General features: G+C 61.6%; 55 protein-coding genes, 1 tRNA gene and 1 pseudogene (2 of these 57 cut by a window edge). 26 read left to right on the top strand and 31 right to left on the bottom strand.

Annotation, left to right across the window (positions count from 1 at the left end; all coding sequences use genetic code 11):
• A protein-coding gene (locus ACMUVN_RS15000) for an EamA family transporter (protein ID WP_047616474.1) crosses the window boundary here: on the top strand, positions 1-478 show its 3' portion. Its footprint begins 359 nt before the window's first position; the window shows 478 of its 837 coding nt (coding positions 360-837); the start codon falls outside the window, past its left edge; its stop codon occupies positions 476-478.
• Between the two features lies 1 nt (position 479).
• On the opposite strand, the gene ACMUVN_RS14995 is transcribed toward ACMUVN_RS15000, so the two are convergent.
• Complete coding sequence (locus ACMUVN_RS14995; RefSeq protein WP_414815226.1) at positions 480-1,310, bottom strand: enoyl-CoA hydratase; 831 nt, start codon at positions 1,308-1,310, stop codon at positions 480-482.
• Positions 1,311-1,409: 99 nt separating this feature from the next.
• Positions 1,410-1,640, bottom strand: coding sequence for a DUF1127 domain-containing protein (locus ACMUVN_RS14990; RefSeq protein ID WP_414815225.1), 231 nt, complete (start codon positions 1,638-1,640; stop codon positions 1,410-1,412).
• A 73-nt stretch (positions 1,641-1,713) separates the two neighbouring features.
• Between ACMUVN_RS14990 and ACMUVN_RS14985 the strand changes: the two genes are divergently transcribed.
• From ACMUVN_RS14985 to ACMUVN_RS14955, 7 genes are all read left to right on the top strand, one after another.
• The gene (locus ACMUVN_RS14985) at positions 1,714-2,613 is read left to right on the top strand and encodes a LysR family transcriptional regulator (protein WP_414815270.1); all 900 of its coding nucleotides are present in this window, start codon (positions 1,714-1,716) and stop codon (positions 2,611-2,613) included.
• A 315-nt stretch (positions 2,614-2,928) separates the two neighbouring features.
• Positions 2,929-3,393 (top strand): 50S ribosomal protein L13, encoded by a 465-nt coding sequence (gene rplM, locus ACMUVN_RS14980; protein ID WP_012483399.1) that lies wholly within the window; start codon positions 2,929-2,931, stop codon positions 3,391-3,393.
• A 2-nt stretch (positions 3,394-3,395) separates the two neighbouring features.
• Entirely contained in the window at positions 3,396-3,863 is a 468-nt protein-coding gene (gene rpsI, locus ACMUVN_RS14975) for a 30S ribosomal protein S9 (protein ID WP_047616469.1), read from the top strand.
• A 319-nt stretch (positions 3,864-4,182) separates the two neighbouring features.
• Entirely contained in the window at positions 4,183-5,367 is a 1,185-nt protein-coding gene (gene cml / locus ACMUVN_RS14970) for a CmlA/FloR family chloramphenicol efflux MFS transporter (RefSeq protein ID WP_414815224.1), read from the top strand.
• Positions 5,368-5,590: 223 nt separating this feature from the next.
• Positions 5,591-6,553 (top strand): agmatinase, encoded by a 963-nt coding sequence (gene speB, locus ACMUVN_RS14965; RefSeq protein ID WP_414815223.1) that lies wholly within the window; start codon positions 5,591-5,593, stop codon positions 6,551-6,553.
• Positions 6,554-6,614: 61 nt separating this feature from the next.
• A complete protein-coding gene (gene argC / locus ACMUVN_RS14960; RefSeq protein WP_414815222.1) occupies positions 6,615-7,547 on the top strand; it encodes an N-acetyl-gamma-glutamyl-phosphate reductase in 933 nt (310 codons plus the stop codon).
• Between the two features lie 181 nt (positions 7,548-7,728).
• Positions 7,729-8,520, top strand: coding sequence for a sulfite exporter TauE/SafE family protein (locus ACMUVN_RS14955; protein ID WP_414815221.1), 792 nt, complete (start codon positions 7,729-7,731; stop codon positions 8,518-8,520).
• Between the two features lie 18 nt (positions 8,521-8,538).
• On the opposite strand, the gene ACMUVN_RS14950 is transcribed toward ACMUVN_RS14955, so the two are convergent.
• A complete protein-coding gene (locus ACMUVN_RS14950; RefSeq protein WP_414815220.1) occupies positions 8,539-9,642 on the bottom strand; it encodes a COX15/CtaA family protein in 1,104 nt (367 codons plus the stop codon).
• A 115-nt stretch (positions 9,643-9,757) separates the two neighbouring features.
• On the opposite strand from ACMUVN_RS14950, the gene ACMUVN_RS14945 reads away from it, so the two are divergent.
• Together ACMUVN_RS14945 and ACMUVN_RS14940 are read left to right on the top strand one after the other, a co-directional pair.
• A complete protein-coding gene (locus tag ACMUVN_RS14945; RefSeq protein WP_047616460.1) occupies positions 9,758-9,967 on the top strand; it encodes a DUF2842 domain-containing protein in 210 nt (69 codons plus the stop codon).
• A 118-nt stretch (positions 9,968-10,085) separates the two neighbouring features.
• Positions 10,086-11,327: a GNAT family N-acetyltransferase gene (locus ACMUVN_RS14940; protein ID WP_047616458.1), complete on the top strand. Its 1,242-nt coding sequence runs from the start codon at positions 10,086-10,088 to the stop codon at positions 11,325-11,327.
• A 107-nt stretch (positions 11,328-11,434) separates the two neighbouring features.
• Here ACMUVN_RS14940 and ACMUVN_RS14935 read toward each other — a convergent pair whose 3' ends face one another.
• A complete protein-coding gene (locus tag ACMUVN_RS14935) occupies positions 11,435-13,600 on the bottom strand; it encodes a GumC family protein (RefSeq protein ID WP_047616456.1) in 2,166 nt (721 codons plus the stop codon).
• A 192-nt stretch (positions 13,601-13,792) separates the two neighbouring features.
• Here ACMUVN_RS14935 and ACMUVN_RS14930 point away from each other — a divergent pair, with 192 nt between their 5' ends.
• From ACMUVN_RS14930 to ACMUVN_RS14915, 4 genes and pseudogenes are all read left to right on the top strand, one after another.
• The gene (locus ACMUVN_RS14930) at positions 13,793-14,368 is read left to right on the top strand and encodes a polysaccharide biosynthesis/export family protein (RefSeq protein WP_047616454.1); all 576 of its coding nucleotides are present in this window, start codon (positions 13,793-13,795) and stop codon (positions 14,366-14,368) included.
• A 3-nt stretch (positions 14,369-14,371) separates the two neighbouring features.
• A pseudogene (locus ACMUVN_RS14925) lies at positions 14,372-15,542 on the top strand (glycosyltransferase family 4 protein).
• A gap of 73 nt (positions 15,543-15,615) precedes the next feature.
• Positions 15,616-17,178, top strand: coding sequence for an undecaprenyl-phosphate glucose phosphotransferase (locus tag ACMUVN_RS14920; RefSeq protein WP_414815219.1), 1,563 nt, complete (start codon positions 15,616-15,618; stop codon positions 17,176-17,178).
• The gene (locus ACMUVN_RS14915) at positions 17,175-18,419 is read left to right on the top strand and encodes an O-antigen ligase family protein (protein WP_097595101.1); all 1,245 of its coding nucleotides are present in this window, start codon (positions 17,175-17,177) and stop codon (positions 18,417-18,419) included. The genes ACMUVN_RS14920 and ACMUVN_RS14915 overlap by 4 nt, the downstream gene beginning before the upstream one ends.
• A gap of 52 nt (positions 18,420-18,471) precedes the next feature.
• Here the strand turns inward: ACMUVN_RS14915 and ACMUVN_RS14910 are convergent, their stop codons facing one another.
• The 3 genes from ACMUVN_RS14910 to ACMUVN_RS14900 all read right to left on the bottom strand — a co-directional run bounded on the left by ACMUVN_RS14910 (position 18,472) and on the right by ACMUVN_RS14900 (position 21,669).
• Positions 18,472-19,305, bottom strand: coding sequence for a carbohydrate ABC transporter permease (locus ACMUVN_RS14910; protein WP_097543010.1), 834 nt, complete (start codon positions 19,303-19,305; stop codon positions 18,472-18,474).
• Positions 19,305-20,198 (bottom strand): carbohydrate ABC transporter permease, encoded by an 894-nt coding sequence (locus tag ACMUVN_RS14905; protein ID WP_047616639.1) that lies wholly within the window; start codon positions 20,196-20,198, stop codon positions 19,305-19,307. Before ACMUVN_RS14905 ends, ACMUVN_RS14910 begins: the two co-directional genes overlap by 1 nt.
• A gap of 133 nt (positions 20,199-20,331) precedes the next feature.
• Positions 20,332-21,669 carry an extracellular solute-binding protein gene (locus tag ACMUVN_RS14900; RefSeq protein WP_097595100.1) on the bottom strand — a complete coding sequence of 446 codons (1,338 nt, stop codon included), beginning with the start codon at positions 21,667-21,669 and terminating at the stop codon, positions 20,332-20,334.
• A 177-nt stretch (positions 21,670-21,846) separates the two neighbouring features.
• Between ACMUVN_RS14900 and ACMUVN_RS14895 the strand changes: the two genes are divergently transcribed.
• Positions 21,847-22,461, top strand: a complete 615-nt coding sequence (locus tag ACMUVN_RS14895) for a GNAT family N-acetyltransferase (protein ID WP_414815269.1) — start codon at positions 21,847-21,849, stop codon at positions 22,459-22,461.
• A 20-nt stretch (positions 22,462-22,481) separates the two neighbouring features.
• Here ACMUVN_RS14895 and ACMUVN_RS14890 read toward each other — a convergent pair whose 3' ends face one another.
• Positions 22,482-24,239, bottom strand: a complete 1,758-nt coding sequence (locus ACMUVN_RS14890) for a glycogen debranching protein (RefSeq protein ID WP_414815218.1) — start codon at positions 24,237-24,239, stop codon at positions 22,482-22,484.
• Between the two features lie 362 nt (positions 24,240-24,601).
• Here ACMUVN_RS14890 and ACMUVN_RS14885 point away from each other — a divergent pair, with 362 nt between their 5' ends.
• The 3 genes from ACMUVN_RS14885 (at position 24,602) to ACMUVN_RS14875 (ending at position 26,369) form a co-directional block, all read left to right on the top strand.
• The gene (locus tag ACMUVN_RS14885) at positions 24,602-25,783 is read left to right on the top strand and encodes an ROK family transcriptional regulator (RefSeq protein WP_414815217.1); all 1,182 of its coding nucleotides are present in this window, start codon (positions 24,602-24,604) and stop codon (positions 25,781-25,783) included.
• Between the two features lie 82 nt (positions 25,784-25,865).
• The gene (locus ACMUVN_RS14880) at positions 25,866-26,159 is read left to right on the top strand and encodes a helix-turn-helix domain-containing protein (protein ID WP_047616439.1); all 294 of its coding nucleotides are present in this window, start codon (positions 25,866-25,868) and stop codon (positions 26,157-26,159) included.
• A 60-nt stretch (positions 26,160-26,219) separates the two neighbouring features.
• Positions 26,220-26,369 (top strand): hypothetical protein, encoded by a 150-nt coding sequence (locus ACMUVN_RS14875; protein WP_047616637.1) that lies wholly within the window; start codon positions 26,220-26,222, stop codon positions 26,367-26,369.
• Positions 26,370-26,372: 3 nt separating this feature from the next.
• Here the strand turns inward: ACMUVN_RS14875 and ACMUVN_RS14870 are convergent, their stop codons facing one another.
• On the bottom strand, positions 26,373-26,585 hold the full coding sequence (locus tag ACMUVN_RS14870; protein WP_012756917.1) for a hypothetical protein: 213 nt from the start codon (positions 26,583-26,585) through the stop codon (positions 26,373-26,375).
• Between the two features lie 194 nt (positions 26,586-26,779).
• Here ACMUVN_RS14870 and ACMUVN_RS14865 point away from each other — a divergent pair, with 194 nt between their 5' ends.
• Positions 26,780-27,013 (top strand): DUF982 domain-containing protein, encoded by a 234-nt coding sequence (locus tag ACMUVN_RS14865; protein ID WP_047616438.1) that lies wholly within the window; start codon positions 26,780-26,782, stop codon positions 27,011-27,013.
• A 6-nt stretch (positions 27,014-27,019) separates the two neighbouring features.
• Here the strand turns inward: ACMUVN_RS14865 and ACMUVN_RS14860 are convergent, their stop codons facing one another.
• A complete protein-coding gene (locus ACMUVN_RS14860) occupies positions 27,020-27,235 on the bottom strand; it encodes a hypothetical protein (RefSeq protein ID WP_047616437.1) in 216 nt (71 codons plus the stop codon).
• A 499-nt stretch (positions 27,236-27,734) separates the two neighbouring features.
• Between ACMUVN_RS14860 and ACMUVN_RS14855 the strand changes: the two genes are divergently transcribed.
• Positions 27,735-28,367 carry a class I SAM-dependent methyltransferase gene (locus tag ACMUVN_RS14855; protein ID WP_063474285.1) on the top strand — a complete coding sequence of 211 codons (633 nt, stop codon included), beginning with the start codon at positions 27,735-27,737 and terminating at the stop codon, positions 28,365-28,367.
• A gap of 196 nt (positions 28,368-28,563) precedes the next feature.
• Here ACMUVN_RS14855 and ACMUVN_RS14850 read toward each other — a convergent pair.
• The 7 genes from ACMUVN_RS14850 to bcsN form a co-directional block, all read right to left on the bottom strand.
• A tRNA-Pro gene (locus tag ACMUVN_RS14850) sits at positions 28,564-28,640 on the bottom strand.
• A 98-nt stretch (positions 28,641-28,738) separates the two neighbouring features.
• The gene (locus ACMUVN_RS14845; protein ID WP_414815216.1) at positions 28,739-29,407 is read right to left on the bottom strand and encodes an HAD family hydrolase; all 669 of its coding nucleotides are present in this window, start codon (positions 29,405-29,407) and stop codon (positions 28,739-28,741) included.
• A gap of 90 nt (positions 29,408-29,497) precedes the next feature.
• Positions 29,498-31,873, bottom strand: a complete 2,376-nt coding sequence (locus tag ACMUVN_RS14840; RefSeq protein ID WP_414815215.1) for a cellulose synthase — start codon at positions 31,871-31,873, stop codon at positions 29,498-29,500.
• Entirely contained in the window at positions 31,870-32,916 is a 1,047-nt protein-coding gene (locus ACMUVN_RS14835) for a glycosyl hydrolase family 8 (RefSeq protein WP_063474282.1), read from the bottom strand. The genes ACMUVN_RS14840 and ACMUVN_RS14835 overlap by 4 nt, the downstream gene beginning before the upstream one ends.
• A complete protein-coding gene (locus tag ACMUVN_RS14830) occupies positions 32,913-35,375 on the bottom strand; it encodes a cellulose biosynthesis cyclic di-GMP-binding regulatory protein BcsB (RefSeq protein ID WP_063474281.1) in 2,463 nt (820 codons plus the stop codon). Before ACMUVN_RS14830 ends, ACMUVN_RS14835 begins: the two co-directional genes overlap by 4 nt.
• Positions 35,372-37,564, bottom strand: coding sequence for a UDP-forming cellulose synthase catalytic subunit (bcsA, locus tag ACMUVN_RS14825; protein WP_414815268.1), 2,193 nt, complete (start codon positions 37,562-37,564; stop codon positions 35,372-35,374). The genes ACMUVN_RS14830 and bcsA overlap by 4 nt, the downstream gene beginning before the upstream one ends.
• A gap of 57 nt (positions 37,565-37,621) precedes the next feature.
• Positions 37,622-38,602 carry a cellulose biosynthesis protein BcsN gene (gene bcsN / locus ACMUVN_RS14820; RefSeq protein ID WP_063474334.1) on the bottom strand — a complete coding sequence of 327 codons (981 nt, stop codon included), beginning with the start codon at positions 38,600-38,602 and terminating at the stop codon, positions 37,622-37,624.
• A gap of 326 nt (positions 38,603-38,928) precedes the next feature.
• On the opposite strand from bcsN, the gene ACMUVN_RS14815 reads away from it, so the two are divergent.
• Complete coding sequence (locus ACMUVN_RS14815; protein WP_063474280.1) at positions 38,929-39,243, top strand: DUF1236 domain-containing protein; 315 nt, start codon at positions 38,929-38,931, stop codon at positions 39,241-39,243.
• Between the two features lie 149 nt (positions 39,244-39,392).
• Here the strand turns inward: ACMUVN_RS14815 and ACMUVN_RS14810 are convergent, their stop codons facing one another.
• Positions 39,393-41,039 (bottom strand): ATP-binding protein, encoded by a 1,647-nt coding sequence (locus ACMUVN_RS14810; RefSeq protein ID WP_047616423.1) that lies wholly within the window; start codon positions 41,037-41,039, stop codon positions 39,393-39,395.
• Between the two features lie 383 nt (positions 41,040-41,422).
• On the opposite strand from ACMUVN_RS14810, the gene ACMUVN_RS14805 reads away from it, so the two are divergent.
• Positions 41,423-41,770, top strand: a complete 348-nt coding sequence (locus ACMUVN_RS14805; protein ID WP_018447482.1) for a response regulator — start codon at positions 41,423-41,425, stop codon at positions 41,768-41,770.
• A 6-nt stretch (positions 41,771-41,776) separates the two neighbouring features.
• Here ACMUVN_RS14805 and ACMUVN_RS14800 read toward each other — a convergent pair whose 3' ends face one another.
• From ACMUVN_RS14800 to ACMUVN_RS14775, 6 genes are all read right to left on the bottom strand, one after another.
• Positions 41,777-42,316 carry a MerR family transcriptional regulator gene (locus ACMUVN_RS14800; RefSeq protein ID WP_047616421.1) on the bottom strand — a complete coding sequence of 180 codons (540 nt, stop codon included), beginning with the start codon at positions 42,314-42,316 and terminating at the stop codon, positions 41,777-41,779.
• A 149-nt stretch (positions 42,317-42,465) separates the two neighbouring features.
• Complete coding sequence (locus ACMUVN_RS14795) at positions 42,466-42,804, bottom strand: integration host factor subunit alpha (protein ID WP_047616420.1); 339 nt, start codon at positions 42,802-42,804, stop codon at positions 42,466-42,468.
• A 106-nt stretch (positions 42,805-42,910) separates the two neighbouring features.
• Complete coding sequence (locus tag ACMUVN_RS14790; protein WP_047616630.1) at positions 42,911-43,882, bottom strand: beta-ketoacyl-ACP synthase III; 972 nt, start codon at positions 43,880-43,882, stop codon at positions 42,911-42,913.
• 20 nt (positions 43,883-43,902) lie between these two features.
• Positions 43,903-44,949, bottom strand: coding sequence for a phosphate acyltransferase PlsX (plsX, locus tag ACMUVN_RS14785; RefSeq protein WP_047616628.1), 1,047 nt, complete (start codon positions 44,947-44,949; stop codon positions 43,903-43,905).
• A gap of 99 nt (positions 44,950-45,048) precedes the next feature.
• On the bottom strand, positions 45,049-45,603 hold the full coding sequence (locus tag ACMUVN_RS14780; RefSeq protein WP_047616418.1) for a YceD family protein: 555 nt from the start codon (positions 45,601-45,603) through the stop codon (positions 45,049-45,051).
• 11 nt (positions 45,604-45,614) lie between these two features.
• Entirely contained in the window at positions 45,615-46,220 is a 606-nt protein-coding gene (locus tag ACMUVN_RS14775) for a ubiquinol-cytochrome C chaperone family protein (RefSeq protein WP_052213390.1), read from the bottom strand.
• Positions 46,221-46,407: 187 nt separating this feature from the next.
• Here ACMUVN_RS14775 and ACMUVN_RS14770 point away from each other — a divergent pair, with 187 nt between their 5' ends.
• Entirely contained in the window at positions 46,408-46,941 is a 534-nt protein-coding gene (locus ACMUVN_RS14770; protein WP_047616416.1) for an outer membrane protein assembly factor BamE, read from the top strand.
• A gap of 68 nt (positions 46,942-47,009) precedes the next feature.
• Here ACMUVN_RS14770 and ACMUVN_RS14765 read toward each other — a convergent pair whose 3' ends face one another.
• The 3 genes from ACMUVN_RS14765 to ribH all read right to left on the bottom strand — a co-directional run bounded on the left by ACMUVN_RS14765 (position 47,010) and on the right by ribH (position 50,288).
• Positions 47,010-49,148 carry a sodium-translocating pyrophosphatase gene (locus ACMUVN_RS14765; RefSeq protein ID WP_047616414.1) on the bottom strand — a complete coding sequence of 713 codons (2,139 nt, stop codon included), beginning with the start codon at positions 49,146-49,148 and terminating at the stop codon, positions 47,010-47,012.
• Positions 49,149-49,346: 198 nt separating this feature from the next.
• Positions 49,347-49,829 (bottom strand): transcription antitermination factor NusB, encoded by a 483-nt coding sequence (nusB, locus tag ACMUVN_RS14760; protein ID WP_018241520.1) that lies wholly within the window; start codon positions 49,827-49,829, stop codon positions 49,347-49,349.
• Positions 49,830-49,832: 3 nt separating this feature from the next.
• Positions 49,833-50,288 (bottom strand): 6,7-dimethyl-8-ribityllumazine synthase, encoded by a 456-nt coding sequence (gene ribH / locus ACMUVN_RS14755; RefSeq protein WP_004674116.1) that lies wholly within the window; start codon positions 50,286-50,288, stop codon positions 49,833-49,835.
• 345 nt (positions 50,289-50,633) lie between these two features.
• Here ribH and ACMUVN_RS14750 point away from each other — a divergent pair, with 345 nt between their 5' ends.
• The 3 genes from ACMUVN_RS14750 (at position 50,634) to ACMUVN_RS14740 (ending at position 52,248) form a co-directional block, all read left to right on the top strand.
• The gene (locus ACMUVN_RS14750) at positions 50,634-50,993 is read left to right on the top strand and encodes a hypothetical protein (protein WP_047616410.1); all 360 of its coding nucleotides are present in this window, start codon (positions 50,634-50,636) and stop codon (positions 50,991-50,993) included.
• Between the two features lie 209 nt (positions 50,994-51,202).
• Positions 51,203-51,706 carry a cupin domain-containing protein gene (locus ACMUVN_RS14745; RefSeq protein WP_183908274.1) on the top strand — a complete coding sequence of 168 codons (504 nt, stop codon included), beginning with the start codon at positions 51,203-51,205 and terminating at the stop codon, positions 51,704-51,706.
• A 26-nt stretch (positions 51,707-51,732) separates the two neighbouring features.
• Positions 51,733-52,248 carry a GNAT family N-acetyltransferase gene (locus ACMUVN_RS14740; RefSeq protein ID WP_097543001.1) on the top strand — a complete coding sequence of 172 codons (516 nt, stop codon included), beginning with the start codon at positions 51,733-51,735 and terminating at the stop codon, positions 52,246-52,248.
• Between the two features lie 183 nt (positions 52,249-52,431).
• Here the strand turns inward: ACMUVN_RS14740 and ACMUVN_RS14735 are convergent, their stop codons facing one another.
• The 4 genes in view from ACMUVN_RS14735 to glyA are tightly spaced (at most 9 nt apart) and all read right to left on the bottom strand, a layout consistent with a single transcriptional unit that may run on beyond the window.
• On the bottom strand, positions 52,432-53,049 hold the full coding sequence (locus ACMUVN_RS14735) for a riboflavin synthase (RefSeq protein WP_097631046.1): 618 nt from the start codon (positions 53,047-53,049) through the stop codon (positions 52,432-52,434).
• Complete coding sequence (gene ribD / locus ACMUVN_RS14730) at positions 53,049-54,287, bottom strand: bifunctional diaminohydroxyphosphoribosylaminopyrimidine deaminase/5-amino-6-(5-phosphoribosylamino)uracil reductase RibD (RefSeq protein WP_097631047.1); 1,239 nt, start codon at positions 54,285-54,287, stop codon at positions 53,049-53,051. Before ribD ends, ACMUVN_RS14735 begins: the two co-directional genes overlap by 1 nt.
• Before the next feature lie 3 nt (positions 54,288-54,290).
• Complete coding sequence (gene nrdR, locus ACMUVN_RS14725; RefSeq protein ID WP_003547190.1) at positions 54,291-54,767, bottom strand: transcriptional regulator NrdR; 477 nt, start codon at positions 54,765-54,767, stop codon at positions 54,291-54,293.
• Between the two features lie 9 nt (positions 54,768-54,776).
• A protein-coding gene (gene glyA, locus ACMUVN_RS14720) for a serine hydroxymethyltransferase (RefSeq protein ID WP_414815214.1) crosses the window boundary here: on the bottom strand, positions 54,777-55,616 show its 3' portion. Its footprint extends 459 nt past the window's final position; 840 of the gene's 1,299 nt are visible here — the last part of the coding sequence; its start codon lies beyond the right edge, outside the window — the gene reads right to left on this strand; it ends in the stop codon at positions 54,777-54,779.

The following is a 55,616-nucleotide window of genomic DNA, read 5'->3' as shown; positions in this document are numbered from 1 at the left end:
GATGACGATTTCGGCCGGGGTGCTGACGCTGGCTTTGGAGGCGCGGCGCGGCAGCAGCCGCGCCGTCATGTTCGCGCTTGCCAATGCCTGCGTCATCGCCAGCTACACCTATGTCGACGGTATCGGCGCACGCATCTCCGGCAATGCGGTTTCCTACACTTTGTGGATGTCGCTGTTGCCGCCGGTGCTGCTGTTTGCCTGGGCAGCGTCGCAGCGCGGCGCTGCCGCCGTCGCGCGCCACGTCCGTCGCAACTGGTGGCGCGGCCTCATCGGCGGCGCCGGCTCGATCGCTTCCTACGGGCTGGCGCTCTGGGCGATGACGAAAGCCCCGGTCGCGACCGTCGCCGCTCTGCGCGAAACCGCGATCCTCTTTGCGCTGGTGATCTCGATCACCGTCTTCAAGGAAAAGGCCAGCATCTGGCGCTACGTCGCCGGCGTGGTTATCGCAATCGGCGGACTGGTTCTGAAACTGGCGTGAGTCATTCGCCCTTCCATTCCGGCATACGCTTGCCGAGGAAGGCGCCGATCCCTTCCTGCGCGTCCTGCGTCAGCATGTTTTCGACCATCACCTTGAAGGTATAATCATAGGCCGCCTCCACCGGCAGTTCGAGCTGGCGGTTGAAGGCTTCCTTGCCGATCCTCAGCGCCATCGGCGATTTGCTGGCGATCACCGCCGCATATTTGGACACGACCTGCACCAGATACTGTTTTGGCACGATGCGGTTGACGAGGCCGAAATCCTTGGCGGTCGAGGCGTCGATCGTCTCGCCGGTCAGCAGCATTTCCATTGCCTGCTTGCGGTGCGCGGCACGGGAAACGGCAACCATCGGCGTCGAACAGAACAGGCCGATGTTGACGCCCGGCGTGCAGAATGTCGAACTGTCAGTGCAGATCGCCAGATCGCAGGAGGCAACCAGCTGACAGCCGGCAGCCGTTGCAAGCCCGTCGATCTCGGCGATGACAGGCTTCGGCAGATGGGCGATCTTCAGCATTAGATCGGCAGCGAGCCGGAAGGACTTTTCGAAGAAGCCGGCCCCCTGATCTTCATCGGCGCGATGGGTCGTGAGTTCCTTGAGATCATGCCCGGCGGAAAAGACATTGCCGGTCGAAGCGATGACGACGACGCGCACATCCGAATCCGCCTCGGCCGTCTCCAGCTCGTGCATCAGCGCTTCGAGAAGCGCGATCGAAAGCACATTGGCCGGCGGATTGTTGAGCACCAACCGCAGCACGCCGTCGCGCAGCGAGCGGGTCAGCAATCCGCACTCTTCTGCCCTGGCTGCGTCCGGGAAGGATACGATTTCGGCCATGATGCTGCTCCCTGCGCCCGCTCGATTCCAGCAGACGTTTTGCCACAAGGCGCTGGCAATTTCGAGCAGGATCCGCACTCCGCGCGTAAGCCGCTGCCGTCAGGACCAGAACCACGACTTCGATGCCTCGGCACTTGCCTGCGCACGCGTCAGACCGACATCGCGAAGCTCGTCGTCGGTGAGTTCGGACAGCGTGCGGCGGCTACGACGCTTTCCGAGATGATGTTCGATGACGGCCACCCGCCGCAGGCCCCAACGCGCCAGGCGGCGCAGTTTCGATCGAACGATATCGCGAGGCGCCACAAAGATCCCGCTTGTTTCCAAAGCCATCTGTTCTTCCTTCCTTCAACGGATGAAAGATGCGCTGGAAGACGCCATGAAAGAAGCTTATAGATATTATGATATGCATAAGGATTTCTTTGGCATGGCGCTCAACCTCGATCAACTCGCGACCTTCGTCAATGTTGCCGATCTCGGAAGCTTTACGGCTGCAGCCGACAAGGAGGGCCTGACGCAACCAGCCGTCAGCCTGCAGGTAAAGGGCCTCGAACAGCGGCTCGGTGTCCGGCTGATCGAGCGCGTCGGGCGACGGGCGCAGCCCACCGCGGCAGGTCTCGATCTTCTCGCGCATGCACGACGCCTGCTGCAGGATTCGGCGGCGGCGGAAGAAGCGATGCTGCCGTACAGAGATGGCGCAAGCGGCCGCGTGCGCATCGGCAGCGGCGGCACGGCGTCGATCCATCTGCTGCCGCGCGCCATCGCCGCCGCCAGAAAACGCATGCCCGGCCTCGAAATCACCGTGCGCATCGGTGATGCCGACGACGTTCTGCGCGATCTGGAGGACAATAGCCTCGACATCGCCGTCATCGCCCTGCCGGCATCGGGACGGAACTTCGACATCGAACCCTTCTACGAGGAGGAACTGCTGGCCGTCGCTCCCGCAGGCAGTCTCATTCCCGAAGGCGGGCCGGACGCCGCCTTCATGCGCGACAGGACGCTGCTGCTTTACGAGGGAGGCAATACGCGGCGGGCAATCGATGCGTGGCTGGCTGCTCCCAATACCAGAATCCGCCCCGCGATGGAGTTCGGCAGCATCGAGGCAATCAAGGAACTGGTGGCGGTGGGGCTCGGCTGGTCGATCCTGCCGGGACTGGCGCTGAAGCGCGAACGCGCCGGCCTGGTGACGACATCATCGCTGAATCCGCAGCTCACGCGCCGCCTCGGCATGGTGCTGCGCCGGGACAAACATCTGACACGCGGCCTTCGCGAAATGATGAAATGCCTGCGCGAGTTCAAAGGTTAGGCCGCTTTCGACCGCGGGATGCGGTTTCAAAAGCCGGCAGCGACGAGATAAAAAACGTCAGCCTCCCCAGTTCACGACCTAACAAATGTGAGGTATAATAATACCACATATATAACATATTGTTTTCGCTTGGAATTTTTTACAGGCGTCGGAAGAGTCGATATTGACCCGATGTCACATTCCCTTTATACACCGCGCCAGAACGCAGCCTGTCCGGGCTGCTTTCTTTTTGGCATGCCTCGCGCCTGCCAATCCAAGCAACAAGAAACGCCCTTTAAGCCCTAGGGCCAAGGGTCCCAAAAGAGAGTATTCACTATGGCAACCTTCTCCCAGAAGCCTGCAGAGGTGGAGAAGAAGTGGGTGATCATCGACGCCGAAGGGCTGGTCGTTGGCCGTCTCGCTTCCATCATCGCTATGCGCCTGCGCGGCAAGCACAAGGCAACCTTCACGCCCCACGTTGACGACGGCGACAACGTCATCGTCATCAATGCCGACAAGGTCGTTTTCACCGGCAAGAAGTATTCCGACAAGGTCTACTACTGGCACACCGGTTATGCCGGCGGCATCAAGGAACGCACCGCACGCCAGATCATCGAAGGCCGCTTCCCGGAGCGCGTCCTCGAAAAGGCCGTCGAACGCATGGTTCCGCGTGGCCCGCTCGGCCGTCGCCAGATGAAGAACCTGCGCGTTTACGCCGGCTCCAACCATCCCCATGAAGCCCAGCAGCCGGTCGCCCTCGACGTTGCCGCGCTCAACAAAAAGAACGTAAGGAGCGCCTGATCATGGCTGACCTCTCCTCCCTGAAGGATCTCGGCACGGCTTCCGAAGCTGCTGCTCCGGCCCACGTCCGCAAGGTCGATTCGCTCGGCCGCTCCTACGCGACCGGCAAGCGCAAGAACGCCGTCGCCCGCGTCTGGGTGAAGCCGGGCTCCGGCAAGATCATCATCAACGGCAAGGAATTCGCGGAATATTTCGCCCGTCCGGTGCTGCAGATGATCCTGCGCCAGCCGATCGTTGCGGCTGCCCGTGACGGCCAGTTCGACATCGTCGCAACCGTTGCCGGCGGTGGCCTGTCCGGCCAGGCCGGCGCTGTTCGCCACGGTCTCTCCAAGGCGCTGACCTACTTCGAACCGGGCCTGCGCTCGGTGCTGAAGAAGGGCGGCTTCCTGACCCGCGACAGCCGCGTCGTCGAACGCAAGAAGTACGGCAAGGCAAAGGCCCGCCGCTCCTTCCAGTTCTCCAAGCGTTAATCGCTTCGGACAAATGGAATTACGAAGGCCGGGGAAACCCGGCCTTTTTGTTTGCGCTATTAAACCCAGGCGGAAGCGTGCCGGCTGCCATTGTCGCATTTCGGTTCGGCTGGTAGAAACTCTGCTGGTAGAAACTGGGCAAGGCGCTTCGCGAATGAGCGAAGCCGCAGTCAGGGTCGCATGATGGGAACAACCAAGTCCGCAGACAAATAGGCCGCAACAACCCTGCCCTGTTGTTGCGGCGTCTGTCCGGCCAATTCCGATACTGATGAAAAGACAGATCGCCGCCGAATGAAATCATTTGAGCGGATGCTTCCCCATGTCTTATCCCAAAATCCAGCGCTGGACCTATTCCATGCCGGCAGCCTTGCTGCTGATGGCGCCTTTCGACATCCTGACCTCGCTTGCCATGGATATCTATCTGCCGATTGTGCCGATCATGCCCGAGGCACTCGGCACCTCGCCGGCCGTCATCCAACTGACCCTCAGTCTCTACATGCTCGTGCTCGGCGCCGGGCAGATCATCTTCGGCCCGATTTCCGATATTGTCGGACGGCGGCCTGTCCTGCTCGCAGGCACGGCACTCTTTGCCGCTTCCTCCTTGCTGCTTGCCGGCACCTCGTCGGCACCGCTTTTCGTGACCTGGAGATTGCTGCAGGCAGTCGGTGCATCGGCGGCCCTCGTCGCAACCTTCGCAACAGTGCGCGACGTCTACGCCGGACGTCCCGAAAGCAGCACGATCTATAGCTTGCTCGGCTCCATCCTCTCCTTCGTGCCGGCACTGGGCCCGATCGCCGGAGCCTTGATCGCGGATCGCTTCGGCTGGCGGGCCATCTTCCTCGTCATCGGCCTCCTTTCGGTTGCCGCCCTTTTCAATGCCGGTTTTCGGTGGCATGAAACCCGGCCTGCCATCACCGCGAAGATCGCCCTTCGCCCGATCCTCAGGAGCTTTCCCTTCTGGGTCTATACATCAGGCTTCAGCACGGCGATGGGTGCCTTCTTCGTCTTCTTCTCGACGGCACCCCGCGTCCTGATCGACAGAGCCGGTTTCTCCGGCATCGGCTTCAGCGTTGCCTTTGCCACGGTAGCGCTGGGGATGGTCGTGACCGCGCCTTTCGCCAAACGCTTGGTCATGCGCTGGGGGATTGCAGGCAGCCTTGCCGGAGGCATGGCGACGCTGCTTCTCGGCGCCACGCTGCTTGCCTTTGGAGAGTTATTTCTGCAGCCCTCATTTGTCAGCTTCGTCGTGCCGATGTGGATCATCGCGATCGGCATCGTCCTTGCGACGGCGGTGACCGCCAATGGCGCGCTTGAGGCCTTTGGCGATACGGCAGGAACGGCGGTAGCGTTCTATTTCTGCATCGAGAGCATCATTGTCGGCTTTGCCGGAACGGTCTTCGTGCTTCTGCTCGGCGGTGACAGCGCCTGGCCGCTCGTCGGCTATATCTCAGCGAGCGCGCTGGCGACACTCGCCGGATTGTGGTCGCTGCGGCAGCGGGCCTGACAGCAGATGGTCAAGAACGGCCGCTCGACCGGACCGGGCGGCCGTCATCCGATCGATGGCTTGAAATCTGCCCGCAGCTCGCCTACCCCTTTCTGCGCGCAAGGGATCAGCCAATTCCTTCGCGAGACCGCCACCCGACGCTTTGGCGTCGAACGGTGATCATGCAACGCAGCGTCCGCACCGAACGCGACTATGGTTTTGCGACCGAAAAAAGGAGCATGACTTGGCGAACAGATCGATTGACCACGCCTTCACGGCGACCAGCCTCACTTCCGCCGCCAGCGACCCGACCTTTGCCGGCGCGCTGTCCTTCATGCGCCGCCGCTTCACCAAGGAGCTCGCCGGCGTCGACGTCGCCGTCTGGGGCATTCCCTTCGATGCCGCGACATCGAACAGGCCGGGCACGCGCTTCGGGCCGCAGGCGATCCGGCGCGCCTCGGCGATCTTCGACAATGATGCGCAATATCCCTTCCACCGCGATCTCTTCGCCGACATGGCGGTGATCGACTACGGCGACTGCCTGCTCGACTACGGCAATCATCAGGATACGCCTGCCGCCATCGAGCGCCAGGCGAATGTCATCCTCGACAGCGGCGCCTTCCTGCTGACGCTCGGCGGCGATCATTACGTCACCTGGCCGCTGCTGAAAGCCCATGTGGCAAAGCACGGTCCGCTGGCGCTCGTGCAGTTCGACGCGCACCAGGACACCTGGTTCGACGAGGAACGGCGCATCGACCATGGCTCCTTCGTGGCGCGGGCCGCTCGCGAAGGCATCATCGATCCCGACCGCTCGATCCAGATCGGCATCCGCACCCACGCGCCGGAGGATTGCGGCGTCAATATTCTCTACGGTCATCAGGTCGAGGAGATGAGTGCCGGCGACATCGCCTCGGCGATCATCACCCATACGCGCGGGGCGCCGGCCTATCTCACCTTCGATATCGATTGCCTCGATCCGGCCTTTGCGCCTGGCACCGGCACGCCGGTGGCCGGCGGGCCGTCGAGCGCCAAGATCCTCTCCGTGCTGCAGCGCCTGCACCAGCTCGATATCCGCGGCGCCGATGTCGTCGAGGTATCGCCGCCCTATGATCATGCCGATATCACCGCCATTGCGGGGGCAACGGTGGCGATGTATATGCTGGGGCTTCATGCCGAGCGACGCGCCATCGCCGTGTCAGAAGGCTGACTTATCATCGCTCAAACTGAATCCGGAAACCTTCAGAACCCATTGAAAGCGCAGGTTTAACATGGCCCCGAAAATCTTCATCGACGGCGAACACGGCACGACGGGTCTGCAGATCCGCACGCGCATGGCGGGCCGCCACGATGTCGAGCTTCTGTCCATTCCCGAAGCCGAGCGGCGCAACGCCGCCCTGCGCGAGGACATGCTGAACAGCGCCGATGTCGCTATTCTCTGCCTGCCCGACGACGCGTCGAAGGAAGCGGTTCAGATGGTTTCGGCCAACAACAATGTGCGCGTCATCGACACCTCGACCGCCTTCCGCGTCAATCCCGGCTGGGCCTATGGCTTTGCCGAGATGGACGGCGCGCAGGCCGATAGGATCAAGGCCGCCCGTTTCGTCGCCAATCCCGGCTGCTACCCCACCGGCGCGATCGGCCTCATTCGGCCGCTGCGCGCCGCCGGCATTCTGCCGGACGGTTATCCCGTCACGGTCAACGCGGTCTCAGGTTATACCGGCGGCGGCAAGCAGATGATCGCGCAGATGGAGAACCCGGATCACCCGGATGCGATCACCGCACCGCATTTCCTCTACGGCCTGCCGCTGACCCATAAACATGTGCCGGAGATGACCGTGCACGGCCTGCTCGACCGCGCGCCGATCTTCTCGCCCTCGGTCGGCAAGTTCGCTCAAGGGATGATCGTGCAGGTGCCGCTGCATCTCGACGATCTCGCCGAGGGCACGACGATGGAGAGCATCCATACCGCCCTCGTCGCCCATTATGCCGGCCAGGATATCGTCAGTGTCGTGCCGCTGGCCGAAAGCAAGGCGCTCGCCCGTATCAACGCCGTCGAACTCGAAGGCAAGGACACGATGAAGCTCTTCGTCTTCGGCACACCAGGCGCTTCGCAGGTGAACCTCGTGGCGCTGCTCGACAATCTCGGCAAGGGCGCTTCCGGCGCCGCCGTCCAGAACATGGACCTGATGCTCGCCTCGTAAGGCGTGAGCAGCGGCATCGACGTGATGCCGCTCAAGCTTCTCGTCGATCTCATCATCATGATCTCGTGGCCGCCTGCCTCGGCGGCCCGCAGCATCGCTTTCGGCTCGATCATCGGCGACGATTGGGCTATGAGAGCGGACCTTCCTCGCCTGCCGTTCCCGAATCACGGAGCCTGATGTCATGACGCTCGATGCGCTGGTCGATGGCGTGCACGCATGGTTTACCGCCGCCCTGCCCGACCATGGCATCTTTGCGCTGATGGCCTTTGCCTTCATCGCCGGGCTTGCCCGCGGCTTTTCCGGCTTCGGCGCCGCACTGATCTTCGTTCCGCTCGGCGGCGCGATCGTCGGGCCGAAGCTGATCTCGCCGATCCTGCTCGTCATCGACGGCGTTGCCTCGCTCGGGATGATCCCGCCGGCCTGGCGCGGCGCCAACCGGCGAGAAGTTTTCGTCATGGCGGCAGGTGCTGCGCTCGGCATTCCGGCCGGCACGGCGATACTGGCGTTGCTCGACCCGCTGCTCTTGCGCTGGAGTATCACGATCATCGCCAGCTGCCTGCTTGCGCTGCTGGTATCGGGATGGCGCTACCACGGCGAGGCATCCGCACCGCTCACCAGCGGCGTCGGGCTGATCGCCGGGCTTTTCAGCGGCGCCGCGCAGCTCGGCGGGCCGCCGGTTGTCGCCTATTGGCTCGGCGGCAAGAGCGACTTCACCCGCGTCCGGGCAAATGTCGTGCTCTATTTCTCGATCTCGTCCGTTTTCAGCGCCATCAGCTATTATTTCGGCGGACTGTTCGTGCCTGCCGTCTTCGCGCTCACCGTCGTCATCCTGCCGAGTTATGCGGTCGGGCTCTATGGCGGGTCGAAACTGTTCGGGCTTGCCGAAGAACGGACCTTCCGTATCGCCTGCTACGTCCTGATCGCCGCCGCCGCGATCATCGGCATGCCACTGCTCGATGGGGTGCTGCGGTAGAACCCAACAGCGACGGCTTCAATCGCGTTCGGCGATCATCGTCCCATGCGGATATTCGCCGTAAAAGCCGCGCCAGTTGGCGACGGCGAAACCGAAAACCACCAGCGCACCGGCCTGATGCAACAGGCCCCAGTGGAGTGGCACCTGCATCAGCAGCGTGGCGATGCCGATCGCCGCCTGCAGCGTCACCAGTGCGAAAAGCAGCACGGCGCGGCGTGCATGGGTGGTCCAAGGTGCCGCGCGAAGGGCGATCACCATGTTGATCAGCGTCAACGCGAAGAGCGTGTAGGCGCCGATGCGGTGGATGAACTGCACCGTCTTCGGGTTCTCGAAAACATTGATCCAGAAGGGCTGCTGGATCAGCAGATCGGAGGGGATAACGGCGCCATCCATCAGCGGCCAGGTATTGTAGGAAAAACCGGCATCGAGCCCCGCCACCAGCGCGCCGAGATAGATCTGGAACAGCGAGAAGATGGCGATCGCGGCGGCAAAGGCGCGCGAGCTTCTGGCCGGCGGCGGATAGTCGGAGTGCGGTGAGAGACCGCGCATGATCCACATGCAGCCGGCAAAGATCAGGCAGGCCATGACGAGATGCGTGGCGAGCCGGTACTGGCTGACGTCGGTGCGGACGGAAAGGCCCGAAGACACCATCCACCAGCCGATAAAGCCCTGCAGGCCGCCGAGCGCCAGGATGCCCAGAAGCGGCCAGCGCAGGCGACTTTCGATACGCCCCGTCAGCCAGAAATAGATCAGCGGCAGCGCGAAGATCACGCCGATGCCGCGGGCGATCAGCCGGTGCGCCCATTCCCACCAGAAGATGCCCTTGAACTCGTCGACGGTCATGGAACTGTTCAGCTGCTGAAATTCGGGAATGCGCTGATAGAGGCGGAATTCCTCCTCCCATTCGGCGGCCGACAGCGGCGGGATGACGCCATGGATCGGCTTCCACTCGGTAATCGACAGGCCGGAATTGGTCAGTCGCGTGGCGCCGCCGACGAGCACGAGACAGAAGAGCGCCAAAAGCACGAAGCCGAGCCAGAGGCGCAAGGCGCGGCGGTCGCGATTCTGCTTGCGCATTTCGCTCAGGATCGCCTGTTCCGTGGTCGGGTTTGCGACGGCCATGATGTCTCCTTCTATCCGGCAGTTGATTTGCCCCACCGGCTCATGCAAAACAAGCCCCGAACCTTTGCGGCATGCCGTCGCGCCGGTTCGCCCCCTCCATGCCGAGAGATAACCGATGCCCGTCCGCCTCCGCAAATTCATCGGCACGATCCTCATCATCGTGCTCGTGCTCGTCTATGCGCTGGTGGCGAACACGATCGCGGTGGCAACGCTCGGCAACGCGCCCTGGTGGGGACATCTGCTCTATTTCTTTCTCACCGGCCTGCTCTGGGTATTGCCGGCGATGGTAATCATCAAATGGATGGCCGGGCCGCCGCAGCGGTAGGCCATTAACGGCCGAATAACCGTGATGCGCGGAAAACCTCGCCCACCGCGCGCGGTTAAACCAAATATACGTCTGCCATACCTACCCTCCCGTTCAGCATTCTTGACCGGAGAAAACCGTGCAGACGCAAAAGCTCGATGTCCATGAACAGCCGTCCGACACGGTGGCGCTGGCCGATACGGCCATGTCGCGCCTGCGTCAGCTGAGCATGAAACTCGCCATGGCTGAAATCGATATCGACGTCTTCGACGCGATGCAGCCGCTGGAAGATGACTGGCGGGCTCTGGAGCGCGACAATCTGCAATCACTCCATCAAAGCTATGACTGGTGCGCCGCCTGGGTGAGCGCCTTCCAGCGGCCGCTTGCAATCCTCAAAGGCACCCATGCCGGCCAGACGGCTTTCATTCTGCCGGTCGAAATCGTCAAGTCCCGAGGGCTCGCGACCGCGAAGTTCATCGGTGCCGATCACAGCAACATCAATACCGGCCTGTTCTCCGAAAATTTTGCAGAAAGCGGCGGGACTATCGATGCCGGCAAGTTCGCCTGCCAGCTTCAGCAGGCGCTCAAGGGTCGGGCCGATCTGCTGCTGCTGCAGAACATTCCGCTGGAATGGCGCGGGCGACAGACCCCGCTGACCGGGCTGCCGATGGTGCAGAACCAGAATCATGCCTACCAGCTGCCGTTCTTCTCGACTTTCGAGGAAACGCTGAAACAGCTCAACGCCAAGAACCGGCGCAAGAAATTCCGTGTTCAGTCGAAGCGCCTCGAGGCAGCCGGCGGCTTCGAATACGTCATTCCCGAGACATCGGAAGAACAGCACCGCGTGCTCGATATCTTCTTCCGCCTGAAGAGCGCCCGCTTCGCCAGCCTCGGCCTGCCCGACGTTTTCGCCGACAGGGAAACGCGGGCCTTTCTGCATGGCTTGCTCGACAGGCTGGATGACAGCAGGCAGTATTTCGGGCTGCAGATGCAGGTGCTCCGGCTCAAGGGCGCGCTTGAGGGCAGGATCGCCGCGATATCAGGCATCTCACGCAAGGGTGACCACATCATCTGCCAGTTCGGCGCGATCGACGAAGAACTCGTGCCGGATACGAGCCCCGGCGAATTCCTCTATTGGCAGACCCTTTCGGGATTGCATGGCAAGGGTGTCGCGTTGTTCGATTTCGGCCTCGGCGACCAGACCTACAAGCGCTCCTGGGCGCCTGTGGAGACCGCCCATTACGACGTCGTGCTGCCGGTCTCGTCGTTCGGCGTTCTCGCCGGCGCCGCCCACCGGGTCGTCACCCGCAGCAAGGCCCATATCAAGGCGCGCCCGAAGCTTTATAGATTCGCCCAGGGCGTCCGGGCACGAATTGGCTAGAGCGGTTCAGCTTTTAACTGAAACGCAGAACCGCTCTATCCTTTTGTTTTTACGCATGTCGTTGCCGCAAAACCGCGGCACACTTTTGCGCGACATGCTTCAACCGTTCAGGCCGCCCGGCCGAACTCCTGCTCGGCCCCTTCGCCGCCCGACATCAGCACGACGCGCTCATAGCCCGCAGCCTGGAATTCCGTCATCAGTGCAACGAAGATGGTCTCTTCGACTTCAGGCAGCGAGAGGATGATCTCGACGTCGCGGCTGCGCGTCAGCCGCGAGACGCCGGCCACATCGGCCGAACCGCATTCGACCACCACGAGGTCGTAGGCGGCGGCAAGCGCATCGAGCAGCAAGGACAGCCGGTCGACACCGCGCATGGCCCGGCGCACGTCGCTCTGGCCCTGGGGGATCAGATGGGCATCGGACAGGCGGTCGCTGTGGATCGTGTCGCCGAAGGCGGCTTCGCCGCAAAGCAAATCGGTGACGCCAAGGGCGGCCTGATCCTCGACCATCAGTTCCGTGGGGTAGCCGGAACCGGTCATATCGATGAGGATGACGCGGCGGCCGGCGTCGGCGAGCGTGCGGGTCAGCGAAACCGTCGCCGCCGAACCATTGTCACCGGTCGGGGATATGGCAATTGCCAGCGGCGCACGGCTGCCGGTCAGATAATCAGCAACTGAGGCGATGGAGAATTCATTGTCGTCCTCCGGCGCCTCGGCAGCCTCCACGGCCGCTACCGGCTCATCCTCGTCCGCGACCACGGCGAGCATGCTCGGCTGCACGGGCTTTCTGACTGCTACGGCGATCGGAGCGGCCTGCGGCACATGCTTCTCCTCGACGGCTGCTTCCGCCTCGATTGCCTCCGGGGACGCATCCACCGGGCGGAGCGCCCGGCCGCTGAAAAGTTCGGCCAGCATGGTGATGATGGCGCTCATAATCAGCGTCGCGACGGCAGCGACGACGACGATCGGCACCACCTTGGGGAAATAGGGATCGACCGGCTCGACGGCCCTGGACACGATGCGGGCATCCGCTGGGCTCGAATTGCTGTCGGCGCGGGAGGCGGCCTCGCGATAGCGCACCAGATAGGTTTCGAGCAGCTGGCGCTGGGCGTTGGCCTCACGCTCCAGCGCATTGAGACCGACCTCATCCTCACCGGCGCGGGCGCTGGTGGCCTGCACCGTGTCCGACTGGCGCTCGAGTTCGCTGGCGCGGAGATCTGCGACCTTGGACTCGTTCTCGATGCTCGTCAGGATCTTCTGCGTCTCCTGGCGGATCTGGGTACGGATATCGGCGAGTTGCGCACGCAGGCTTTTCAGCCGCGGATGGTTGTTGAGAAGACTGGTCTGCAGATCGGAGATCTGCGACTGCAGGCCGGATTCCGTCGCCTTCAGCCGCTGGATCGCCTGCGAGGACATGATGTCGGGCAGCGTATCGGAGGCTTCGCCCGAAGACAGCGCATTGCGCACCGCCTGCGCTCTCGCCTCGGCATTGGCCTTGTCGCCCCTGACGCGGGTCAGTTCGGCGGAGATATCGTTCAATTGTTGCGCCGGAAAAGTGGTCGTGCCGTTCGTCTGCAACAGCCCGTGCGAGGTGCGGTATTCGGCGACCTTCTTCTCGGCTTCGCTGACCTTCCGGCGCAGGCCTTCGATCTCCGGCTCCAGCCAGCGGGTCGCCTCGGAGTTGGAATCGAGCTTGGCGCCGCTCTGGGTCGAAAGGTAGACATTCGCCATGGCGTTCGGAATTGCGGCGGCGAGTTTCGGGTCCTTGGAGGTGAAATTGATGCCGATGACGCGTGAACCCGGTACCTGATAGACCTGCAGGCGCTCGACGAAGGCATCGATGACACGCTCTTCCGGCGGATTCTCCAGCGGGTTCTTTTTCAGGTGCAGCTTCACCAGGATGCTGCTCATCGCCGAGCCGTTGGCGGCATCGTCGAATTCCGGCAGGTTGTAGAGCTTCAGGTCGTTGATCACCTTCTTGAGGAGATCTGCCGATTGCAGGAGCTGCACCTGGCTGGCGATGTTGAGTTCATCCATCAGCGGACCGGCGCTGGCGTCGTTGACCTGCTGGGTGTTGGCAAAGGCCGGCGCACGGGGTTCGATGAGGATGCGCGTTTCGCTGCGATATTGCGGCGACATGATCTTGGCGCCGGCAAAGGCGACGCCCGCCCCCACGAGGGTGATCGTCAAAATCCGCAGACGGCGCGCCCAGACCGCGCGGGCCAACTGGCCGAGGTCGATGTCCACATCCTGATCACGAGCTACGCTGGACATGCTCTTACTCCACAACAAAGGTGCCGCAAGCGTAAACGACCATGGTAACTCAACGGTTAATGGCGACCTTGCCAAGTAGAGGAGGGACGATCGATCAAGGATACCGGGAAATTGCAAGCGTCCTTTACCGGGCATTAACCCTAACGGATCGATAACGACTGCACCGAGTTCATTTTCTGTGAGCACAAACGGATGTCTTTCGTCCAGCCCAAGATCTTTTTGGCCCTGAGCCTTGCAGCCATGACGGCAGCACTGGGCGGCTGCACGACGTATAAGCCGGCTCCGAAGGCCTTCAACGAGGCGACCATCCAGCCCTATACGCTCGACAGCGGCGATCGGTTGCGTGTTACCGTTTTCGACCAGCAGAGCCTGACCAACACCTATACGGTGGATCAGGCCGGCTATATCGCCTTCCCGCTCATCGGCCAGGTCCCTGCCCGCGGCCGGACCCTGCAGCAACTCTCGGGGCAGATCGCCCAGAAACTGCAGCAAGGCTATCTTCGCGATCCCGACGTCACCATCGATGTCGATCGCTACCGTTCGATCTTCATCATGGGTGAAGTCGGCCAGCCCGGCCAGTATGCCTATGTTCCCGGCATGACGGTGCAGAATGCCATCGCGGTTGCCGGCGGCTTCACCAGCCGCGCCAACCAGAGCATGGTCGACGTCACCCGCAAGATCAACGGACAGGTGCTGACCGGCCGCATCAACATATCGGGCCCGATCATTGCAGGCGACACGATCTACGTTCGCGAACGGCTCTTCTGAGCAATGTCAAACCAGAGACCGCTCCGCATCCTCCATTGCTTCAGGTCGCCGGTCGGCGGAATATTCCGCCATGTCCGCGATTTGGTCGAGGAGCACAGCAAGGCCGGTCATCAAATCGGCATCCTCTGCGACAGCTCGACCGGCGGCGAGTACGAGGACAGCCTGTTCGACGATATAAGACCCTATCTCTCGCTCGGCCTGACACGCGTGCCGATCCGGCGTTCGATCAGCCCGTCCGATATTGCGACGATGTGGGATACATACAAGAAAATCAAAAGTTTGCGGCCGGATGTGCTGCACGGACACGGCGCCAAGGGCGGCGTGCTCGCGCGACTTGCCGGCTCAGCGTTGCGGGTGAACAGGTATCGCGTAGCCCGCCTCTATACCGCACATGGCGGAAGCCTGCATTATTCGCGCTCCTCCTTCAGTGGACAGTTCGTCCTGAGGATGGAGCGGCTGCAGGAATATTTCACCGATGCGCTGGTCTTCATCTGCGAATATGAGCGCGACACCTATGCACGCAAGGTGGGTAAGCCGCGGACGAAGACGAAACTGATCTATAACGGTATCAGCGAGCGTGATTTCGAGCCGATCCCGACCCGTTCGGATGCGGTGCATTTCATCTATGTGGGAATGCTCCGGGACCTCAAGGGTCCCGATCTGTTTGTCGATGCCTTCGCCAAGACCGAACGGCTGCTCGGCAGGCCGCTGTCGGCGCTGATGATCGGCGACGGGCCGGATCGCGACCGCTACCGCGAGATGATGGTCGAACGCGGCCTCGGCAAACGTATCGGCATGCTGCCGGCAATGCGGGTGCATGAGGCTTTCTCGATGGCGCAGAACCTCGTCGTTCCCTCGCGCGCCGAAGCCATGCCCTATATCGTGCTCGAGGGGCTCGGCGCCGGCAAGACGATCATCGCAAGCCGAGTCGGCGGCATTCCCGAGGTGCTCGGCGCCGACAGCGCTGCACTGGTGGAGCCCGGCAATTCCGACGATCTCGCCCGCGTCATGGCGGAAACGCTGAGCACGCCCGGCTGGCACGCCAGGACGATGCCGAAGCCCGAGGCGGTGAAGGCGGTGTTTTCCTCCGCCGTCATGGCGCGCGATGTGCTGAAATTGTACCACGAACTCGTCGAGACCGCTGCCGGCCCAAGCAATGCCCGCCGCCTCGTAAATATTTCTTAGGGGCTTTCTGGTATTTCGCTCGGTGACAATGAGCGACAATGCCCCATAGACAAGCTGGCCCCATGAACAAGCTGGAAAAAGGCGATCAATTCGACGTGGAAGCGCTGCGCAAGCAGGTCTCCGACATCGAGGTGCGCGGCGACGCAGGTCAGGAAAAACCTTCCGACCCGACCGAGATCAACCCCTATGCCCGCCAGATCGCCGAGCAGTTCCGCGATGGAACCTATTCGCCGGCCATCATCATCGGGCAATTGCGGCTGTTGGAATTCCTGGCGCTCTTTTCGATCGCCCTGATCGTCCACTATGTCTGGCCCGGCGACGGCCACGATTCCACGCTGGTGCGGACGGGCATGGCGGCGATCGCTTCAGCCTTGACCGTCATCGGCCTGCAGCTTGCCGACACCTACACCATTCCAGCGCTTCGGGCGAAGCTGCGGCTGATGCCGCGCATTCTGGCGTCGTGGACGATCGCGCTTCTTCTGACCCTCGGCCTGTTTGCGCTCATTCGCGGCACCACATGGGCGATGGTCGATGCCTATATTCCCTGGTTCGCAGCAGGCGCGCTCTTCCTTGCGGCCGAGCGTTTCCTCGTCGCCTACGGCATCCGCAACTGGGCGCGCAACGGCATCATGGAGCGCCGCGCCGTCATCGTCGGCGGCGGCGAGCCGGCCAAGGACCTGATCCGCGTCCTCGAACAGCAGGACGACAACGACATCCGCATCTGCGGCATCTTCGACGACCGCGGCGAGAAACGCTCGCCGATCATGGTCGCCGGTTATCCGAAGCTCGGCACCGTGGCCGAACTCGTCGAATTCGTGCGGCTGACGCGCATCGACATGCTGATCATCGCCCTGCCGCTGTCGGCCGAGGCCCGTATCTACGACCTTTTGAAGAAGCTCTGGGTTCTGCCGGTCGATATCCGCCTTGCCGCGCATGCCAACCGGCTGCGCTTCCGGCCGCGCGCCTATTCGCATGTCGGCGCGGTGCCGATGCTCGACATTTTCAAGAAGCCGATCCGCGACTGGGATTCCGTCGCCAAGCGCGGCTTCGACATCTTCTTCACCGTGGTCGCACTTGCCCTGCTCTGGCCGGTGATGGTCGCGACCGCGCTCGCCATCAAGGCGACCTCCGAAGGCCCGGTCTTCTTCATGCAGAAGCGCCACGGCTTCAACAACGAGATCATCAACGTCTTCAAGTTCCGCTCGATGTACACCAATATGGCCGACCCCACAGGCAAGGCTGCGGTGACCAAGGGCGATCCGCGTGTCACCCGCGTCGGGCGTATCATTCGCAAGAGTTCGATCGACGAGTTGCCGCAGCTCTTCAATGTGCTGCGGGGCGATCTCTCGCTGGTCGGCCCGCGGCCGCATGCCGTTCTCGCCCAGGCGCGCGACCGTGCCTTCGGCGATGTCGTCGAGGGTTATTTCGCACGCCACCGCGTCAAGCCTGGCGTCACCGGCTGGGCACAGATCAACGGCTGGCGCGGAGAGGTCGACAATGACGAGAAGATCAAGTTCCGCACCGCTTACGACCTCTATTACATCGAGAACTGGTCGCTCTGGTTCGATCTCAAGATCCTGTTCCTGACGCCGATCCGTCTGCTCAACACGGAAAACGCCTATTGAGCGCGATCGAGGCGACATATCCCCGTGTCGCCCACCCGCAGCGGATGACGCTGCGCCTGATCGGCTCGGCCTTCGTCGCCTTCGGCGTCTTCCTCTCCGGTTTCGTGATCGACGAGCCGGCGCCCTATGAACTCTGGATGGCCGGGCTGATCGGCCTCTGGTTCATCCTGGGCCTCCGGATTTCACGCGGCGTGGCGCCGCTGCTCGCCCTGCTGCTCACCTTCAATATCGGCGGCATGCTGTCGCTGACGCAGATGAAGGACCTGGCGACGGGGCCGATGTATATCGCGGTGTCGACCTTCCTGGCGCTGACGGCAGTGTTCTATGCGGCGATCATCGAGGACAGCCACAAGCGGCTGCCGTTGATGTTCAATGCCTGGACCTTCGCCGCCGTCGCCACATCCGCGCTCGGCGTGCTCGGCTATTTCCATGCCTTTCCAGGCGCTGAAGTCTTCACGCTCTACGACCGCGCCAAAGGCGCCTTTCAGGATCCGAATGTTTTCGGCCCCTTCCTGGTGCCACCATCGCTCTACCTCATCCACGGCATCCTGGCCGGCGACCTGAAGAAATCGCCGTTGAAAGCCGCCGCCCTGCTCGTGCTTGCACTCGGCATCTTCCTCTCCTTTTCCCGCGCCGCCTGGGGGCTTTTTGCTCTCGGCCTGGTGCTGCTGATCTTCATCATGCTGCTCAAGGAGCGCAGTGGCGCCTTTCGTCTGAGGGTCCTGGTGCTATCGCTGGCGGCGATCATCATGCTGGTCGCCTCGCTGCTGGTGGCGCTACAGATCCCGAAGGTCGCAGAACTGTTTTCAGCGCGCGCCCAGTTGGTACAGCAATATGACGGCGAACATCTCGGCCGTTTCGAGCGCCACCGGATCGGCTTCACCATGATGATGGAGCGCCCGCTCGGCATCGGTCCGCTGGTGTTCGGGACGATGTTTCCCGAGGACGAGCATAATATCTGGCTGAAATCGCTGACCACCTATGGCTGGCTCGGCTTCGTCAGCTATGTCGGCATGCTTGTCTGGACGCTCGCCCTCGGCTTTCGATACCTGCTGCTCGACCGGCCGTGGCAACCCTTCCTGATGGTCGCCTGGATCTCCGTCCTCGGCCATGCGGCGATCGGCAACGTCATCGACATCGACCACTGGCGCCATGTCTATCTGCTGCTTGGCACCGTCTGGGGCTGCGCGGCGCTGGAAGTGCGCCACAAGCGCGGGCGAAGGCGCCAGGGACCGGCGTGAGGCCTGACCCTCTGGCGCATCGTGCTTTGCGCGTCTGAAATCGCACAGCGGTCTATTTCGTGGCTCCTGCCGTCAGGCCGGCAATGAACCGCCGCTGGAAAACCAGATAGGTCAGGATGAGCGGGGCAATGACGATCACCGCACCGGCGGTCAAAACCGGCGTATTGACAGTGTAGCGCCCTTGGAAAAACAGCATACCGAGGGGCAGCGTCCGATAGGCGTCGTCGTTGACCAGAATGAAGGGGATCAAAAACTCATTCCAGGTCCAGATGAACAGGAACAGCGCCAGCGTCGACATTGCCGGCACCATAAGCGGGATAACGATCTTACGGAGGATATAGAAGCGTCCGGCGCCATCGAGAACCGCCGCTTCGAGAACTTCTTCCGGCAATTGCTGCATCGCGCTGGCGAGGAAGATCGTTGAGAACGGTATCGACATCGCGATCTGCGGCAAGATCAGAGCCGCATAGGTGTTGATCAGGCCGAGATAACGCATTTCATAATAAAGCGGGATGATGAAGGCCTCCGCCGGCACCATCATGCCGAGCGTCAGGATAGCGAACAGCGTGCGCCGAAACGGAAATGACAGGTAAGCGAAGGCAAAACCGGTCAGCAGGCCCAGAAAGACGCTGGCAGCAACGACGGGTATGACAACTGTAATCGAATTCCAGAAGTAAACGTTGAAATGTCCGGCATTCCAGGCATCGACGTAATTTTCGAAATGGGGATATGCCGGCAAAGCGAACGCACCCTGCAGAACGTCAGCCTTGCTCTTTATCGACGTCAGAAGCAGAAGCAGGAAGGGGATGATGGTGACGAAGGCAAGAAGCCAGAGGACAATGCGGAGGAATAGCGCACCGACGGGAAAGTTGGACGAACGGCTCATCAAGCCAATCCTTTATTCTGCGATCCCACAAATCGGTGAATTGCATAGTTGATGACGAATGTGAGTACCGCGCCGACAATGGCGATGGCCGCCGCGGCGCCGAAGCGATTGAGCTCGAAGCCGAGCTGATACATGTAGATATTCGGCACGAGGGTGGCGTTGGCGGGTCCCCCTCGGGTCATCGTGAAAATCAGGTCGAAGCTCTTGATCGACGCGATGACCGTCAAAAGCAAAACCACCCTTATCTCAGGCAATAGAAGCGGCAGCGTGATCCAGAAAAAGGTTTTTCGCGCCGAAGCGCCATCGACCTTGGCGGCGTCGAAGAGAGACGGGTCGATGCGCTGAATTCCTGTGAGGAAGATGACCATGCAAAAACCGAAGAAATACCAAGTGGCAACGATCCCGACCGCGGGGAGCACAAAATTGAAATCGCCGAGCCACGGCAACGCGAAGGCGCCTAACCCTACTGCTCTCAGAAACTGATTGAACGGGCCAAAGGCAGGATTGTAGAGCCATGCCCAGATGATGCCCAACACGGCCGTCGGCATGATGTAAGGCAGGAACAAGAATGTCCGCAGCGCGAGCTGTTCGCGTTGCTTCAGATTCCAGACGCAGGCGGCAAGGCCTATGCCGAGCACCAGCGGCAGAACACAATAAAAGATCATCAGCGCGGCATTGTTACGCAAGGCGATATAAAAACGATTGTCGGAAAAGAGATCGACGTAATTGCCCAAGCCAACCCAACTGGGCATGCTCAAGCCGTCCCAACTGGTCAGGCTCAAAGCCAAAGCCGCAATAATCGGTCCAAAGACAAAGGCCGCATAGAGCAGCAATCCAGGCAATAAATAGATAAAATTGGTGTGTTTCGAGCCATCAAGTGCGGAGCGTTTCATCCAGTACTCCATGAAGTCAAGGCGCTGGTGATCGCGCTGCAAGCCGCAGCTCGCAGCGCTGATTTTAACGTGGATCGACAAGACGCGGGCCGCGGCGTCCAAGGCGGACGGCCGCGGCCAGCGCCCGCACCTTTTATTTCTTATCCTTCAAATACGCCTGATAATCCTTGTCCATGGCGTCGACGAAGGCTTCGGGGGTGATATTGCCGGACAGAAGAAGCGGCGTGTTGTCGTCTATCGTCTTCAGCATCGTCGGGCTCGACCAGTCGGGGTAATGGCCGAGCGCATCGTTCGCGTTGAGTGTCTTCCACATTTCGATGCCGGAGCTCAGCAGCGGCGTGAGCTTCGGCTTTGCGTCGGCCGCCAGCGACGTTGCCGGAAGATAGCCGGCAGCGGCCCAGGTTTCAGCAGCCTTTTCCGAAACCATATAGTCGATATAATCACCTGCCAGGTCCTGCGTTGCCTTGGTTTTGGCAAGGCTCGTTATCGCCCAAGCAAGGTCCACGCCTCCGACACTCAATGGTTTGGAAATGCCCTTCGGGGCGGGAATGGCCATGAAGCCGATATCCGGATTGTGTTGCATGTCACCGAAATACCAGGTTCCGGAGATCAGGAAGGCACCCTGCCCTGATATGAAAAGCTGGACGGCGTCATCCCCCGAGATGCCCTCGAAACCGGGGAAAAAATAACCGCCCTGTGCCCATTGCTGCACGAGTTTCGCGGATTCGATGTTCCCCTTGGTGTTCCAGGAACCGCCCCTGCCGTAGATCAGATCATCAAGTTCGGCGCGATTGCTCGCGTCGATATGCGCTTGCTCGATGGCGCCGATCATGTGCAGGGCCAGATGCTGCTTTGCCGAACCCATCATGAAGGGCGCAACGCCTTTTTCCTTCAGCTTATCAAGATCGGCCAAAAACTCCTCGAAGGTTTGCGGCAATGCTACGCCCGCATCGTCGAGGATCTTTTTATTGTAAAAGAGACCAACGATCTCACCGAGGCCTGATATGCCGTAGGTCTTGCCGACCCCGAACTTTCCATCCTCCCAGCGGTCTCGAGCAAGCACTGAATCCGACTGCCGCTTGTCCCAGCTGTATTTCTTGATGTAGTCGTCAACCGGAAGGAGCAATCCTTCCTTGACCATCGCGCCCATGTCGCCGGCGCCCTGGTTGACCTTCGTGATGACAGGGCCGTTCCCTGCCGAAACCGCAAGCTTCAGCGTCAACTTCATGTCATCAAAGGTGCGGGCGGTGCGTTTGATCGTGACACCGGGATGCGCAGCTTCGAACTCCTTGTTCAGTTGCTCTATAACAGCGCTCTGACCTTCATAGGTCTGGTCATCCCACACAGCCAGATCGTCAGCGCGCGCGGCTGCCGAAAGGCCCAAACTTATAAGCGCTGCACCAGCAAGCGCGATGGCTGCCTTCCATTGGCATCCCGGCAGTATGTTGATCGATTTCACGTTTCTTTTCATCGGTTCCACCTCATTGATTTATTCTCCACTTTCCGTTCAGACCTGCCGCCCAGGCGACGGCCGAACGTTTTCTTCCCCCAGAGCTTTGCCGGGCTGGCGAATCTGAGGTAATCGTCAATGCATGAGCCTCCCTCGCAACCTGAAATGAAAAAACGCCACGCAGGAGGTGGCAAAGTGATGGACAACAACTGCTCCATCCGCCCGGCGACCGAAGCGGATACCGAAGCCCTTTTCGACATCTGCCTGAAAACCGCGAACGGCGGCGACGATGCCAGCGCGCTCTATAGCGACCCGCATCTGCCCGGCTACATCTGGTCGGTGCCCTATCTCAAATTCGCCGAAGACTTTGCCTTTGTGTTGATTCAGGACAGGCGCCCGGTCGGCTATATCGTCGGCGTCCCGGATACCAGGGCGTTCGACAGAGAGTTGCAGGCGAATTGGTGGCCGTTCGTCCGCCAGGAGATCGCTGGCCTGACGGCCGCCCGTCCGCGCGACGCCGACGTGATCGAACGTATTCAAAACCCGCGCAGCGGCACGCCGTGGCTTCAAGACGACTACCCCGCGCATCTTCACATCAACATCCTTCCCGGACTTCAGGCAGCCGGTTGGGGACGCAGGATGATCAGCATTGAGCTTGAGGCGCTGAGAGATCACGGCGTCCGAGCGGTGCATCTCGGTGTCGATCCCAACAACCACCGCGCCAGGGGCTTCTACCATCACCTCGGCTTTTCCGAATTCGAACGGGATGGTTCCGTCGCCTTCGCGATGCGGATCGATGAGGGGTCCCGCTAGAACCGACGGCGCAGTATTGTTCATGACCTTGGCTCCGCATTTGCAGCGTCCAGCCCATATTTCAAGACGACCGCCGCCGGCATGGCACTCCAGCCCTGAAGCAGGGAACCGCGCCCATAAGGCGGCGAGAAATATTCCACCGCACCGATCCAGCCATTGTCGAGGCAGGTTTCCCACCAGCGTGTCAGTGCGTAGCGTGCACCCCCAAGTCCGTGGCGAAGGCGTTCTTCGGCATAGGCGCCATCCCAATACGGCCAGTCCGAGCCATTGTGGTAGCGGTAGGGAAAAGCGGTCTTGGATCGCAGATCGCCTTGCCGCTTGAATGGCGGATAGGCGCACATGACACCCCAGCTGCCATAGGGCTGTTGTTGATTGTTGCGCGTTTCCAGTCTGTTTTCAAAAGCTTTCAACAGGCCGACGGCCCTATGCTTCGAAATTGCGCTGAATCGCGACAAGGTCAGGCTGTCGAGAGCCAGATGATCCTCGATGAAAGCGCCAGGCGTTCCATAATCGATATATCCCGCCGTTGCCGGCACGAAGAGCCCGGCCTCGATTTCTTCACGGGCCAGATTTGCGGTCTTGAGCGCGCGTGCGGCAAGCGTCGGATCGTGGCCCTCGCCAAGCCTTGCCACCGCGTCCATGGCACCGACGAAAAGACCGAGGTCATAGGAGACGAGACCCTCACGATAGACGTTGTCGGCCCAGTCCCGGTCGTTGCGCGGTTTCAGCGGCAGAACGCTGTCAGCCCCGGCCAGGCCGAGATAGCGATCGGTGATTGCTCTGACGATCGGCCAGTGCAGTTGCACCTCTGCCAGGTCTTGCGTCACGCTGAAATAATCGCTTAGAAACAGAATGAAAAAAAGCGGGCTGTCGAAGTGATCGCTCCACCAGTCCTGCGGACGGTTGTGGTATTCCGGAACGGCTCTTTTGTGGTTTTTGGGATTGGCCTTGCTGTCGGCGACGAAGTGCTGCCAGGCCTGTGATTGCGCCGGCCCCGTCAAGATCACGCCGCTCGGGGCCTCTCCATCCGGCTGCACTCCCTTGGCGAGAATTCGGATCTCGTCGCGCACCGCCTCCGGTGCCAGCATCAAAAGAGGCTGCATCGTCCAGTAGCCGTCGCGGTAATAGGTTCGCGCCGGAGCACTATAGGCCTGCCCGGCGGCAAGGCCAGCGAAGGCCCCGTTTTCGTCGTGCCTGATGCTGGAAAGAGCGGCGTGTATCCCCTGGCTGACCATGCTGCGCATCAACGGATCGGCCTCGGGCATCCTGTCGCAACGCGCCGCATATTCAGCGGCTTCCCCGATGATGGCTTCGCTGGTGAGGCTCAACGCTTTCTCAGCTTCGTCTCCTGAGGCGCCGATGGCGATCCGCAAATCCGAACCCGACGTTTCGACAATGAGGACACCCCAGGCCATTTCGAAAGTCTGCCGATGGTGGTTGCGGGTGACCCTCACCCTGGCACCCTTGCCATCCGGCTCGTGCCACCAAGCGCAACGACGCGCAGGGTACACGCCCCGAAGGCTTGCTTGGCGGATCAGCATCACCGGTCGCGACTGCGCGACAAACACGCCGCCCTGTTTCGACACGACTCGGTTCGGGGCATAGGCATAAGGGCCGGTGAGTGGAGAAAATCTCACACGCCCCAGGCTGCCGGCTCCCCACAGGGCAAGATCAGCATATCCACCCGGATGAACATCGGCCTGAAGGCGCGGCGCCATGACAGGCAGTAAAACGGGCTCTTCGGCGAAAAGCTGTCCATCAGTCGAAGGCTTTATCATGGGCAGATCCCCGCACGCCAAGTTCAGCAGACAGCAGGACGAGAAAAAGAAATAGAGCCGAATAAGCCTAGGCCAGATCCTCTTCGGACGACCTTGGCGAGCGCATGTCTACCCGGACGAGACGTGTGGCGCATACTGCTCCTCGACCCTCTTTATATCACGCGCATTGGATTGCGCGTTGATCTCAGCCTACAGGCCGATCCCTATTTGTCAAGGACATAGACAAATTGCCGATCTTGCTATACTCAAATCCGAGAGGACGGCGGGGCTAAGCCTCCGAATTTCTCTTCTTCTTGATAATTATGATCTAATATCGCCCCAATTAAGTATGCGCTCCGAACTAATTGGATCGATCTGGCTGGATGGCAATGACATCTTCCGTCGTACAGACACCCATCGCACGAAAAATTTCAACCAATGCGGTGATCCGAACCATTTTGGCAAACGGGCCGATCTCCCGCGCCGATATCGCCAAGCTGACCGGTCTGTCAAAGCAGACGATTTCCGAGGTCGTGCGCGACCTCGAGGATGACGGATGGCTGAAACCTGTCGGGCAGACCGACGGTCGTCCAGGCCGGAATGCCATCATCTATGAAATCAATGCGAGGGCCGGACTGGCTGTCTCTATCGATCTCGGAGGCACCAAGATTGCCGCAGCCATCTGCGATCTGTTGGGAAACGTGGTTGCCGAAACCAAAGTGGCCACCGACCCGCGCGGCGGCATGCATCTCGTCAATCAATTCAGCGATCTTCTCGCTGAACTCGCGCTTGCGGCCGGGACCACCGCCGACAAGCTCCGTCTTGCCGTCCTGGGCACACCCGGCGTGCTCGATCCGGTCACCGGACACATCAACGTCGCGCCAAATATCCCCGGCATCGACGCCATAAATCTGCAGCAAGTCTTCAGCGACAGAATGGGTATCACCGTGATCGTGGAAAACGATGTGAACCTTGCGGCGCAAGGGGAGCGGTGGCAGGGACACGGTGTCGAAACCGGCAATTTTGCTTTCGTTGCCCTTGGAACAGGCGTCGGCATGGGCATCATCGCCAACGGAACTCTGTTGCGCGGCGCGCGTGGCGCGGCCGGCGAAATCGCCTATCTCCCGATCGGCGGGGATGCGTTCGATCCCGGCGGCTTTACGCTTGGAACCTTTGAGAGCGCGGTCGGCAGCGTGGCGATGCTGCGCCGCTACACCGGTTTCGGCGGGCGTGACGCATCCACCGTGGCCGATCTCTTCGCCGCGTTTGATGCAGGAGATACAAGCGCCGTGGCCGCAATCGAAGAGACGGCCAGGCTGGTGGCGGTCGCCATTGCGGCAATCGGAGCAACTCTTGATCCTGAACTGGTGATCACCGGTGGCAGCATCGGCTCGAGACCGGAACTCGTGGACGCCATCCGGCGTTTCCTGCCGCGTTGTACCCCTTATCCGCCGCGCATCGAGATCAGCCGCTTCGGAAACCGGGCCGCCCTTATGGGCGGCGTGGGGATCGCGGTCCAGCGCATGCATGATGATCTGTTTGGCGTAAAACTGAGGGACGTTTGAAGAATGCATGCAGCATTGCTTCGTTCGCCAATCAATCGCCGGGCCACTTGAGAAGCGCTGCAAATGCGCTAGATTTTCCACCATGATAACGGCAACGCAGATACGCGGCGCGCGCGCCATGATCGGAATGAGTATCGAAGAGCTCGCCGCCGCCAGCGGCCTGCCCGTGGAGACCGTGACGGCGCTCGAAAACGGTGAATTTGCGGGCGAGCCGCACGCGCTGTTCGATGTGCGCAGTACGCTCGAAGCGCACGGCATCATCTTCCTTTCCAGCGGCAATCAAGATGAAGGCGGCCCCGGCATCCGGTTGCGCGCACGCAGCTCCAGCGATGACGGCATCCGGCCGGAAAACCTCAACGCCGCCAACGACGACTGACGGAACCAATCGGTGCGCTCAGCGTTTCGCTGTCCCATGAACACATCCAGGGGCAGTCTCTTGAACCGAAGCAATGGTCTCTACGTCATCATCGGCGTTCTCGTCGTCGCCGTCGTCGGTCTCGGCGCCTACATCTTCCACGAGGAAAGCAAGCCGCAGGGGATCGAGATGAGCATCGGCAAGAACGGTGTGTCGATCGAGCAGAACTGATCGTCAGAGATAGGTTTTTGCAAGATCGGCGAGTTTGCCGCCGTCCTTCACGCCCTGCCTGTAGAGCTGAATGATGACCGCACCGATCCGCTCGGCCTCCGGTGTCGTCCTGGCCAGGCCGCGTTCGTCGCAGACCTTTTCTAGCACTTGCGACAGCAAATCGAGATCTTCCGAAAATAGCGGTAAATCATGCGGATGAATTGATGATCGTAACATCACGCCGCACATCCTCCGAGGGCAAACGCATTCACGCTTGCATCGCCGGCCGCCCTCCGCAACCGTCATAAAATCATTATGCGCGACGGTCCGAACTTTAGCAACTGCGCAAATTCCCGGGGAATAAAATTATGGAACAAAATTTTGTCCCGCGCGTTTGGTGGCGCTTGTAGCAGGAATCAGTGAGTGCAGACGTGAGCGAAATACGCTTTCCCTCCCCCGTCCGGGTCCTTTCTCCAAATAGCAGCCTGATCGTTTCCACCGTCTGGGAGGCCGTCGAATATCTGAAACGGTGGCCGAGCAAGCGCGGGCGCGATTATCGCGTTGCGCGCCAGCATTGCCTGGATGCGCTCGACGGACTGCGCAGCCCGCGCGCAGCGCAGGCTTCCTTCGTCACGGCAGCCAAAGCGGCAGGATTGCTGGTGTGAATTGCTCTAGCTGCTACGGCCGCTGGCGGCGAACTGGGGATGGATGGAGCCTTCCGTGATGACCTTGGCGGTCACCTCGATCACCTGCTCCTCGGCGAGTTCAGCGAGCGCGAGGGCGACATCGCCCTCCGACCAGCCGGCTTTGACGGCCTCTTCCGACAGAGCTTGGAAAGCGGCTGCGAGGGCCTGCCTGCAAGTGAGATTCTGCTTCATATCCGCCATGCGCTCGCACTAGGCTATTTCTGACAGGGATAATGTTAATCTACACATATTCGCCAGAAAGCGAAGAGGGTTCAGATCTTTTTCAAATCAAAATTGGGCTCTTAACTTCAAAGCTCTGTATAGCCTTAACAAAATGCAACAATCATCACCTCTCCCAACTGAGGGAGTACCAAAAAGAACTACAGGAACTATTTGCGACACACTCCCAAAGGGTATTCCGGCGCGTTATTTATTTTAAATGGTCGAAACAGCTGGAGCCGATACAGCGGCCCTTTGGTCCGCGAGAATGCGGCAATCTCAATTGCGGCCCGTTTTCAGCATCTTCCTGGCACCCTGTCAATCAGCTTCGCGGATTTCCCCGAGACGAGCGCCGGGACCGCTGGAGATCCCTTGGCAGCCGCGAACGCCTTCGGCGTTTATCACCTTAATACCACAACGACACCACACTGCCGTCAAAGTCCGCCGTACCATTGCGGCGGCTCACTTATCAGGAGGTAATATGTCTATCGAACTGGACGCGACTACCTATGTCCACGCCAAGCCGGCGACCGCCCATTCCTATATCTTGCCGGCCGTTGTCGATGTTCTCCAGAATAATTTTCAGGAGGCAAACGAGACTGCGGTCTTCGACCTCGGTTGCGGCACCGGCGGTGCTGCCGCCGTGCTGGCAAAAAAAGGTTACGACGTCGTCGGTGTCGATCCGTCCGAGGACGGCATTGCGAAAGCGAGAACGGCTCATCCCGATCTTCCGCTGGAGATCGGCTCTGGTTACGAAGATCTCTCCAGCCGGTACGGGACCTTCGATGCGGTGATAAGCCTTGAAGTGGTGGAGCATGTTTATGATCCCAAATCTTTCTCGGCCACCATTTACGATCTGGTCAAGCCCGGCGGCATCGCGGTCGTGTCGACGCCTTTTCACGGTTACTGGAAAAATTTGGCGTTGGCCGTAAGCGGAAAGATGGATGACCATTTCATGCCGCTCAAGGACCATGGCCATATCAAATTCTGGTCTCCCGAAACGCTCAGCACGCTGCTCGTCGAAACAGGCTTCGAAGACGTCGACTTCGAATATGTCGGGAGGATTCCGCTGCTGGCGAAGTCGATGATCGCGATCGCTCAGAAACCACACTGAAGACGGCGGAACGCCCGCCGTGTTTTCAATGGCGGCGCAGCAACTCGTCTGCAACATCAACAAATGACGTTTTCGTTCGGGACTTTTCCGGGGTTTTCGGTTCCCGTTTCAGCACTACTGGCCATGTCTCGTTCCGTTTTCCGCCGCCGGCGGGACGAAGAAAGTGACATTCTGACTGGGATTTCAAGGGGATAAATGGTCGGGGCGACTGGACTCGAACCAGCGACCCCTTGACCCCCAGTCAAGTGCGCTACCGGGCTGCGCTACGCCCCGACCTGCCGAAACGGCTTGCTTCGTTTAGTTTTTCAGCGCGTGCAATGCAAGCGGAAAAACCTTGCCTCCCACAAAAAGGAAGCGGTTTGTGCGAATGCTCAGATCGAGGCGAGTGCCAATCGGCCTTCAGCGGTTTGAATGGGCTGCCATGCCTGGTAGTTGGCGATCGAAAAATGCGGTGTTTCGAATGGGGTGGCGTGGGTTTCGGTGATGACGGTGACGTCGGCGCCGGCGGCTTCACCGGCGAGGATGCCGGCGACGGCATCTTCGAAGACCAGGCATTTCGCGGGATCGACGCCGAGGCGGCTTGCGCCGAGCAGATAACCTTCGGGGCTGGGCTTGCCTGATTTGACCTCCTGGCCGCTGACGATGACCTTCGGCATCGGGATGCCGGCGGTAGCCATGCGGCGCCTGGCGAGCTCAATCGGCGCCGAGGTGACGATTGCCCATTTGCCATCGGCAATGGCGGAGAGGAAGCGGATGGCTCCCGGGATTTCGACGATGCCGGAGACATCCTCCATCTCCTCGGCGAGCAGCAGATCCGACTCGTGGGCCGGATCGACGCCGGGCAGGCCGAGCCCGCGGATGACGTCGGAGGCACGGATGCCGTGGATGGTCTTCAGGAAAACCTCCGGTTCGAAGCCGTGGCGCCTTGCCCAGTCGCTCCAGACGCGTTCGACGACGGCGATGGAATTCAGGAGGGTTCCGTCCATATCGAAGAGGAAGGCATCATAGGACCTGTCGAGGACGTCATGGCGAGCGGGCACGGGCTTTTCCTTGAAGCATGAGGCCGGGAAGCATGAGGCCGCGGCGGCCCCTGCGCAGGCGAGTAGCGGAGAGCGGCGGCGGCGTCAACGTCAGTCGTTGACGTCCGGATGGGTGACGTTGCGGACGTCGGCAAGGCCGCGGGCGGCATCACGGCTGCCGGTCGCGGCAGCGGCTTCGAAGATACGGGTCGCATCGCCGTACATTTTGAGATTGAGGTAGCAGTAGCCGCGCAGAACCATCAGGTCGATACGTTCCTGCTGCAGCTGGGCACGCTGATCGAGATAGATCAGGGTTTCGCGATAACGGCCGGCATCGAAGGCCGAAAGCGCCCGGTCGGCGAGGATCGCCACCTGAAGCTCGGCGGCGCGCTGTCGGTTCTGTGGCGCCTTGGTGGCCGCGACGGCAGCATTGCCGGAAAGGCCGGCGCGCAGATAGGCAAGACTCTGGCCGTAGGCCGCGTCTTCACGGACCTTGCGGGCCGGGCTCTGCAATGCCGCCTCGAAGGCCGAGATCGCCTCCATCGGCCGGTTGATATCCATCAGGCACCAGCCGCGCGACAGGGCGTCGGCCGGGCTGAGCTGCCCTGCATCGATGGTCGTCGAGCAGCCGCGTGTCTGGCGCGGACCGCGCTGGACGGTCACCGTCTGCAGCGAAGGCCTTGCCGCGCCAACGGCGACTTCCGGCTCCGGCTGCTGTGCAGGTCCCTGCTCGGCTGGGAGCGGTTGAGCGGCGGTCGGACGCGGCGACTGCGTCGGCTGAACCGGCTGCTGCGGAGCGAGCGTCCCCTTCTCTGTCGCGACCGCATTCGGCGTCAGCGAGGAGGTATCTTCGAGTTTGGTGATCCGGGTCGACCGGCCGGCCCAGGCGCGCTGGAGGTCGAGCACGCCCTTGCGGTCGCTCAACTGCTCGCGGGTGATGACAAGGCCATAGGCGGACGGTTCGTCATCAGGTTTCCAGGCAAGAGCCGTCTCGAACCAGCGTGCGGCGGTCTGGAACTGATTGAGTGAACGGGCATACCAGCCGAACTGCTGCGCCGTCGGCGCGTATTTGCGGGCGATGACTTCGGCGGCGACGCGATGCAGCACATCCTCGGCCAGATCGGCCGGCGGCTGCAGCGCCATCAGATTGGCGGTGGCGGCGAGATAGGTTGATGTTGCATCCTCGGAATCGGCGCGCCAGCGGAACATCACCTCTTCGGCTTCCTGCGGCGCCTTGCGGGCAATCAGCGCCAGCGCCAGCCCCTGCGAAGCGGCCGCCGAATCTTGCTTGGCGCGGGCGGCGCGGAACCACTTCTCGGCATCGGCATCGTTGTTGCGGCGAAGCTGATACCAGCCGAGCAGCAGCGCATCCGAGGCAAGACCCTCGGTCGCGGCGAGCTTTTCGAGACGGGCGACATAATCGGGCGCGATGGCGAGATTCGGATCGTCATTGCCTTCGGCCATGAAGCGCCGGGCGAGGTTGTCGCGGATCGCATCGAATTCGCTGCTGCCCTCACTGGCAGGCCTCTCCAGCGCGAGCAGCGCCTGCATCGGCTGGTAGGCAAGCAGCGTCGAGGCTTTTTCGACCGTCGCCTGCCGCTCGGCCGGATTGGGGCAGTTCTTCAGGATATAGGTGTAGGCGTCCTGGCCGCGCTGCGTCCTCTCGGTCCGGATGAAGGCTTCGGCCACGCGCCAGAGAATATCGATCTCGCTGCAGGTGAGCAGGCTCGGCGTTGCGGCAGCGGTATCGACCACCGTCGCAAATTGCTTGAGGTCGGACGCATTGATGAGGCGGGCGCGGGCCTCGGCGACATCAAGCCGGTCGAGCAGATCGGCCGGCGGCTGCCATCCGGCATCGGCTGCCTGGCGGTCGGCGATCGCCTTGCGCAGCTCCGCATAGCGGCCATCGGAATAGAGTTGCCACATGGCCTCGAGCTGTTTGTCGCCATTCTGCGGCACGGCGAGCGGATCGGCCGGCGGAACCCAGTTGGGGTAGAGCGCCTGAAGGCGGGAGATTTCGGCCTGCAGGCGCAGCTTGTCGCCGCGGCTGGCGAAATAACGAAGCGCACTTTCATCGACGGCGGGCGGCGGCGGCGCCGCAGCCTGTTGCGGCGTGGGCGGCTCGGAAACGATGGGGGGCGTGACCGGCGCCGGCGGGGCGGCCGTCTGCGGTGCCGCAGGTTGTGATGCCACAGGTGGAGGGACTTCGGGCTGCTGTGCTGCGGCATCCGGCGCGGATGTATCCGGTGCCGGCGGCGGCGAGGAAGTGATTGCCTCGATCTTGTCGGCGACGAGCTGCGCGTTGAATTCGGAATTGCCGCCGGGAGCATCGGCCGGCTTGATGCGGCCCATCATCATCAGCTCCGGCACCGGCTTGCCGGCAGGCCCAAGGCCGAACCGTTCCTGCAGAGCGGCACGATCCTTCAACCCGGTGACGAGGGTCGCCACCACGACTGCCGCTGAAACCGCCACGAGGGAAGACTTCACAGACACTCCGGATGCTTCTCCCCGATATAGGCCAGCCCCAGCAACTGGAGCGTAGACGGATAATAGAGTGCGGGCGCAAATTGCAGGGCCGAGCCCGGCAGCTTGGTCCCATCGATTACACAGGCCACAACATCGTTAACAATTCTATAACCCGGATCCGGCAACACGGCCTTCGGCCGGCCGGTGGTCAGATCGAAGGTGGCGGGAACACCGTCTTTCGACATCCCTTCGCGCAGGTGGGTCAGCAGCGCCTTGTCGGTGACGCCGCCGCGAACGAGATAAAGCGGAATGCGAATGGCGTTATAGGCAAATTCCGCGTCGAAACCCTGGGCCGGCTGCGGCTGACCGCGCAGGCTCACCCATTCGGCGGGAAGCTTGCGCGGGCCGAACTGCATCGTCTTCAGCAGCGCCACGCCATCTTCCGACAGTTGTTTCCAGGCATCCGACGGAGCGAGCGCCGCCATCACCGGAATAGCCTCGTAAATCCAGTAGGACGGGTTGACGACGGGACCGTCGTCACGGTCGCTGCCGGTAAAACCCTCGCTTCCCGGCAACAGGAGCGTCCGGCCAGCCGAGCGCACGACGGTTTCGGCAAGCAGCGCCTGCGCCATGCGGGAGGCGGCAAGGATATAGTCCTCGCGTTTCCACGCCGTGCCGGCCAGCGCCAGCGCATAGGCGATCAGCATGTCGCCATCCGAGGCGTTGTTGGTGTCGGTGACGTGCGGCTTGACGTTCGGATCCCATTTCCAGACGGCCAGGCCATCGTCGCGCAGCAGCAGTTCGGTGCGGGTAAAATACCAGATCTGCTCGAAATCGGCGGGGCTAGCGGCGAGATAGGCGAGCAGCATGCCATAGCCCTGCCCTTCGCTGTGGCTGATATTGCCGTTGCCGTTGTCTACGATACGGCCGCTCGCATCGAGAAACTTCGCCTTGTATGCCGACCATGCGCCGGCATTGATCATCGCCTGCTGCGCAACGGCGGGCGCTCCAGCCGGAGCGAGCGCGACCGATGCCGCAAGCAGGAGCGCGCGTAACCGTCTCATTTCGACCGACCCAGCCTTCCGAGCATGCTTGAGGTGGTGACCCCGATCAGCAGCACGAAGACGACCAGCAGGAAGGCATAGGAGAGGATATTCGTCGACAGCCAGTTGGCGGCGATCAAGCGGTAATTGGAGATCGACCAGGGGGTGGACGGCACGAAATCGAAACGGGTGACGGGCACGGTCTCGATCTTGCCTGTCTTGCTCGAGTAGGTGGTGATGTGGCCTGATATCTGCGGCCAGTTCAGCTGCGCGGTCAGAACCTCCAGCCCTTCGCGCAAATCCTTCGCCGACGGCGCCGTCACCACGGTCCACGCGCCCGCCCCCGCGGGACTGGAGCCCTGGGCCACCAGGAGCGTGTCGACGTTGGACGGCGTGAAAATCTCCTCGGCGCCGGGCACGAATTGCAGCGAACTGCGGGAGATATCGAAATTGCGCGACACCCATTCGCGGAAAGCCGTGATCCGGTTGTGCAAGACACCGCCGCTGACCTTGGAATTCCATTCCTCAAAGGCCGTACCGGTATCGACGACGCTCGCCTGCGTATCGGCCACCGGACGCCACGAGGCCTGGCTCTCCGTCGAAATATTGGCCTGCGACAACGCGGTGGCCGGCATCTGCGAGACGGAGCCGATGAAGATGGCGTCGCGATCGCCGATCATATTCGGCGAGGCGACGGTGTCGACGTCAATCGGATGGCCGGCCGTGATCGCCATCTGGCCGAGCAGCGTGGCGGCGGCCGAAAGCGTATCGGCATCGACGCGGTCGATAAAGAGCGGCGTCGGCTCGGTGGCCCGACCATAGGGATAGGCGGTGCCGGACATTGCCGCCAGATTCGGACGCTGACCGACGCGGGCAAAATCCGGAATCTGCAGCTCGGATGTGTCGAACAGGGCAAAGCGCGGCGTCGCACCGGCCGTGGCGCCCGGCGCGCAAGCCGCATCGTCCTTGGTCATCAGGATCGCCTCGATCGCCACCGAATTGAGACCGGGCTTGAAGTGCCGCATCGTCACGCGGATCGGCAGATGACGGAGAATGCCGCCGGTGGTGGTGGTAATCGGCACGGTGGAGGCGATGTTGTCGTTGACGTAGATATCGATGTGGCTGCCGGGCAGCACGTTATCGGTATAGGCGGCGTCGAGCAGCACCTTCGCCTCGCCGTAGGCATTGGCATAAAAATCGGCCGGCACGGCAACATTGAAACTGGTCCGCAGCCGCCGGCCGGAGAATTCGGTGGTCTTCACGCCGAGTTGGGACAAGGCGATGTTCGTATCGGAAAAGACCAGCGGCGCGTTCGGCGCGCTCCAGCGCTCGGTCGTCAGCACGTCGCGGCGGACATCCGAGGACCTGTCCGTCGGCGAGACGATGGTATCGATCGCCGAGGAGACCGCCTGCCAGGAGGGGCCGCTGATCAGAAGCACCGGCGAACCGCTGCGCGGATCGGTGGCGAAAGCGGCGAATGCCGCACTTTCGGCGCCGGGCGGCAGGCTGGGAAAGAGCGGCCGCAGCTCCGCCGCGGTACCGACGAGCACGCTGAGTTTACCTGGCCCGGCGGCCGGAAGCGAAGCGGTGCTGAAGGCAAAGATCTGGTTCGGCATGCTGCTCAGCACCGACAGGCCCTGCGCCAGTCGCAGCAGCGGCTTGGTGGTTCCCGGCTGCTCCAGTGCCGGGACGACGATGTCGAACTCGGTCTTGCCGGCGCCGTTGACGCCGATGGCGCGGATCGCGTCGGCGCTCGACAGCTGGGCGGCATCCCTGCCGGCAAAGCTCAGATAGGTTCCGGCCGGATCGATGTTCGACCACAGCTCATAAGTGGACTGGATGCTGCAATCGGTGCGGTGGCGCTGGGCGGCCTCGAAGGTGACGAGATTGGCGCCGGGCTGCAGCAAACCGGGCGGAACCTGGAAGGTGACGGCCGACGGTCCATCCGGCGAGCCGACGCGCTGTTGGCCGATCGGGCGGTTGTTGAGATAGACGGTCACCGCCGATGCCTCAGGCGCGACGACGATCGCATTCTGGTAGGCGAAGGTAAAGCTTGCCTTGGCCGCCGCCTGTTCCGGCGTCAGATAGACCGACCATGACCGGCGATCGTATTCGCCACTGAGATCCAGTTTCGAAAAGGGCACGACATAGCGACGGACATCGCCGGAGCGCGGCGGCGCTGCGGTATTTGCCGCCGCGGCTGGCTGGAGCGCGGGTGCTGCCAGTTGCGGCTGGACGACAATCGTCAGAGGAACGGCTGCGGGAGCAGGAGCGGCCGGCGTTGCAGGTGCGGGTGTTACGGAAACCGGAGGCGTGCCGGGAGCGGGTGCAGGGGCTGTCGGCGGCGTGGGTGGCGTCAATCTCGGGGTAACGGATGCCCCGGGTGGCCGCTCGCCGGACATGTCGAAGGGCGCCGTCTGCGCCTGGGCAAAGGCGGAGGCACTCAGCAGGAGAAGCGAGGCGGCGACGATCCTTCTCATCCGGCATTGACCTTTGCCGCCCGCTGCTGGGCTTCCCGCTCCGGCCGCATGCTGCGGAAGAAGTAAATGAGGCCCCGGCTCGTCTGGTAGAACGACAGGCCGAGGAACCAGATGGTGCCGCGGATCAGGCCGGGATTGCGGCGGCGCGAGGCCTGAAACTCGGTCCACTGACCGGAATTGGCAAACATCAGGTCGGCGATCAGGCGATGGTCGAGCGCGCTTTTCGGCACGTACTGGCAGCCGACATTGCTGATGTCGCCCGACAGCTCGATGTTGCGGACGATGAGCGGCAGGGTTTCCAGATCGGCGCCGCTATAGGGCCGGAAGCGGATTTCGCCGAGTGCGCCGACCAGCATCTCGTCGAGTTGCTTGTTGAAGATGTGAAGCCTCGCACCGTGGACGGAAACGTCCTCGATCGAAGCCGCGTACCACTTGCCGTTGGCGCCGAATTCGCAGCGCCGGTTGACCCGGACGCGGCGGGACAAGGCGCGCTCGCCGCGTTCCGACACGACACCCAGCGCGCAACCGGCCATGATCAGGTTGATGAGGTTCCAGCCGCCGACGACGAGCGTGACGTCGGCCTTATAAGGCTCGGCATAGATCCTGTAGATGGTGATGATGAGCGCGACGATCTGTACCGCAAAGATGACGAAGAACGGACGGCTGATCTCCGACAGACGGCTGACGGCGATCGATTCATCCTTGGCGGTGACCTTGAAGGTCGGCTTCCTCGGATTGAGCATGACGGAGACCACGGCCGGCAGCAGATGTACGGTCTGGACATATTCGTACAGCTCGGAAATCCAGGGCCAGCGGAACGACCCGTAGAGGTAGTTCTGCATCATCAGGTTCACGAGCATGTAGGCCAGCGTATAGGCAAGGAACTCGCCGCCGGAGGCGGTGAAGATCTCCAGATCGAAGAACAGGTAGAAGAGCGGCGCAAACAGGAAGATCGTCCGCGGGAACGGGAAGAGCCAGAAAAGCGTAGACGACATGTAGCAGAAGCGCTGCGGGATCGTCAGGCCGCGCTTCAGAAGCGGGAAGCGAAAGCGCAGGATCTGCATCATGCCCTGCGCCCAGCGGCTGCGCTGACCGATGAAGCTTGCGAAGGTGGCCGGCTGCAGGCCGGCGATCAGCGGCTTGTCGACATAGATGCTGTTCCAGCCGCTGCCATGAAGCGCCAGCGCCGTCTCGCAATCCTCGGTGATGCTGATGCCGGAAAAGCCGTTCTGGGATTCGAGCGCCTTGCGGCTCAGAACCGCCGCCGAGCCGCAGAAGAAGGCGGCGTTCCATTTATCGAGGCCGCGCTGGATGATGCCGTAGAACATCTCGTTCTCGCTCGGCATCTTGTCGAAGGTGCGCAGATTGCGCTCCAGCGGATCGGGATTGATGAAGAAGTGCGGGGTCTGGACGAGGAAGAGCTTCGGATCGTCTTCGAAATAACCGACGGTCTCGAGCAGGAAATCGCGAGCCGGCGCGTGGTCGGCATCGAAGACGGCGATGAGTTCGCCGGTCGAATGTTTCATGCCGTTGTTGAGATTGCCGGCCTTGGCGTGCTCGTTGCGGTCGCGCGTGAGGTAGCTGACGTCGAGATCCTGACAGAGTTGCTTCAGCTCGATATGGCGGGCGGCAGCCGCCTGGGCTTCGAGCAGCTTGCCGGAATTGCGCTTCTGCAAGGTGCCGCCGTCGTCGAGCAGCCAGACATGCAGCTTCTCGGCCGGATAATCCATGGCCTTGGCGGCGGCGAGCGTGTTTCCAAGAAGCCCGGCATCCTCGTTATAGGACGGTACGAAGACATCGACATGCGGCAGACGCCCGGGATTGGCGGCACGCGAGGGGCGCGGCGGCAGCGGTGTGGCGACGATGAAAAGGCTGAGCGCCAGCATCGCGACGCTATACATTTCGGCGAGATAGAGCAGCAGGCCGGGAATGAAATTCTCAGGCTGGTTCATAGGCGGCAGCGTATTGGTGGTGCGCCAATAGACATAACGCAGCACGATCGAAGTGCCGAAGGCAAGCGCCACGAGGCGCCACGTCCCCTCGCCCTTCAAGACCTTGATCACCGCCATGACGGTTACCACGGTGATGCTGGTGATGAGCTGGGTCTGCAGGTTGACCGGCAGCGTGATCAGCACGATCAGGCAGAGCGAAACCACGGCCCATATGATGACACTGCGGGCTTTGCGCATCGTCGTTCCTTCGAAGTTGCTCAACCAGGGCGCCTTCCGGCGCCCCTGGCATGCTCACTATTTCCGGCAGGCGGCCGTCATGGCCGCGTCGCCTATACAGTCCGGCGAAGGCACGGTGACGCCGATCGCCCTTGCCGATTGTTGGTTCGGCGCAGGCGCGGCATCCGGCTTTGCGCTCGTCTGTGGCGCCTCGCCCGGCAGCGGCACGCGCGGGCCAATGGGCGCGGGCATAGGTGCTGCGCCTTGAGCCGGTTGCGAGGTCGGGGTCTTGCGAAGAGGCGTTGCCCGCGGCCCGCTGACAATCGCGGGCGCCGGCTCATAGCCGATCGGCATCGGACTGGCGCGATAACCGCCCTCGTCGGGATAGATCGGCGCGCCGCTGCGCCCGAGCGCACCATCGGCGGGCGGCGGATTGCCGTAAGGATTCCAGATCTCGCCGTCGAACGTGCCTGATACGGTGTAGCCGTAGACAATGCCGAGCAGCTGACGCTCGGTAGCACTCGCATCGCAGAGACGCAGACGCAGCTGGATCATGCCGAAATTGCGCGCCTGGGTATTGGCGGCGGCACTCGACCGGATCTGTTGCCAGGCATAGATGCAGGTGTCGCCTGCGCGGCTGCGGCCGGCGGCATAGCCGAAGGGCCCATAAGCGTTTTGCAGGAAGGTCGCCGAGGTCGCCATCGGCACACCGGGGGCCGAGCGGGCCACCTCGCGGGTAATGCCGCTCTCGTTGATCATGCTGAAGCCGGCATTGCCGGTGCCGGGATTGGCGCCGGAAGCGCCGAGGAACTGGACCTTGAGGAAATTCTGACCGGGCACGGCGGATGAGGTAAACAGCGAGATCGTCTGCTCGACGCCGTTGCCGCGCTTGCGCTCGACGACGCTGACGATCGACGGGCCGCCCGGCGGCGGCAGGACCAGCGCCTTTTCAGGCGCCACGGTTTCCGGCCCGGAAGGCTGATGCACACCGCCGGTCGACGTGCAGCCGGCCATCACGCCTGCCACGGCCATCAGCGATATCGTCTTCCGCAAACGCATGTTTCGAGCCGCCGCAATCGTCTTTTCAGATATCCATTCGCGAACCGAAACGCGACGGACCTTCGAATCAACGACCACCCGGCCGTTCATCCGACATAAACCGCCAGCATGGTTAATGAAGAGTAAAAAAGAACGAGCCGCTGATATCACCGGAGGGAATCACACTGGACGTTATTCGGACAGCTCAACCGTATGATGCACAAACCAGTTTCGCAACACCTCAACCGCTCTCATTGCGCGTGTCTCCGTCCGGCAAAAGTCAGTGGGGAACTATGCCGCATGGCCGGCGTTGCGTTGATGTCTGGGTAGGAAAAGGAGAATATCCCATGCGCAAGATCATGCTGGCTGCGGCCGCCATGCTGACCATCAGCTCCGCCGCCTTCGCGCAGAGCACCGTCATCGTCACCGATCCCGCACCGACCGGCTCCGTGGTATTGCCCGGCGAAGTGCGCACCTATGTGATGGAGCAAACCGCGCCGTCCGTCGTCTATGAAGGCGATATCGCAGTCGGCGCGACACTGCCCGATACCGTCGAAGTGCATACCGTGCCCAACGTCGACGGCTACGGCTACACCGTCGTCAACGAGCGGCGCGTGATCGTCGAGCCGAAGACGCACCGCATAATCCAGGTCCTGGAATAATCTGATCTAACCGTGGACGTGCGGCCGTCTAGAACAGGATGATTTTAGGCCCGGCCAGCCTAAAATCTAAATCCTGTTCTAAATTAAGGAGTAGAACATGATGTCGTGCGAAAACCGCACACACTTTTCGGCATTATGATCTAGCGGCTTCACGTCCGCTCATCTTCCATCCTCACCGGCACATTCAGAAGTTCACGAATCTTGTGGGCGAGCTGCTCCAGGCTGAAGGGCTTGGCGAGCAGGGAAACGCCGTGATCGAGCACACCATTGTGGACGATGGCATTGCGGGTGTAGCCCGTCGTGTAGAGGATCCGGATCGCCGGCCATTTTTCCTGGACGACATCGGCAAGCTGGCGTCCGCTCATCTGCGGCATGACGATATCGGTGAAGATCAGGTCGACTGCCGCATTCTCCTCCAGAAGCAAAAGCGCCTCCATACCGCTTGCCGCCTGCAATACGGTGTAACCGAGTTCATGCAGGCTTTCTGCGGTCATGGTGCGGACGTTCTCATCATCCTCCACCACCAGGATCGTATCGTTGACGCTGCCCTGAGGAAGCGGCTGAGCGCCGGCGGCGCTCAAGCGGGCGTCCGTTGCGCCGACATGACGCGGAAGATAGATCTTCACCGTCGTGCCCCTGTCGATTTCCGAATAGATCTTGATGTGGCCGCCGCTCTGCTTGATGTAGCCGTAAACCTGGCTAAGGCCGAGACCGGTGCCCTTGCCGGGTCCCTTGGTCGTGTAGAACGGGTCGAAGGCGCGCTCGATCACCTCCGGCGACATGCCGGTGCCGGTATCGGTGATGCTGATCATCACATACTGGCCGGCCTCCACCTCCGAATGCATGCGAGAATAGCGCTCGTCGAGTTCGGTATTGGCGGTCTCGATCGTCAGATTTCCGCCGCCCGGCATGGCATCACGGGCGTTGACGGCCAGGTTCAGAATAGCGTTCTCGAGCTGGCTCAGATCGGCAAAGCTTGGCCAGAGGCCACCGGCGAGCACGGTCTCGATCCGGATCTGCTCGCCGAGCGTGCGCCGTAGCAGCTCGGACATGCCGCCGACCAGCTTGTTGAGGTCGATCACTTCAGGCGCGAGCGGCTGCTGGCGCGAGAAGGCGAGAAGGCGCGCGGTCAGAACGGCCGCCCTCTGCGCGCCGTCTTTGGCGTTCTGGATGGAATTCAGCAGCCGGGGATCCTCGTTGCCGGTCAGGCGCCGCTGGGCGAGATCGAGGTTACCGATGATGATCGCCAGCATGTTGTTGAAATCGTGAGCGACGCCGCCGGTCAGCTGTCCGATCGTCTCCATCTTCTGCAACTGGCGGACCTGCGCCTGAGCGGCAGCATTCTCTTCCATCTCGTGCCGGAGCTCGGCCGTGCGCTGGACCACCGTCTCTTCGAGGCGCGTGTTGAAGCTGTTGAGCTCGTTGCGAAGGCGGCTCTGCCGCTCATGGGCGATAATGATCATCTCCATCAGGCCGACGATGATCGCGGCATTGATGAGATAAGTGGAAAGACCGACCCATTGGCCGGCGCTGACCGGCCAGAAGATATTGTGCGGCTCGACGAAAAATTGCTGGACGATGAAAGCGGCAAGCATGGCCGCGACAAGGCCCGGCCCGGCGCCGCCGATGAAACTTGCGAGCAATATCGCCGGAAGGAAGCTCAGGAAGGGAAAGCCGGAGAGATAGTCGCTGGCGGCAAGCCTCAAAAGAAACGTCAGGCCAACGAAGGCAACGGCAAGCGGATAGGTAAAACCCGGCCTGTGACGCAGCCAATCCGTGGCACTCAGCAAATCCATCCGACACCCCTTCTTACAGCACCGCCATGTCTTTTCAGACGCGCAAAAGACGCTGTAACACTTTGGATTTCTGCATAATTTTATCCCGAAATCGATTCGGATTTCAGGAATTATGCAGCAAGTGGCCGTTGCGCGGCCGGCATCCCAGCTTTTGCACATCGAATTTCAACCGGCAATATGCTGTTTCTCACACTGCCGGGCACGACGTCTTGACGAGCCGTGCAAGCGGTCCACATAAACCATCATGCCTACGCATCGTGCTTTCCGAAAATCAGAATCGATTTTTGGAAAGCACGATGCGTGGGTTTAAAGTGTCGGAGCGTCCTTTGTGCATCCGAAAGGACGCACGGCGCTCTAGCAAGGGGCAATGGGTGAACCGGATCATGAAAGACATATTCATCGTCGAAGACGACGCGCTGATTGCCATGCTGCTCGAGGACATGCTCGCCGATCTGGGTTACCGGGTCTGCGCCAGCGCGCCCGATCTGGAGCGGGCGCTGGCAACCGCCAGGGATACGGAGTTCGACGCTGCCATACTCGACGTCTCGCTGGCCGGGCAGAGTTCACTGCCGGTCGCAAAGCTGCTCGACGAACGCGGCAAACCCTATCTCTACGCGACGGGATACGGCACCGCGCCTGATGGCAGCAGCCCCAGCACATTGCCCGTGCTGCAAAAACCCTTCCAGCTTAGCGAACTCGAACAGGCGATGAAGCGACTGACCGAAGCCTGAAGCGGTTCAGCGCACCTGGTCGAGCAGGCGCTTGCATTCCAGGAGATCGTAGAGCGCCTCCTGCAGTAGCGCCCTGTCTTCCTTGCCGACGCTCGACTTGCCGATCGAAACTTCCTGCTCGTCGTCTCCAGCGACGAAATTGAAGAATCGGCGGGTGATCGGCGGCTTGGCGCGGCCGACGATCTGATCTTCGTCGGCCATGCCGACGCGCGGTTCGCCTGCACCGGCATCCTGCACGCCCGAAGCAAGCGCCTCGACGCTGGCGAGATCGCCGTGGCCGACCGATATGACGAACTTGTTGCCGTTGGTCTTCAGAAGCTTCTGCACACCCTTGATCGTATAGCCGTGATCATAGAGCAGATGCCGGATGCCCTTGAGGAGATCCACGTCTTCCGGCCGGTAATAACGACGGCCGCCGCCGCGCTTCATCGGCTTTATCTGGGGAAAACGCGTTTCCCAGAAGCGCAGCACATGCTGCGGCAGATCAAGATCGTCTGCGACTTCGCTGATGGTGCGAAAGGCATCGGGGCTCTTGTCCAACGTCATACTGCTACGCGACCTCGCGGCTCGATCCAACGGCGACTCATCATATTTCAACGGTTTGGCGTCGACAATTCAAGTCATGTCTCGACGTTGCGCACAACGTTGGACAGTGCGAAAGCAAAAAAACGCTGCTTAGAAACGGGAGCCGATGATCAGGGAGCCGGATTCTGCGGCTTCAGCTTGATCTTGCGAGCGACATGCGCCTTGAGGATGCGCGTCTTCAACACGTTCGACGCCTTGAAGGTCATGACCCGGCGCGGGGAAATCGGAACCTCCTCGCCGGTCTTCGGGTTGCGGCCGATCCGCTCGTTCTTGTCGCGCACCTGGAAAGTGGCAAAGGAGGAAAGCTTGACGGTTTCACCGCGCACGATGGCATTGCAGATCTCGTCGATGACGGTTTCGACGAGTTCGGCAGATTCGGTCCGGGAAAGCCCGACCTTTCGGAAAACGGATTCCGCCAGGTCTGCTCGCGTCACTGTTTTTCCGGTCATGGTTTCCCCGCCCACTACAAACTATTTTGTGAAATCGCACGAAGAGTATTTGTCTTGCGCCTTACGGTCAAGCTCTTGTTCGCCGCCAGTTTTTTAGGATTCCTGCCTACCAGCGCAGCAGAACGGCGCCCCAGGTAAAGCCGCCGCCCATCGCTTCGAGCATCACCAGGTCGCCCTTCTTGATGCGGCCGTCGCCGGCAGCGGTCGCCAGTGCGAGCGGGATCGAGGCGGCCGACGTGTTGCCGTGCAGGTCGACGGTTACGACGACTTTCGCCGCGTCGATGTTCAGCTTCTTCGCCGAACCATCGATGATGCGTCGATTGGCCTGGTGCGGCACCAGCCAGTCGAGATCATCGGCAGTGGTGCCGGTCGAATCGAAAGCCGCCTGAATGACATCGGTGATCATGCCGACGGCATATTTGAAGACCTCACGGCCTTCCATGCGCAGCTTGCCGACAGTGCCGGTCGTCGACGGTCCGCCATCGACATACAGCTTTTCCTTATGCGAGCCGTCGGAACGCAGATGCGCGGTCAGCACGCCGCGGTCGGCAACGGTGCCCTCGCCTTCGGTCGCTTCGAGTATGATCGCGCCGGCGCCATCGCCGAAAAGCACGCAGGTGGTGCGGTCGTTCCAGTCGAGAATGCGCGAAAAAGTTTCGGCGCCGATGACGAGAACGCGCTTGGCAAGCCCGCCGCGGATATAGGCATCTGCTGTGGTGACCGCATAGACGAAACCGGTGCAGACAGCCTGGACGTCGAAGGCAAAGCCGTGGCTCATGCCGAGACGGTTCTGGATGTTGACCGACGTTGCCGGAAAGGTGTTGTCCGGCGTCGAGGTGGCGCAGATGATGAGATCGATGTCGGCGGGCGTCAGACCGCCATTGGCAAGGGCTGCACGCGCGGCGGCCTCGCCGAGCGACGCCGTCGTTTCGTCATCACCGGCGATATAACGCTGGCGGATGCCGGTGCGCTGGACGATCCATTCGTCGGATGTGTCGACGATCGCCTCCATGTCACCATTGGTCATCACGCGCTTCGGAAGTGCGGCTCCGAACCCGCGTACCACTGAACGGATCATATTTGACTGAACCCTATCGCTCATGCCGCTTCCGGGCCCATTGGGGGCAGCCGTTTGGCATGATATTTCTTAAGATCGTTTTCTATTTTCTGATTGAGGCCGTTCTTGGCCATGTCGTAGCCGACTTCGATGGCGGCTGCGATGCCTTCGGCATTCGCTCCGCCATGGCTCTTGATGACGATACCGTTCAGGCCGAGAAACACGCCGCCATTGACCTTGCTCGGATCGAGCTTCTCACGAAGCATGTCGAAGGCGCTTTTGGCAAAGAGGTAGCCGATGCGGGCGAGCAGCGTGCGCGACATGGCGGCACGCAGATATTCGCCGATCTGCTTGGCGGTGCCCTCGGCGGTCTTGAGTGCGATGTTGCCGGAGAATCCTTCGGTGACGACCACGTCGACCGTGCCCTTGCCAAGGTCGTTGCCCTCGACAAAGCCGGAATATTCGAGCGAATCGATATTGGCCTCGCGCAACAGCCGGCCGGCTTCCTTGACCTCCTCCTGGCCCTTCATCTCCTCGACACCGACGTTCAGAAGGCCGATCGTCGGGCGTTCGACTTCGAACAGCGCGCGCGCCATGGCGCCACCCATCAGGGCGAAATCCATCAGCTGCTGCGCATCGGCGCCGATCGTCGCACCGACGTCCAGGACGATGCTCTCACCCTTCAGCGTCGGCCAGATCGCAGCGATCGCCGGGCGCTCGATATTGGCCATGGTGCGCAGACAGAACTTCGCCATCGCCATCAGCGCCCCGGTATTGCCGGCTGAGACCGCGACATCGGCCTCCCCCGTCTTCACCGCCTCGATCGAACGCCACATGGTGGAGATATAGCGGCCGCGGCGCAGCGCCTGGCTCGGCTTCTCATCCATAGCAACGGCAAGTTCGCAATCGTGAAAGAGCGATTTTTCTTTGAGTTTCGGAAACTTGGCGAGAACCGGATCGCACTGTTCCTTGAGACCGTAGAAAACGAAGGAAATATCCGGATGCCGATCCAGCGCCTTGGCGGCGCCGGGGATGACAACCTGGGGACCAAAGTCGCCACCCATGAGGTCGAGAGATATTCTGATCACGCGTCCCTGATCCTTCTTTTCGCCGAGGGGCGAAATTTCGGCCAAAATACCGGTTTTGGCGTCGCTTACAACTGAATTGTGTCAAATGCCAGAGACGCTTCAGTCCTTTTTCCAGTCCTTGAGGACCGCGAAAGCGGAGGGTTTTTTATCGTCCTCGCCGCTATCCTCGATATGACCTGAGAATTCGATACCCTCCTTGCGCGGATAGGGATCAATCGCCAAAGCGGCGAATTCTGCAACCACCTCGCCGGCATCGATCGTATCGCCGACAAAGGTTTCGGGCAGATCGGGACCGTCGGGATCGAGCAGCATCTCGCCGGCGTCACTGCCGGGCTGGCGCGCAAGCTTGGAGCCCTCCGGCACGAAGATCTGCTCGAAGCTCTCATCGATGGCGGATTCGACCGGTTCCAGCGTCACGACGCAGGACTGGACGATCTTCGCCTGCACGCGGCCCTTGATGCGCACGCCGTCGCGCTTCCAGCGGGCAATCTGCAGATCGGCGCTGAGATCGTCGACGGAAACGACGTTCCAGGTCTTGGCAAGCGCCGTGAGTTCGCTGGCGTCGGCCTCGACATGGACCTCGACGGGGTTGGCCGAAATATGGCCGACCTTGACATGATAGGAGAAGGGAACATCGTCCCGATCATTCTTCATCGTTTCCTCCTTCAGGCAACCGGTGGGCTGGCGACCGGCGGAAGCGTTGCCGAGCCGGTGGCGATCACCTCTTCGGCTAGAGCGGACAGATGCGCTTCCGCGGTGATCATCCATCCGGCGAGGCCGGACATATCGGCCGGCGCTTCGGTTTCGGGGTAGATATTGCGTTGAAGAGCAAGAGCCAGGGCTTCGGCATCGCCGGTGTCCATCGCCTTCGAATAGGCTTCGAGCCGGCCGTAAAACATGCCGGCAAGCTTCTTCATGCGCTTCGGCACGCTGTTGTCGCCGATGCCGAGCTCGCGGATCGAATAGTCGATATCCTGGAAGAAGGCGTCGACGATCTCCTGGGCGATCTCCTGACCGCTGGTGGCGGAAGCGCGCGTGCGGCGAAAAAACAGAATCATGGTGATCGACAGCATCTCGAAACGGCCCATGACCGTATCGGGCACATTGAGCTGCTCGTAGAGTTCCGGCATGCGCGCGGCCGCCGCCAAGGCCGCATATTGCCTGTCGACGATCGCCTGATTGTTGTTTTTCTTACGGAAGAGCCCGAAGATCATTGTTTTTTCCGGAAATGCCTCATTCTTCATGCCGGCTGGCGTCTGGCCTTGTTGCATGATTTCGAAAGCTGGTTTACCGAAGCAGGCGCGAATTGCAATGCTGATCGTGGCCAGTTTCGGGACAATGCCTTCAATGCGTCTACGAAGCGAATTCGGGACATTCGACTCGGAATGGCCACAATGGTTTTGCAGGAGGAAAGCGTGCAAGGCCCAAAATGGCTGCTATCGACACTCAAGGGAGTAGATGTCGTTGAAGAAACGGTATTTCAAGTCTGACATGAAATTCTTCAGCAGTGCGGCCATTGCCTTCATAATCGCCTCCACATCAGCTCTTTCCGGCTGCCAAACCAGCACCGTGCTCAACGGCGGTTATGTCGCCGACCAGCAGTCGCTGAACCTCGTTCCGGAGGGTTCAAGCCGCGAGCAGGTGCTGCTGTCGCTCGGTACCCCCTCGACGACGGCGACCTTCGACGGCGAAGTCTTCTATTATATCTCGCAGCGACGCACGCGTGCCGTCGCCTTCCAGAAGCTGAAGGTCGTCGACCAGAGCGTTCTGGCAATCTATTTCGACAAGGACAACGTCGTCAGCCGCCGTGCCAACTATACGCTGCAGGACGGCAAGGTGTTCGACACGATCGGACGCGTCACGCCGACCGGCGGCAAGGAACTCACCTTCCTGCAGCAGATGCTCTCCGGCGGCAGCGCCGCGAGTGCTGCCCGCAGCCTGTTCGGCGGCGGTGCGGGCGGTACGCCGCAGAACCCAAGCAGCCTGCGCTGATCGGACATACCTCATACGAAAAACCCGCCGGATCGCTCCGGCGGGTTTTTTAATGGTCTCTGATCTGTCTAGCCAGCAAGAACGGCGAGCAGCAGAAGTGCGACGATATTGGTGATCTTGATCGCCGGGTTGACGGCGGGGCCGGCGGTATCCTTGTAGGGATCGCCGACCGTATCGCCGGTGACGGAGGCCTTGTGCGCATCCGAACCCTTCATGTGACGCACGCCGTCCTTGTCGACGAAACCGTCCTCGAAGCTCTTCTTGGCATTGTCCCAGGCGCCACCGCCCGATGTCATCGAGATGGCGACGAAGAGGCCGTTGATGATGACGCCGAGCAGCGATGCGCCGAGCGCGGCAAAGGCGGAAGCCTTGGAGCCGGAGATGAGCAGCACGCCGAAATAGACGACGATCGGCGCCAGCACCGGCAGCAGCGACGGCACGATCATCTCGCGGATGGCGGCCTTGGTCAGAAGGTCGACGGCCCTGCCGTAATCCGGCTTTTCCGTGCCCTGCATGATGCCGGGCTTTTCCTTGAACTGACGGCGGACTTCCTCGACGATCGCGCCGGCCGCACGGCCGACGGCGGTCATGGCAATGCCGCCGAAGAGGTAGGGAACGAGACCTCCGAAGATCAATCCCGCCACGACGTAGGGGTTGGAAAGATCGAAGGAAATTTCGCCTATGCCCGCGAAATAAGGGAACTTGTCGCCATTCGCCGCAAAATATTTGAGGTCGTAGGAGTAGGCGGCGAAGAGAACCAGTGCGCCGAGACCGGCGGAACCGATGGCATAACCCTTGGTGACGGCTTTGGTCGTATTGCCGACAGCATCGAGCGCGTCGGTGGATTTGCGCACCTCCGGCGGCAGATGCGACATTTCGGCGATACCGCCGGCATTGTCCGTCACCGGTCCGAAGGCGTCGAGCGCGACGATCATCCCGGCAATGCCCAGCATCGCCGTGACCGCAATGCCGGTGCCGAACAGGCCGCCGAGCTGGTAGGTGGCGAGAATGCCGCCGACGATGACAATCGCCGGCAGTGCCGTCGATTCCAGCGAGACGGCCAGACCCTGGATGACGTTGGTGCCGTGACCGGTGACCGAGGCCTGGGCGATCGAAACGACCGGGCGCTTGCCGGTGCCTGTATAATATTCGGTGATCACCACGATCAGCGCGGTGACGACGAGGCCGATGACGCCGCAGAAGAAGAGGTGCGCGCCCGAGATATCGGCGCCGCCGACGGAGCCGATCGAGCCCCAGCCGATGGTCAGCGAGGTGGCAGCGCCGAGACCGACGATCGACAGCAGGCCGGTGACGATGAGGCCCTTGTAAAGAGCGCCCATGATCGAGCCGTTCGCACCGAGCTTGACGAAGAAGGTGCCGATGATCGAGGTGATGATGCAGGCACCGCAGATCGCCAGCGGATAGACCATCGCAGACTGGAGGATCGGCGCGCCGGCAAAGAAGATGGCGGCGAGAACCATGGTGGCGACGACCGAGACCGCATAGGTCTCGAAGAGGTCGGCGGCCATGCCGGCGCAGTCGCCGACATTGTCGCCGACATTATCGGCAATCGTTGCCGGGTTGCGCGGATCGTCTTCGGGAATGCCGGCTTCCACCTTGCCGACGAGGTCGCCGCCGACGTCGGCGCCCTTGGTGAAGATACCGCCACCGAGACGGGCGAAGATCGAGATCAGCGAAGCGCCGAAGCCGAGCGCCACCAGCGCATCGATGACTTCGCGCGAGCCGCTCTCATGGCCGAGCCCGATGGTCAAAATAGTGTAGTAGATGGAGACGCCGAGCAGCGCCAGACCGGCCACCAGCATGCCGGTGATCGCACCCGACTTGAAGGCGATGTCGAGGCCAGCGGAAAGGCTGATGGAGGCTGCCTGGGCGGTGCGCACATTGGCGCGGACGGAGACATGCATGCCGATGAAACCGGCAGCGCCTGATAGTACGGCGCCAATCAGGAAACCGATGGCGGCCGTGGCGGAAAGAAGCAGCCAGGCTGCGATGAAAACAACAACGCCGACAAGGGCAATGGTTCTGTACTGGCGCGTCAGATAGGCTTGAGCGCCTTCGCGGATGTAACCCGCGATCTCCTGCATGCGGCTATTGCCCTGATCGGCGGCAAGCACCGACCGGGTTGCCCAGGCGGCATAGACCACCGAGAGCAGACCGCATGCGATTACGCATAAAAGAATGGTCATTTCGCTCGTTCCTCCCATAGGCCGGAGATCACTCCTTCTCCGGCAGATACGCCGCCGAATCGCCTTCCTCTCCACAGAAATGCCACAGCTAAGCGGTGCGGAGATTGCGTGGTCGATCACGTTGCGTCAAGACCGCAACGGGCGAAAACCATTGCAGTGCGAAGAAAGACGCAGGGAGATTGTTTGGCGGCTAAGGAGTTATTTCTTCGCCTCGCCGCGGACCTGCTTGGCGATGCGGTCGAGCACGGCGTTGACAAGCTTCGGCTCGTCGTCGTCGAAGAAGGCCTGGGCGATCTCGACATATTCGGTGACGATGACCGCCACGGGAACGTCCTTGCGGTCGGTGATCTCGAAGACGCCGGCGCGCAGAATGGCGCGCACGGTGCTGTCGAGGCGCGACAAGGCCCAATCATCCTGCAGTGCCGCGGCAATCAGCGGATCGAGGCGGACCTGATCGCGCACGACGCCGGAGACGATGGAACGGAACCAGGCGGCATCGGCCTTCAGATAGGTCGCGCCGTCGAGTTCCTGGCCAAGACGGTGCGCCTCGTATTCGGCGACGATTTCCAGAACGCCGGTGCCGCCGACATCCATTTGATAAAGTGCCTGAACGGCAGCAAGACGGGCAGCGCCCCGCTGGTTTGCAGTCTTGACCGGCCGTTCCGTCTTGTCGTCGTTCATTCGTTATGCACCCAGTTTCTGCTTCAGCTCGATCATCGTCAGAGCTGCACGAGCGGCAAATCCGCCCTTATCCTTATCCGAGCGGCGCGCGCGCGCCCATGCCTGTTCATCGTTTTCGACGGTCAGGATGCCGTTGCCGATGGCAAGGGACTCGCTGACCGCAAGATCCATCAAGGCGCGCGAGGATTCGTTCGACACGATATCGAAGTGATAGGTCTCGCCGCGAATGACCATGCCGAGGGCGACATAGCCGTCATAATGCGTGCCGCCATTGTCGTCTCCATCGAGCGACATGGCAATTGCCGCCGGAATTTCCAGTGCGCCGGGAACGGTGACCACCTCGAAGGTGGCGCCGGCTTCTTGCAATGCGAAAGTCGCGCCTTCGAGCAGGGCGTCGGCCATGTCGTCGTAGAAGCGGGCCTCAACGATCAAAATATGGGGAGCGGTCTCTCTCGGCATGGTTCACCTTCGGTTGGCGGGACATTTCCCACTCGGCAGCCCGCGGTCAAAACATGCCTTCGTCCGAATGGCAAGCAATTTCGCCCGATGCCCCAATGCCAAAGAAGAAATATCTGCAAGGGGATAGCCGCGTCCTGCCTGCACTGCTGGGCAAGCCTTTCAAATCAGCTTTCCCGGATGCCTTGAAAACGGCAATTCGAAGGCGGTTTTCATGAACAATTCTTAATGGATTTTCAGTGGCTTAACCCATTGAATCGCGAAGAGGGCAACGCCAATTCCATGTCGTGACGCAGACGATCCCCTGCAACGACAGTCGACCGTCAAAGCAGATGAAAGGATACCATCATGAACCGCGTTGTCACCATCACCCTCGCCGCAGCCCTCTCCTCGCTCGCATTTGCCGGCGTCAGCCGGGCCGAAAGCCTTGGAATGAACACGGCCCAGGGCATCGAACAGACACTCCGGACCTTCCACGGCAATGATTTCAATGTCGAGCAGGTCCATAACTGGCGCAATCTCGACGACGAAACGACCGGTCCGCGCTCGGCGCCGGAACGCTCCGGTCAGGCCGTTCGCGGCATCCAGGCCTCGATCGACGCCAACAGATCGCTGGCCCACCGGCTCAACAATGAAGGCGTCGACGTCCGCAACATCGTCAACGCCGAGCAGGCAGCCGACGGAAGCTTGACCTTCTACGTCCGCTGACGCTCCAGCGCATACCCCCGAGATCGGAATCGATCTTCGGGGGTATGCGTGGGTTGAAGTGATCGAGCGTCCCTAGCGTGTTCCATTCCATGCGCGGCCGCTCACAGCATGGGCGGCGGTCTCCTCTCCGCCCATGCCGGGGATTTCCGAGATAGGCATTGAATTTTCCGGCGCGATGATAGTTTCTCTTCCTGGAACAGGAGAACATCATGGCGATGGAACCGAAGGCGGTGATCAATACCGCCGATCTCAAGCTCGACCATTGGAAACAGGGCGAGTTCTATGAAAGCGTCGACACCTCGTTCGGCACGCTTCTCGGCCTCGCCGGACTCGGCGTCAGCTACAACGAGGTACCGCCAGGCAAGTCGGGCTGTCCCTTCCACAATCATCATGTCGAAGACGAACTCTTCCATATAATCGCAGGCACCGGCGAATACCGCTTCGGCGACGCGCGCCATCCGATCAGGGCGGGCGACGTGCTCGGCGCGCCGGCTGGCGGGCCGGAAACGGCGCACCAAATCATCAACACCGGCACGACGACGCTTGTCTATCTCGGCATCTCGACGATGGCGAAGACCGAGATCGTCGAATATCCCGATTCCGGAAAGTTCCTTGCCAAGACCAACAGGGACGGCACAAAAGCCGGGCGCTTCCGCCACATCGGACGGTCGGAAGGTGATCTCGATTATTGGGACGGCGAGCCCGGCGCCTGAGGGCGCGATTTCCATAAGGACCTGATGTGACCGACATTCCGACCTTCGAAACGGCGCGGCTGACGCTGCGCCCTCACCGCCTCGACGATTTCGAGGCGCATGCGGCATTATGGGCAAACGAGGACGTCGTTCGCTTCATCACCGGCGTGCCATCGACGCGCGAGCAGAGCTGGAGCCGCATGCTGCGCCTCGCCGGCATGTGGCATCATATGGGCTTCGGCTTTCTGGCGATCATCGAAAAAGAGAGCGGCCGGTTCATCGGCGAAGCGGGCTTCCTCGAAGCCCGCCGCGAGATGGAACCGTCGATCGAAGGGACGATGGAAGTCGGCTGGGCGCTGATGCCCTTAGCACACGGCCGCGGTTATGCCACCGAGGCGCTGGCAATCCTGATCGGCTGGGCGGAGGCGCATTTCCCAGGAAAACCAATGAGCTGCATCATCAGCCCCGAGAATGAGGCTTCGTTGCGGGTGGCAGCCAAGCTCGGTTTTCGCGAGACGGCGCGGACGCAATACAATGGCGAGATTATTCAGTTTTCGCGGTAGCGGCCCCTCATCCGCCTGCCGGCACCTTCTCCCCGTAAACGGGGCGAAGGGAATATGCGGCGACCTCTCCGTCCTTCGCCGGCGTCTCGCATGGCACGTCCCTTCGCCCCGCTTTTACGGGGGTCCGAAGGACAGGGCGAGACGAGTGGCTCGACCCCGGCAGGTTAGGGTGAGGGGCACATTTCAGGCTGAGGCGCTGGGGAATTCGGCCAGCCGGGCGGCGTAACGCGCCATGGTGTCGACCTCGAAATTGACGAAATCGCCGGCCTTGCGGTCGCCCCATGTGGTGACTTCGAGCGTATGGCGGATGAGCAGCACGTCGAAATCCGTGCCGTCGACCGCATTGACCGTCAGCGAGGTGCCGTCGAGTGCGATCGAACCCTTGGGGGCGACGAATTTTGCGAGGTGTTCGGGCGCGCGCAGGCGGTAGCGCGTGGCGTCACCCTCCGATGTCACCGAGAGGATTTCCGCCTTGCCGTCGACATGGCCGGAAACGATATGGCCGCCGAGCTCATCGCCGATCTTCAGCGACCGTTCGAGATTGATGCGGCTGCCTTCCCGCCATGTGCCGATCGTCGTCAGCCGCAGCGCCTCTTCCCAGGCCTCGACCTCGTACCAGCGGCCATTGCTGCCTTCGGTCGGAAGGGCGGTGACGGTCAGGCAGATGCCGGCATGCGAGATCGAGGCACCCATGTCGATGGTGGCGGGATCATAGGCGGTCGCGACCCGCAAGCGGATGCCTTCTTTCAGCGGGGAAACGGATTCGACCGTGCCGACATCGGTGACTATTCCGGTGAACATCAAAACCCTCTTTCATATTCGTCCAGGCGATCTTCGCCGAACATCCGCGTGCCCCTATGGGCAAAACCCGATGGTATGTCGGTTGCATCAAGCGGCGATTCAATACCGCGCTGGCCGATAACGACAGGCGCCTGATAAAGCTGGATACGGTCGACGAGGCCAGCCTCGAGGAAAAGCCGCGCCGTCTTTGCGCCGCCCTCGACCAGAAGCGAGGAAATACCGCGTGTTGCGAGTGCCGGCAGCAGGATTTCCGGATGGTAAGGATTGCAATAGACGATCTCGACGCCGGCGGCTTCGAGTGCGGCGCGGCGCGAGTCCATGTCGGTAGCGTCTGTGGGTGGGGTACCGCCTTCTGCCCTGCCGGAGTACCGGGGCCGAGCCACAGGTCTCGACCCGTCCTTCGGACCCCCCACAGGTGGGGAGGTGTCCGGCAGGATAGAGGGGGGTAGCCCCTCCGCATCCGCCGACAAAGGCCACACTTCCTCACTCGCCACCACGATGACAGGCACGTCCCGCGCCGTCAGGGCGAGCTTGCTGGTCAGCGGCAATGCCAGGGTGGGATCGAGAACGATGCGGATCGGGGACTGGGCTTCGAGACCTGGTGTTCGCACCGTCAGCAGCGGATCGTCCGCAATCGCCGTGCCGATGCCGACGAGGATCGCATCGGTTTCGGCGCGCAGCGCATGCACCTGCGCGCGGGCGAGCGGGCCGGTGATTGCCACCTGTCCCTCCCCCTGACGGCCGACCATGCCGTCGGCGGAAACGGCAAGCTTGAGAGTCACATAGGGCCGGTTCTTCGTCTGGCGGGTGAGATAGGCGGCAAGCGAACGCCGGCCCTCTTCCTCCAGAGCACCGGCATCCACCTGTATGCCGGCTTCACGCAGCATGGCGATGCCGCGGCCCGAGACACGCGGATCTGGATCGGTGACGCTGATGACGACGCGGCCAACGCCAGAGGCGATCAGCGCCTCGGAACAGGGCGGCGTCTTGCCGTGATGCGAGCAAGGTTCGAGCGTCACATAGGCGGTGGCGCCGCGGGCGAGCGCGCCGGCTTCAGCCAGCGCCTGCGTCTCGGCATGCGGGCGGCCCCCGAGCGCCGTCACCGCCCGGCCGACGATGACCCCATCCCTGACGATCACGCATCCGACGGAGGGGTTGGTAGCGGTGCGGCCGAGATGCCAGCGCGACAGGCGGATCGCCGCCGCCATGAAACGTTCGTCATGCGGCGTGATGCTCATGGCTCACCTGTCCAGCGGGTCGCGGGCAATCTTGGCGTTGATTTCCGAAATGACCTTCTCGAAATCCTCGGCAAGCGAGAAATCCCGATAGACCGAGGCGTAGCGCACGAAGCCGACATCATCGAGGCTCTTCATCGCCTCCAGCACCTGCAGGCCGATCTGCTCGGAAGAGATCTCGGTTTCGCCGGAGCTTTCAAGCCGGCGGACGATGCCGGAGACGGCGCGCTCGATGCGATCCCGCTCGACCGGGCGCTTGCGTAGCGCCACCTCGAAAGAGCGCACCAGCTTGTCGCGGTCGAATGGCACCTTGCGGCCAGTCTTCTTGATGACCATCAGCTCGCGCAGCTGCACGCGCTCGAAGGTGGTGAAGCGACCGCCGCAATCCGGACAGATGCGCCGCCGGCGGATGGAGGTGTTGTCCTCCGCCGGGCGCGAATCCTTGACCTGAGTATCTTCCGAACCGCAATAGGGGCAGCGCATCCCTACTCCTTATCCCATGTAGCCATACATGGGGAAGCGGTCGGTGAGATTGACCACCTTGCCGCGCACGGCGGCTTCGACGGCGGCATTGCCTTCATCGGAATTGGCGACCTTCAGGCCGTCGAGAACCTCGACAATGAGATTGCCGATTTCGCGGAATTCCGCTTCCTTGAAGCCACGGGTGGTGCCGGCCGGTGCGCCCAGGCGCACACCCGAGGTGACGAAGGGCTTTTCCGGATCGAAGGGAATGCCATTCTTGTTGCAGGTGACGTAGGCACGGCCGAGCGCTGCCTCGGCGCGCTTGCCGGTGGCGTTCTTCTTGCGCAGGTCGACCAGCATCAGGTGGTTGTCGGTGCCGCCGGAGACGACGTCGAGGCCGCCGGCGATCAACGTTTCAGCGAGCGCCTTGGCATTCTTGACGACCTGAGCGGCATAATCCTTGAATTCCGGCTGCAGTGCCTCGCCGAAGGCAACGGCCTTGGCGGCGATGATGTGCATCAGCGGACCACCCTGCAGGCCGGGGAAAACGGCCGAATTGAATTTCTTCGCCAGATCCTCGTCATTGGTGAGGATGACGCCGCCGCGCGGGCCGCGCAGCGACTTGTGGGTCGTCGTCGTCGCGACATGGCAATGCGGGAACGGCGACGGATGAACGCCACCGGCGACGAGGCCGGCAATATGGGCCATGTCGACCATCAGATAGGCGCCGACGCTGTCGGCGATCTCGCGGAAGCGCTTCCAGTCCCAGATGCGGGAATAGGCAGTGCCGCCGGCGATGATGAGCTTCGGCTTGGTTTCTTCGGCCTTGCGGGCGACCTCATCCATGTCGAGCAGGTTATCGCCTTCGCG

The sequence above is a fragment of the Rhizobium sp. IY2 genome (assembly GCF_047532935.1).
Taxonomy (GTDB): domain Bacteria; phylum Pseudomonadota; class Alphaproteobacteria; order Rhizobiales; family Rhizobiaceae; genus Rhizobium; species Rhizobium anhuiense.
Note: the sequence above shows the minus strand (reverse complement) of the source record. Positions and strands in the feature narration are given on the sequence as shown.

Excerpts from the sequence above, each read along its gene's own strand:
- ACMUVN_RS14775 (WP_052213390.1), bottom strand. The coding sequence starts at position 46,220 with ATGCAACAAGGCCAGACGCCAGCCGGCATGAAGAATGAGGCATTTCCG.
- ACMUVN_RS14860 (WP_047616437.1), bottom strand. The coding sequence starts at position 27,235 with ATGGCGGATATGAAGCAGAATCTCACTTGCAGGCAGGCCCTCGCAGCC.
- ACMUVN_RS14920 (WP_414815219.1), top strand. The coding sequence starts at position 15,616 with ATGAACAAGCTGGAAAAAGGCGATCAATTCGACGTGGAAGCGCTGCGC.
- argC (WP_414815222.1), top strand. The coding sequence starts at position 6,615 with ATGGCCCCGAAAATCTTCATCGACGGCGAACACGGCACGACGGGTCTG.
- ACMUVN_RS14795 (WP_047616420.1), bottom strand. The coding sequence starts at position 42,804 with ATGACCGGAAAAACAGTGACGCGAGCAGACCTGGCGGAATCCGTTTTC.
- ACMUVN_RS14745 (WP_183908274.1), top strand. The coding sequence starts at position 51,203 with ATGGCGATGGAACCGAAGGCGGTGATCAATACCGCCGATCTCAAGCTC.
- ACMUVN_RS14930 (WP_047616454.1), top strand. The coding sequence starts at position 13,793 with ATGTCTTTCGTCCAGCCCAAGATCTTTTTGGCCCTGAGCCTTGCAGCC.
- ACMUVN_RS14835 (WP_063474282.1), bottom strand. The coding sequence starts at position 32,916 with ATGAGACGGTTACGCGCGCTCCTGCTTGCGGCATCGGTCGCGCTCGCT.
- ribH (WP_004674116.1), bottom strand. The coding sequence starts at position 50,288 with ATGCCGAGAGAGACCGCTCCCCATATTTTGATCGTTGAGGCCCGCTTC.
- ACMUVN_RS14955 (WP_414815221.1), top strand. The coding sequence starts at position 7,729 with ATGACGCTCGATGCGCTGGTCGATGGCGTGCACGCATGGTTTACCGCC.
- ACMUVN_RS14890 (WP_414815218.1), bottom strand. The coding sequence starts at position 24,239 with ATGATAAAGCCTTCGACTGATGGACAGCTTTTCGCCGAAGAGCCCGTT.
- ACMUVN_RS14935 (WP_047616456.1), bottom strand. The coding sequence starts at position 13,600 with ATGTCCAGCGTAGCTCGTGATCAGGATGTGGACATCGACCTCGGCCAG.
- cml (WP_414815224.1), top strand. The coding sequence starts at position 4,183 with ATGTCTTATCCCAAAATCCAGCGCTGGACCTATTCCATGCCGGCAGCC.
- ACMUVN_RS14950 (WP_414815220.1), bottom strand. The coding sequence starts at position 9,642 with ATGGCCGTCGCAAACCCGACCACGGAACAGGCGATCCTGAGCGAAATG.
- ACMUVN_RS14830 (WP_063474281.1), bottom strand. The coding sequence starts at position 35,375 with ATGAGAAGGATCGTCGCCGCCTCGCTTCTCCTGCTGAGTGCCTCCGCC.
- ACMUVN_RS14805 (WP_018447482.1), top strand. The coding sequence starts at position 41,423 with ATGAAAGACATATTCATCGTCGAAGACGACGCGCTGATTGCCATGCTG.
- ACMUVN_RS14750 (WP_047616410.1), top strand. The coding sequence starts at position 50,634 with ATGAACCGCGTTGTCACCATCACCCTCGCCGCAGCCCTCTCCTCGCTC.
- ACMUVN_RS14735 (WP_097631046.1), bottom strand. The coding sequence starts at position 53,049 with ATGTTCACCGGAATAGTCACCGATGTCGGCACGGTCGAATCCGTTTCC.
- bcsA (WP_414815268.1), bottom strand. The coding sequence starts at position 37,564 with ATGCGCAAAGCCCGCAGTGTCATCATATGGGCCGTGGTTTCGCTCTGC.
- ACMUVN_RS14815 (WP_063474280.1), top strand. The coding sequence starts at position 38,929 with ATGCGCAAGATCATGCTGGCTGCGGCCGCCATGCTGACCATCAGCTCC.
- ACMUVN_RS14990 (WP_414815225.1), bottom strand. The coding sequence starts at position 1,640 with ATGGCTTTGGAAACAAGCGGGATCTTTGTGGCGCCTCGCGATATCGTT.
- ACMUVN_RS14770 (WP_047616416.1), top strand. The coding sequence starts at position 46,408 with ATGTCGTTGAAGAAACGGTATTTCAAGTCTGACATGAAATTCTTCAGC.
- ACMUVN_RS14800 (WP_047616421.1), bottom strand. The coding sequence starts at position 42,316 with ATGACGTTGGACAAGAGCCCCGATGCCTTTCGCACCATCAGCGAAGTC.
- nusB (WP_018241520.1), bottom strand. The coding sequence starts at position 49,829 with ATGAACGACGACAAGACGGAACGGCCGGTCAAGACTGCAAACCAGCGG.
- ACMUVN_RS14855 (WP_063474285.1), top strand. The coding sequence starts at position 27,735 with ATGTCTATCGAACTGGACGCGACTACCTATGTCCACGCCAAGCCGGCG.
- ACMUVN_RS14900 (WP_097595100.1), bottom strand. The coding sequence starts at position 21,669 with ATGAAAAGAAACGTGAAATCGATCAACATACTGCCGGGATGCCAATGG.
- ACMUVN_RS14885 (WP_414815217.1), top strand. The coding sequence starts at position 24,602 with ATGGCAATGACATCTTCCGTCGTACAGACACCCATCGCACGAAAAATT.
- ACMUVN_RS14945 (WP_047616460.1), top strand. The coding sequence starts at position 9,758 with ATGCCCGTCCGCCTCCGCAAATTCATCGGCACGATCCTCATCATCGTG.
- rplM (WP_012483399.1), top strand. The coding sequence starts at position 2,929 with ATGGCAACCTTCTCCCAGAAGCCTGCAGAGGTGGAGAAGAAGTGGGTG.
- rpsI (WP_047616469.1), top strand. The coding sequence starts at position 3,396 with ATGGCTGACCTCTCCTCCCTGAAGGATCTCGGCACGGCTTCCGAAGCT.
- ribD (WP_097631047.1), bottom strand. The coding sequence starts at position 54,287 with ATGAGCATCACGCCGCATGACGAACGTTTCATGGCGGCGGCGATCCGC.
- ACMUVN_RS14910 (WP_097543010.1), bottom strand. The coding sequence starts at position 19,305 with ATGAGCCGTTCGTCCAACTTTCCCGTCGGTGCGCTATTCCTCCGCATT.
- ACMUVN_RS14995 (WP_414815226.1), bottom strand. The coding sequence starts at position 1,310 with ATGGCCGAAATCGTATCCTTCCCGGACGCAGCCAGGGCAGAAGAGTGC.
- ACMUVN_RS14780 (WP_047616418.1), bottom strand. The coding sequence starts at position 45,603 with ATGAAGAATGATCGGGACGATGTTCCCTTCTCCTATCATGTCAAGGTC.
- ACMUVN_RS14790 (WP_047616630.1), bottom strand. The coding sequence starts at position 43,882 with ATGATCCGTTCAGTGGTACGCGGGTTCGGAGCCGCACTTCCGAAGCGC.
- ACMUVN_RS14765 (WP_047616414.1), bottom strand. The coding sequence starts at position 49,148 with ATGACCATTCTTTTATGCGTAATCGCATGCGGTCTGCTCTCGGTGGTC.
- ACMUVN_RS14895 (WP_414815269.1), top strand. The coding sequence starts at position 21,847 with ATGGACAACAACTGCTCCATCCGCCCGGCGACCGAAGCGGATACCGAA.
- ACMUVN_RS14870 (WP_012756917.1), bottom strand. The coding sequence starts at position 26,585 with ATGTTACGATCATCAATTCATCCGCATGATTTACCGCTATTTTCGGAA.
- ACMUVN_RS14905 (WP_047616639.1), bottom strand. The coding sequence starts at position 20,198 with ATGAAACGCTCCGCACTTGATGGCTCGAAACACACCAATTTTATCTAT.
- bcsN (WP_063474334.1), bottom strand. The coding sequence starts at position 38,602 with ATGCGTTTGCGGAAGACGATATCGCTGATGGCCGTGGCAGGCGTGATG.
- ACMUVN_RS14880 (WP_047616439.1), top strand. The coding sequence starts at position 25,866 with ATGATAACGGCAACGCAGATACGCGGCGCGCGCGCCATGATCGGAATG.
- ACMUVN_RS14985 (WP_414815270.1), top strand. The coding sequence starts at position 1,714 with ATGCATAAGGATTTCTTTGGCATGGCGCTCAACCTCGATCAACTCGCG.
- ACMUVN_RS14810 (WP_047616423.1), bottom strand. The coding sequence starts at position 41,039 with ATGGATTTGCTGAGTGCCACGGATTGGCTGCGTCACAGGCCGGGTTTT.
- nrdR (WP_003547190.1), bottom strand. The coding sequence starts at position 54,767 with ATGCGCTGCCCCTATTGCGGTTCGGAAGATACTCAGGTCAAGGATTCG.